Below are 57,246 nucleotides of genomic sequence, written 5' to 3' on the forward strand. Positions count from 1 at the left end.
ATCGGCGGAAGGCTCCGGCGGCCTGGCACGCCGGGGCAGAGCCGGGATGTCAGGCGCCCTGTCGATGTCGTCGGCGGCGGGCTCGGACGACCTGGCACGCCGGGACAGAGCCGGGACGTCCGCCGCCGCGCCGGCGCCATCGGCGGAAGGCTCCGGCGGCCTGGCACGCCGGGGCAGAGCCGGGATGTCAGGCGCCCTGTCGATGTCGTCGGCGGCGGGCTCGGACGACCTGGCGCGCCGGGACAGGGCCGGGATGTCAGGCGCCCTGTCGATGTCGTCGGCGGGGGTCGCACCGTGTTGCTGGACTCGGTCGGTGAGTTCGGCGGGGGCCGCGTCGCGCTCCTGGAACCCGTCCCTGAGTTCGGCGGGAGCCACCTCGCGCTCCTGGAACCCGTCCAGGCGGGAGGCCGTGGTGCGTCGGCGGGAGGGCAGCGGGGCCGGTCCGCCCGTCTCGGGGCGACGGGACGCGGCGAAGGGCAGCTGGTCCGGTTCGTCGCGGCGGGGGCGCTGGTCGGTGACGGGCCTGCCGTGCGAGCTGACCAGTTTGGGAGTCTGACGGCGCGGCAGCGGTACGGGTCCGCGGTCGTCGGTCTCTCCGCGTGACGCGCGGTCGGCGGACGGGGAAGACGCCTCGTCGTCGGCGCGGGTGCGGGAGCGACGGGGCCGGAACAGTCCCCCGCGCTCGCTGTCCTCGTCCCCCAGGACGCCGGGGAAGTCGTCGATGGCGTCGAGATCCACCGGCACCCCCAGCTCGACCGGGCCGTCCAGCAGTGAGGTGGGCACGCCGGGCAGCTGCGCCGGTGCCGCGGACCGTCCGGCGCCGCGGACCGCCTGCCCGATCCCCTTCGCCCGGCGGTCCCGGTCGAGACGGAAGCCGAGGCCGTTGGTGTCCGGTACGTCGTCGCTGAGCAGTGCGTCGGGGATGAAGACGACCGCGGTGGTGCCGCCGTAGGGCGACGGCTGGAGCGAGACCCGTACGTTCTGCCGCTGGGCGAGGCGGCTGACCACGAACAGGCCGAGCCGGTCGGTGTCGGACAGTTCGAACTCGGGGGTCTCGGCGAGGCGCAGGTTGGCGTCCAGCAGCGCCTCGGCCGTCATGCCGAGACCCCGGTCGTGGATCTCCAGCGTGAAGCCGTTGGCCACCCGCTCGCCGAGGACCTGGACGGCGGTGTGCGGGGGCGAGAAGACCGTGGCGTTCTCCAGGAGTTCGGCCGCGAGGTGGGTGAGGTCGGCGACGGCCGGGCCGGTGACGGCCACCCGCGGCAGCCGCCGTACCTCGATGCGTTCGTAGTCCTCGACCTCGGCGACGGCGGCGCGTACGACGTCCATCAGCTGAACCGGGCGGCGCCACTGCCGGGAGGGGGCGGCGCCGGAGAGGATCACCAGGCCCTCGGCGTGCCGGCGCATACGGGTGGTGAGGTGGTCCAGGCGGAAGAGGTCGGCGAGTTCGTCGGTGTCCTCGGTGCGGCGTTCCATGGTGTCGAGGAGCGTGAGCTGCTTGTGCAGGAGCACCTGGCTGCGGCGGGCGAGGTTGACGAAGACCTCGGAGACTCCGGAGCGCAGTTCGGCCTGTTTGACGGCGGCCTCGACGGCGGCCCGCTGCAGGGTGTTGAGGGCCTGGCCGACCTCGCCCATCTCGTTCTTGTCGTACTCCAGGCGCGGCACCTCGGTCTCGACGTCGACCTGCTCACCCGCGGACAGCCGGCGCATCACGCTGGGCAGCCGCACCCCGGAGGCCTCGTGCGCCTCCAGCCGCAACTGGCGCAGGTCACGGATGAGCCCGCGGCCGATCCGGACCGACAGGAAGACGGAGAACACCAGCGCGACCAGGCCGAGCAGGCCCGCGACGGCCGCCTGCAGGATCACGCGCATGGCCACCGGATGGGTACGGTCCTGGAGGCGGTCGCCGACCTGGTCGTCGAGGGTGCCGAGTGCGTCCAGGACGCTCGCCGCCGCGGAGTCCCAGCTCTGCGCGGTGACGCCGCGGGGCGTGCCGGAGTCCGTGCCGATGACGGTCTGTTCGGCCGTGCGCAGCGGGGCGGTGGTGGCGTCCTTCCAGAAGCGTTCGTAGCGTTCGCGGTCGGCGGCCGGCAGCAGCGGCAGGCTGACGTCGTACAGGACGCTGCGCTGGGCGGCGAGGGCGGAGATGTCGCGGGTCTCGTCGCGGGTGAGCCGCCCGACGACGAGGGAGGAGCCGAGCAGGGCGTCCTCGCGGGAGAGCAGTTCACGGGCGCGGCTGACGTTGACCAGCGCGCGTTCCTGCGTGTCCAGATCGACGTTGTCGATGCCTTCGAGGGCGGCGAACAGCGTGAAGCAGGGGTCGACCAGGCGGTTGTAGAGGCCGAAGGCCTGAGCGCGGGTGACCGTGCGCTGCTCGACGTCACGCCGCAGGGAGCCGAGGCCGTCGAAGGCGTCGAGGACTGCGGTGAGGCGTTCGCTGTCGTCCGCGTCCATGTTGTCGACGACGTCGTGGTCGCCGGCGTTCTTGCGGATCGTGGCGATCGCCCGGTCGGTTGCGGCGCGGGTGCGCTGCAGCGCGGACAGGCTGTCGGCGGCTCTCGGATCGGCGAGGTAGACGAGGGCCTGGCGGCGCTCCTGCTGCAGTACGCGGACGGTGTCCTCGGCGGGATAGCCGATGTCCTGCTTGACGTCCGTCACCTGGAACAGGCGGGCGACCTCGCGCCCGGTGAGTACCGTTGCGAAGCCCCAGATGGCGGTCAGGGACACCAGCGGCACGAGAAGCAGCGCCACGATCTTCCGGCGGATCGACTTCCCGCGAAAGCGCATGGCCTCCCCCAGCTCGACCCCCGCCGGTCGGGGGTGCACATGTCCGTCAACAAACGGCGCGAGCCTACTACCGCCTCACAGTTAACTCGAAGACATGTCCGGAGGGTGAACTTCCGTCCCCGCGGCGAGAGATGGCGAGTTGTCCGGTCATTGCGGGAGATTGCCACCGCGATCCCACGGCCGCGCCCGGCCGGACGGAGATGCCTTGACCGGGCGGTTGGCTGGTTTTCTTCCCCCGTCGGGAATCTTCGGGCGGGATCGTTCGTCCTTCTGTACGGGAAATGGGGGCGGAATGGGCCACAGGTGCCGCATCCCGCATCCCGGCGGCGTAAAACAGCGCAAGCCGGGCAGCCACTGGGGAGCCGGAGTCTTGTGACACCGGGCGAGCGGTCTGCTGGCGGTGGGGAGTGACGCGGGTGATGGGCACGACGGAGTGGCGCGAAGCGCCCGAGAAGAACGTGGCGGGGCGCTCGGCGGCCCGGCGGGGCCCGGAGGCACCGGATCGCGACATTCCGGCGCAAGGGCGCGCCAGGGAGTCCACCGGCGGACGGCAGCGGTACTCCCGGCCGTTGTGGGTCGAGGAACCCGCCAGACGCCATCCGATGCCGGATCCGGTGCGTACGGCGGCGGTCCGGGCGCTGCTGATCATCGCGGTGACGCTGATCCAGGCGATGGTGGCATTCCTGTGCACGCTGGCCGAGTCCTGGCTGGCCTTCCCCATGGTGATCAGCAGTGTGGCGAGCACGGTGGTGGCCACCTGGGCCGTGGTCGACGTATGGGTGACCCGCCAGGTGTGGAACCAGCGGTACGGCGTGGTCTCGGAGCCGAGCAGCACGGCCCGGGCACTGCGCCGTGAGCGGCGCGCCCGCCGGCGCGCGGAGCGCGCGGCCCTGCGCGAGCAGGACCGCATACGCCGCCGGGGCACCGGGCAGCTGTCCCACCTGTGATGCCGCCCCTGAGTTCCCCGCGGCCGGCTGCTACGGCGTGTTCGACACCGGCTTCCTGAACATCCGCGTCGCCGTGATCTCGCTGTGCACCGCCTCCCCGGCCTGCGGCTGCTGGGGCAGTCCGGGCCGGAGGTGTTCCTCCACGCTGATGTACTTCAGGCCGGCCCTGAGGTCGGCGTCATTGCGCAGGCGGATGACCAGCGGGAACTCGGCCAGGGCGGTCGTGTCGAACAGGCCGGTGGTGTACAGCAGCTGCACACCGAGCGCGTCCGACACGGCCCGCTGCAGCTCCAGCAGGTAGGTGGCGTTGGCACGGCCGATCGGATTGTCCAGGAACAGCGTGCCGGCGTGCCGCTGCTTGTCCCGGCCCCGGTCGTTGCTTCGCAGCGCGGCCATCGTGCAGTACAGGGCGATCGCCGCGGTGAGCAACTGGCCGCCGGAGAAGACATCGCCCATCTGCCCCACGGGTACGCGCTCGGCGCGCAGTACGGCGTCGGGCTTGAGGATCTCGACGGCCACGCCCTTCGGCTGAAGTGCGGCCGCGACTCCCCGCAGCAGCAGCGACATGCCGTCCCGGCGCAGGTCGGAGTTCTTCTTCACGGCCGCGCGTGTGGCGTCGTCGATGACCTCGCCGAGCCGCTCGGTGAGCGTGGCCTGATCGGGCTCCTCGAAGCGGATGCGCAGGAACTCCTGGCCGGACCACTCGCCGAGTCCCTCGGGCAGCCGGGACAGCCGCTGGGCCGACCTCAGGGTGGCGAGGGCCGACTCCACCAGGCCCCTCAGACGGTCCACGATCGAGTCGCGGTTGCGCTCCAGCTGGGCCAGCTCGTCGGTCAGGACGCGCAGCCGGGGCGCGAACGCGTCCGCCCACTTCTGCGCGTGCTCCGGCAGTGCGGACGCGGGCAGTTCGCGGATCTGCTGCCGGGCCGGGGTGCGGACCTGCTCGTAGCGCGTGGAGTTGGCGTGCCGGACGAGGACGTCGCTCGCCTCGCGCACGGCCGCCTCGGCGGCGGACAGGTCGGCGGCGCAGCCCCGCAGCGAGCGGCGGGCCTCGGCCGCGGAGTGCCGGGCCTCCTCCAGGCTGCCGGGGTACGGCTCCGGCTCCTCCGGCTCCTCCTCGGAGGCGTGTTCGCGCAGCAGGTCACGGAGCATCGCGGCGGTCTCGTCGAAGCCGCCGGCCGCGTCCTCGGCGGCCCGGTGGGCCTCCAGCAGCTCCGCGTGTGCGTCACGGGACTCGGCCAGCGCCCCGGTGCGGGCGGCGAGCTCGCCCGTCGCGGTGCGCAGCAGCGCCTGGGCGTGTTCGGCGTCCCGCGGGACGAGTTCCTCGGGCAGCTCGGTGTGCGCCTCACCGTCCTCGGGGGCGTGCCGCTCGGCCTCGCCGCGCAGCCGGCCGAGCTGCTCGCTCGCGGTGGACATGCGGGTCTCCAGGAGCTGCACCAGCTCCTCCGCGCGGGCGGCGGCGGCCTGCCGGGAGGGTCCGTCGGAGCCGTCCGGCGACTGCAGCAGCTGCTCGGCGCGGGTGCGGACCTTGTTGCTGAGCCGGTCCAGCTCGGCGCGGGCGGCGCTCTCGTCGCTCTCCGCGCGGGCCTGCTCGGCGCGCAGGTCGGCACCGACGCCGACCTTCTCGTACACCTGCGAGGCGGCCCGGTAGGCCTCGCGGAGGGCGGGCAGGGACGCCCTGGGGGCGTCCGCGTCCTCGACCGGTACGTCGTCGGGGGCGCCGGCGATCTCGGAACGCTCGGCGCGCAGGGCTCGTGCGGTGCGGCGGGCGTCGTCGGCGGCGCGCTGGGCCGCGCGGCGGTCCTCGTCGGCGGCACGGGCGCGCTCCAGGCAGGCCTGGGCCCGGGCCTCGGACTCGGCGGCCTCGTCGGCGAGTTCGCGGAGTTTCACCTGCCAGCCGGCGCGCTCGCGGAGCCGGTAGGCCAGGCCGGCGAGGGCGTCGGCGGCGCGACGGGCCTTCTGCGCGGCCTCCTGCCGCTCGTCGCGGACCTGCGCGGCCTCGGCGGCGGCCTCGTCGGCCTCCGCGCGCGCCGTGCGGGCCTCGGCCAGCTCGGCCTCGGCCTCCTCGGCGAACGCACGGGTCTCCTGAGCGGCCTGAGCCAGTTCAAAGAGGCGTCCGGCGGGGCAGCCGGTGCGCCAGGAGGCGAGCCTGGCGGCCAGTTCGCGGTCCTTGCCGAGGCGGGCGGCGAGCGTGCGGATCTCCTCGTCCCGCTCGCCGGCCCGCGCCCGCAGTGCCTGCCGCTCCTCGTCGGCGGCGTGTTCGTCGTGCATGGCCGGGTTCGGCGGCACGAGGAAGACGTCCCGGGAGGCGGCGCTGTCGGCGGGCGGCGGGGCGAGCAGGGCGGCGGCCGTGCCGACGGCGACGGCGGAGCGGGGCAGCAGCGCGGCGTCGCCGAGCGCCTCGCGGGCACGCGCGTGCGTGTCGGGGTCGGTGATGATCACGCCGTCGACCAGTTCCGGGCGGGCGGCGAGCACGCGCGCGTGGTCGGCGGGGTCGACGGCCTGGGCGAGATAGCGCCAGCCAGGCAGCGCCGGGATGCCGTGCTCGCCGAGGAACTCCACCGTGGCCAGGACGTCCGGGCCGGGCGGCAGCAGTCCGCCGTCACCGAGCGCGCCGAGGATCCGGGAGTCGTCGGCGGCGGCGGTGCGCAGCTCGAAGAGGTGCCGTTCGGCGGTCGAGACGGCGTCGTCGAGGAGTTCGCGCAGTTCGTCGGCGAAACGGTCGAGTTCCTCGGGGGTGAGGGAGCCTTCGGCCGGGGGCCGGCCGTGCGGGGCCGTCCCGGCTTCGGAACGGGCACCGGACGCGCCTGCGCCGGACGTTGCCGGGCCGGCCCCGCCGCCGGGGTTGTCGTCGGCTCCGGTCCGGGGTCCGGGCACGTCGGCCCGGCCCGGCCCGGGCGCACCCGGCAGGCTGAGCAGTTCCGCCAGCCGCTCCTCGGCGGCCAGGGACTCGGCGAGGCGCCGCTCGGCCTCGTAGGACCGCTCGGCCGCCGTCGCGGCGTCCGCCGCGCGGGCGGCGGTCAGTTCCGCGCGGGACTCGGCGGCGGCCGCCTCGCGCGCGTGCTCGGTGACCTTGCGGGCGGCCTCGCGGGCCGCGTCCCAGGCGGCGACGGCACTCTTCTCGGCGTCGCTGGCGGCGAGCGCGGCCCGCGCCGGGTCGGCGTCCGGGGCGCTGTCGTCGAGCCAGCCCGCCCGGACGGCCTCGGCGGTCTCCTGCTCGACCTCGGCGAGGCGCTGGCGAAGATGCCCGGCCTCGCTGCGGGCGCGCTGTGCCTCGGTCGCGGCGGTGGTCGAGTCGCGGTAGGCGCAGTCGCCGACCTCCTGGAGGGCGGCGGAGCGCTCCTCCTCCTCGTTGGCGAGGGTCTCGGCGCTCTCGGCGGCCGCGTGCAGGGCCCGTACGAGGTCCACGGCGGCCTTGGCACGTGCGGCGAGCGCGGGCGCGGCGTCCCGCTCCGCCTCCTGGATGGCCGCGGACACACGCGCTGCGCGGTCGGCGGCGGCGCGGTGGCGCAGCACGGCCTCGGCGGCCTGCCAGGCGGAGTGCAGGGTGCGGGCGTCGGCCAGCTCGCGCTTCTGGGCGGCGGCGGACTTCTCGGCGGCGGCGAGGGCCAGCGAGGCGTGCCGGTAGGCGAGTTCCGCCGCGATCAGCGCGCTGCGCTCGCGGGCGCCCTCGGAGTGGGTGACGGCGTAGGCGGCGGCCGTGACCCGCTGGGCGAGGTCGGCGGCGCGCACCCGCTCCTGCACCGCCCGTGCGGACAGCCGCCGGGCGAGGGTGCGGGTACGGCGTTCGGCGCCCGCGTGGATGTCACGCGCGCGTGAGCGGGCCTCGGCGGCCTCGACGATCCGCCCGAGCAGGTCGACCGACCCGGCGGTGAAGTCCCGTTCGGCGATCAGCTCGGCGCGCCGGCCGAGCTTGTTGCCGAAGCCGCTGACGAGGTCGGCGAGGCCGTCGGTGTCACGCGTGTCGGTGACGGCGCGCAGCAGCAGGTCGGTGAAGTCGGAGTCCTTCTTGACCGCGAAGAGCCCTGCGGCCTCGCCCTCGTCGGCGTTCATCTCCCGCTGGTAGCGGAAGAGTTCGGGGTCGAGGCCGAGGTCGCCGAGGTGCTCGATCCAGCGGTCGTGGATCTCCTCCCAGTGCACCTCCAGGTGCGGGTAGGCCTTGCCGGCCTCCGTGAGGGCGTCGCGGAAGCCCTTCATGGTGCGGCGCCGGCCCTGGGCGCCCGAGGTGCCCTCCACGGGCGGCCGTACGGCGGTGGATTCGGCGACGGGCAGGTTGTCCAGGCTCAGTCCGGGGCCGGGCCGGAAGGAGTACCAGGCCTCGGCGAACTTGCGCGGGTCGTTGGACACCTGCCGGCCGCGCCACTCGCTCACCTTGCCGACGACGACGCACTCGCCGGTCTGCACATGCTGCCACTCCAGCGCCACGTGCCCGCAGTCGTCGGCGAGGAGGAACTTGCGCAGCACACCGGTGCTGGCGCCGCCGAGGGTGTTGCGGTGGCCCGGGAGCATGACCGAGAAGATCAGCTTGAGCAGGACGGACTTGCCGCCGCCGTTCTCCAGGAAGAGCACGCCGGCGGGCGCGGGCCGGCGCGGCGGGCCGGACGGCTCCTCCTCGAAGAACTCCGCCTGTGTGGGCGCCGGGTCGGGCACGGGCTCGCCGACGCCCCGCAGGTCAAGCACGGTGTCGGCGTAGCGCGCACCGGCGGGACCGATGGAGTAGAGGCGGACCCGGGACAGCTCGTACATGGCGGACTCTCGTAAGTCTGGTGAAAGGTGCGGTGGTTCAGGAAAGGTGCGGGCTCGGCGGCCGGCCCTCAGGAGTGGAAGGGCAGCCCGGCGTCGGCCACCAGCTCCAGGTCCTCGGTGTCCTCGGCGGGCAGCAGGCTGGCCGTGCCGTCGGTCACCGGTACGACGCCCAGCTCCAGCAGTTCGGCCATGGCGGCGCTGCCGGCCATGTCGCGGACCTGGAGCTGGTAGCGGGCCGTGGTGCGGTAGGTGCCGCCGCCGTCGTCGCCGGTGCGCTGCAGGAAGCCCGAGTCGGTGAGGAAGGCGAGGGCCTTGGCCACGATGCCGGTGGTGGAGGCGGCCGGGCGGCGGGCGTCCTTGGTGGCGCCGGTGGCGCTGCGTCTGGCCCAGATGCGCCAGGCGGCCTCGAGGCCGGGCGCGTCGGTCGCCGGGTCGGTGTTCTCGCCCAGTTCCTCGGCCCGCTCCTCCAGGCGCCGGCAGGCCTGCCGTACGAAGGCGTCGACGCCGTTGACGGTGACGCGGCCGATGTAGCTGTCGTCGGCCAGGTCCTCCGGGCGCGGGAAGGCCAGTGCCGCGACGGCGAGATGGGCGAGCCCGTGCAGGAAGCGGTCGCCGGAGTCGGCGGCGGTGCGACGCGCGTAGTCGCCCATACGGACGGCGAACACCGAGTCCTCGGCGGCCGTGACGGCCATGCCCGCGCGCGGGGACACCTCCAGTACGACGAGGCCCAGGCCGGCGGCGACGGCGTCGGCGAGCCGCGCGAACGCCGGGTCTTCGCGGTACCGGCGCAGCAGCTCCGTGTACTCCTGGTCCCGCGCGGGCTGCAGCTTGGGCTGCAGCCCGAAGGCGACGAGCCGCGCCGCGTCGGCGGCGTCGGCGGGGGTGACGGCGGCGGGCGCCGACGGTGCCGACGACTCCGCCTCACTCCACTCGACGTGCTCGCTCACGGTTGGGGCTCCTTGTCGTGCTGTCGCTGACTCATGCTGCTTCTGTCCGGTCCGCCGCCATCCCGGCCGCGTCCAGCAGGGCGGTTCCCACGATCAGGTCCGCCCCGCCGAACTCGGGATCGTCCAGCTCCGTCCCGTCGTCCACGGCGAACAGCAGCTTCTCCTCGCCCTGCCGATACGCGGTACCGACAGCGGGACTGGCCGCATGAACCGCCAACAGGGCCACCAGATAGGCCAGATCGGGGTCTCCGGTGCGCCGGGCCTCGGACAGCAGCCCCGACAGCCTGCGCGGCGCGTCGGCCGGCAGGTCGAGCAGTTCCATCGCGGCGGCCAGCTGCTCCTCGCTGAACCGGCTGTCGTCCGGCGTGGCGATCAGGTCGGGTTCGGGCATCTCCGCGCCCAGGTGCTCCCGCTCGACGGGCGGCGTCAGCAGTATGTCGACGAGGTCCGCCACCCGGACGGACACCGGCGTGCGCAAGCCCGTGCCGTGGGCGAAGAACGCGTCCGTGACCCGGATCGCCTGCTCCAGGGGCAGCGGTAGGAGCGGGGCGACGAGATGGCCGTACAGGTCGATCCCGGATGTCGTCGCCGGTGTGGCGAAGGCCTGCCGGTCCTGCTCGGCACGGAACAGCGGGCCGGCCTCCAGCAGCCGCGACTGGAGCTGGGTGTGCCGCCGGATGCAGTCCTTGACGATGTCCACCAGCTCGGCGGCGCGGCGCTTGTGCTCCGGCTCCTCGGTCTCGTCGCGGGCCTTGCGGATGTTGGTGAGGATCGCGTTCTCGTGGCGGTAGCGGTCGGCCACGTGGTCCAGGGCCTCGGCGATCATGTCAGGCACCGCGCTGAGCCAGTCGACCGCGCGGACGTTGCGCCGGGTGGCCTCCAGGGCGCGGCGCAGGGTCTCCGAGTACTGCACGGTGCGGTAGCGGGCCTGTTCGGCGGCGAGCTGGGCGTCGGCGAGCCGGCCGCGGCTGATCAGCACCTCCAGCTTGACCTCGGCGGCGATCTGGGCGCTGGTGACGTCGGTGTCGAGGGCGCCGACCAGGACGTTGACCGCCTCGTCCGTCGTGCGCAGGTACACCGTGCCGCCGGGGCCGGGGACCTCCTCGATCAGCTTGAAGTCGTAGTCCCGGCGGACGTACGTACCGTCCGGCGCGAAGGTGCCGTAGACGGCGCGGAAGCCGCGGTCTACGCTGCCGACGTTGATCAGGTTCTCCAGGACCCAGCGGGCCACGCGCTCGTGCTCGGCGGTCGGCCGGTGCGGGGCCTGGGCGGCGATGCGCGGGACGAGCCGGGCCACGATCTGCTCGTGGTCGGCGCCGGTGTCGAAGTCCATGTTGAGCGTGACCAGGTCGATGGCGGCGAGGGCCACCTCGGCCATGCCGTACACCGAGTACTCACCGGCCAGGTTGGCCTTGCGCGCGTCGAGGTCGTGCAGCGGCGCGGTGCAGGCGAGCGCGCGCAGCCGCCGCGCCAGTCCTTCGTCGGCGGCCGGGCCCAATGCGGGGCGCGGCCCCGCGCTGAGCTGGGGCGGAACGCTGTCCGTCGATGCAGGCGAAGTCACGGTGCACAGACTAGGTCCTGGGTCTGACATCGACCCAAACGACAGGGTCCGCCGGTTTGTCGACAGGGTCGCGGGTCGTTACGGGGCGACCCGGCGCCGGTAGACCTCCACCATCCGCTCCAGTGAGTCCGCGAGGTACGTCTCCAGCTGCCGCTCCGCCTCGCTCTTCTCGCCGGCCTCCAGCGACTGCAGGATCTCGCGGTTGCGGGCGAGGTACGGCTCGTGCAGCCGGCGCGGGTCGTCGACCACGTGGAAGGCGAGCCGCAGCTCGGCGAAGACGCTGCGCATCAGTTCGTCGGTGCGTTCGCTGCCCGCGAGGGCGACCAGTTCCCGATGAAAGTGGATGTTGGCGGTGCCCAGCGCCGTCCAGTCGTTCTCCGCGGCCGCCCGTTCTCCTTCGGCGACCGCTGCGGCGACGCCCTCCAGCCGGTACGGCGGCTCGCCGAGCCCGCGCACGACGGCGCACTCGACCAGGGAGCGCGTGCGGTGGATGTCCTCGACGTCCTCGACGGTCAGGACCCGCACGAACACCCCGCGGTTGAGCTCGTGGACCAGCAGGCGTTCGTGTGTGAGCAGCCGGAACGCCTCGCGCAGGGTGTTGCGGGAGACCCCGAGCGCCCCGCCGATGCCGTCCTCCGACAGCCGGGTGCCGGGCGGGAAGTACCCGTCGGCGATGCGGCTCCGGAGGATGTCCGAGACCCGCTCCGCCGTGCTGGTACGCCCCAGGAGCGCACGGTCGTCGGCCAGTGCGGTCGGCTGCTCTGTCATGCCGGAATTCAATCGCACGGACCGGAACGAAACAACATGGGTATTGAGGGATCGTTGAACGATCCTCTACGGTCTCGGAGACGGCATTGCTCACATTCCCGAGGAGCCGGCATGACGCTGACACCGCGTACCGAGGACCTCCCCGTCACAGCAGTCGACCAGCGCGCGCACGCGTGGAGTCCGGAAAGCGCCCGGGCCCGCTTCCGGGAGGGCCTCGCGGGTCCGACGGCCGGGGTCGCGGCGGGCCACACACAGGCCAACCTGATCTCGGTGCCGGCCGACTGGGCCTACGACATGCTGCTGTTCTGCCAGCGCAATCCCAAGCCGTGCCCGGTGCTGGACGTCACGGACGCGGGCTCCACGTCGACCGTTCTGGCCGAGGGCGCCGACCTGCGCACGGACGTGCCCCGCTACCGGGTGTGGAAGGACGGCGAACTGGTCGAGGAGCCCACCGATGTGCGTGCGCACTGGCGGGACGACCTGGTCTCGTTCCTGCTCGGCTGCAGCTTCACCTTCGAGTGGGCGCTCGCCCGGGCGGGCGTGCCGATCCGGCATGTCGAGCAGGGCCGTAACGTGTCGATGTACGTCACCACGCGCGCGTGCCGGCCGGCGGGCCGACTGCGGGGGCCCATGGTGGTGTCCATGCGGCCGGTGCCGCCTGAACACATCCGCGCCGCGATCCGGGAGAGCAGCCTGTTGCCGGCCGTGCACGGCGGTCCGGTGCACTGCGGCGATCCCGAAACCCTCGGTGTCCAGGACCTGGCCCGCCCCGACTTCGGCGATCCGGTGACCGTCGCGCCGGATGACATCCCGGTGTTCTGGGCCTGCGGAGTGACCCCGCAGGCGGCCGTGATGGCGTCGAGGCCGCCGTTCGCCATCACCCACGCCCCGGGCCAGATGTTCCTGACCGACGCCCGCGACGAGCAGTACCGGCTGGCCGGCATCGTCTGAGGCCGGTACGCCCGCGGTGGGGCCTGGACCTCGGCACGGACCAGGCCCCTCGGACATCCGGTCACCTTCCCGAAGGGCCCACCGACCGCCCGGGAGTCACCGGGTGACAGCAGTCGTCCGCGCCGTTTGCGGCCTGGCGGCCGCGGGGGCGCGTCCGGCGCCGTGGCCCCTGGACGGGCCTCAAGGCCCCCTTCCCGGCCGGCCCTCCGCCCCGTCGGGCGCTACCCGGTGACCACGGTGGTCCGCCCCGGCTGCGCCCCCACGGCCGCACAGGCCGAACCGGGCGCCAGGGCCTCGCAGCCCGCATCCGCCACCGCGGCCGCGCGGCCCGGCGCCGGCCTCGCCTCATGGGCCGCGCCCACCGCCGAGACCGCACGCACCGCACCAGCACCCGGCGCTCCGGCCTCGCCGACCGCACGGACCGTCGAGGGCCTCACCTCACCGGCCACACGGACCATCGACGGACCCACCTCACCGACCACGCTGACCATGGAAGGACTCACCTCACCGGCCGCGTGGGCCATGGAAGGACTCACCTCACCGGTCACACGGACCACCGACGGACCCACCTCAGCGACCACGCTGACCGCGGAGGGACTCACCTCACCCGCCACACGAACCACCGACGGACCCACCTCAGCGACCGCATGAACCACCGACGGACCCACCTCACCGACCGCACTGGCCGCGGAAGGACCCACCTCGCCGGCCACACCGGTGAGCGTCGCGGCACGGGCCGTACCGGCCGCACCGGTGAGCGTCGCCGCGAGGGCCGTGTCGGCGCCGGCGGCCCTTTGCGCCGGACTCGGTACGCCTGGTGTCGCCTTGGTGTCCGCAGGGCGCCGCTGAGCCTCGGCGTCCTGGCCGGGGCCCAACGCGGCCAGGGCCGCGGACACCGCCGCCGCGGCGCTCAGGTCGAGTCGGGCACTGGTGCCCCGGGCCCGGTGGTGCAGTTCGTCGGCGGCCAGGCGCAGCAGCTGGGGCAGCAGGTCCTTGCAGCGCCGGGCCACCCAGGCGGTGCCGGCCGTGGCCAGCCACAGCAGGCTCGCCGCCCGGGTCGGGGCGGGGAACTCCGGTTCGGGGGACGGCGGCTGTCCCGTCGCACGGCCCGCCTCGGTGAGCAGGGCGTGGAAGCGGACGGCGAGCTGCCGGTGCCCGCGCTCGCCCGGGTGCAGCCGGTCGGCGCTCCACAGGGTCCGGTCGGTGATCCAGGCACCGTCCGCGGCATGCAGGTGGACCGCTCCGTAGCGCTCGGACAGCGCGTGGACGATCGTGTTGACGGCCCGTTGCCGACGGGCCAGCGGACGCGCCAGGGCGCTCGGCAGGCCCAGCATCGCGCCGGGGTCGGGCAGGCAGGCGGTGAGTACGGTGGCGCCCTCGCGGGTGAAGGCCGCGTAGACCGCGTCGAGGTGGGCGGCCACCGCCTGGATGTCGAAGGTATGGCGCAGCGTGTCGTTGACGCCGATCACCACCGACACCAGGTCGGGACGGCGTTCGAGGGCGGCAGGCGTCTGCCGCTCCAGCACGTCACGGGTCTGCGCGCCGCTGACCGCGAGGTTGGTGAACTCCACGGCGTCGGCGGTCGCGGCGAGGGCGGGGGCCAGGAGCGCGGCCCAGCCCCGCCAGCCGTCCCCGACGGGGTCGCCCACGCCCTCGGTGAGCGAGTCCCCGAGGGCGACGAAGCGGACGGAGCTCATGCCACGCCCTCCGGCACGGTGCGACGGACGCCGGTCGGGCGGAGCACCTCCGCGTCGTGGGCGGCCAGGAACGCCTCCACGGCTGTACCCCAGCCGAAGCACTCCGCACGCGCGCGTGCCGCGTCCCGCCGTGCGCGCTCGCCACGGTCCAGCAGCAGTTCGACGGCGTCCGCGAACGCCTCGCCGCGGTCGGCCGCGGTCGCCCCGGCGGTGCCGATGACCTCGGGCAGCGCGGAGGACGCGCTCGCCACGACGGGCGTGCCGCACGCCATGGCCTCCAGGGCGGCGAGCCCGAAGGTCTCGGCGGGCCCGGGCGCGAGGGCGATGTCCGCGGTCGCCTGGAGGGCGCCGAGCGCGGCCCGGTCGGAGACGTGCCCGAGGAAGGTCACGGGCAGCCCGTGCTCCCGCGCGCGCTGCTCCAGCCGGGCCCTGAGCGGCCCGTCCCCGGCCACCACGAGCACCGCCCGGCGCCCGCGCCGTATCAGCCCCTCCAGGGCGTCCAGCGCGGTGCCGGGGCGCTTCTCGACGGACAGCCGGGAGCACATCACGAGCAGCGCCTCGTCCCCGCGCGCGTGCAGGGTGCGCAGGCCCGGGTCGCGCAGGGCGGGGTGGCGTTCCGTCAGGTCGACGCCGAGGGGGGCGCGTACGACGTTGCGCGCGCCTATGCGCACGAACTCGCGCTCGGCGAACTCCGTGGTGCACACCACCCGCGAGTAGACGTGCGCGGTACGGGTGTTCAGGGCGTCGGCGGCCCGGCGGGAGAGGTGCTCGGGCAGGCCCCAGGTGCGCAGCACGCCGTCGGCGGTCTCGTGGGAGACCATCACGGCGGGCACGCGCGCGCGGCGGGCCCAGCGGCCGGTCCAGCGCAGGGTCGTGCGGTCGGAGACCTCCAGGCGGTCCGGGGCCAGCTCCTCCAGGAGGGCGGCGACGCGCCGCTTGTCGGTGAGGACGCGGTAGCCGCCGGTGCCGGGCAGCAGCGGGCCGGGCAGGGTGATGACCCGGCCCTGCTCGGTGTCGCGGTCGGTGTGCCGCTCGCCGGGCACGATCAGGACGGGTTCGTGGCCGGTCGCCCGGAAGCCCTTGCCCAGCTCGCGCAGCGCGGTGCGCAGGCCGCCGGAGGCCGGGGCGACGAAGTTGGCGAGCCGGACGATGCGCAGGGACTGGCCGGTCATGCCGCCACCGCCGTCTTCCGTGCCGCGAGCACGTCGTCGTAGTGGGCGATCAGCTGGTCGCCGACGGCGGCCCAGGTGCGGCCCTCGACCATGGTGCGGGCGGCGGCGCCGAACGCGGTCCGCCGCGCCGGGTCGACGGCCAGTTCGCGGACGGCCTCCGTCACGGCTGTGACCTCGCGCGGCGGGACCAGGTATCCGGTGCGACCGTGGGCGACCAGGTCGAGCGGCCCGCCGGCGGCGGGCGCGACGACCGGGACCCCGCTGGCCATGGCCTCCTGGACGGTCTGGCAGAACGTCTCGAAGGGGCCGGTGTGCGCGAACACGTCCAGCGAGGCGAAGATCCGCGCGAGGTCGTCGCCAGTGCGGCGGCCGAGGAAGACGGCGCCGGGCAGGGCCTCGGTGAGGTGGGCGTGGCTGGGCCCGTCACCGACGACCACGACCTTGACGCCGTCCAGGCCGCAGGCGCCGGCGAGGAGTTCGACGTGCTTCTCGGGAGCGAGCCGGCCGACGTAGCCGACGATCAACTCGCCGTTCGGCGCGAGTTCGCGGCGCAGCGCCTCGTCACGCAGATCTGGCCGGAAACGTACGGTGTCCACCCCGCGCGGCCACAGCCGGACCCGGGGTACCCCGTGCGCCTCCAGGTCACCGAGGGCGGCGCTGGAGGGGGCGAGGGTGCGGTCGGCGGCGGCGTGCACGGAGCGGATCCGCCGCCAGGCGGCCGCCTCGCCGGCACCCATGTAGGTGCGGGCGTAGCCGGCGAGGTCGGTCTGGTAGACGGCGACGGCGGGGATGCCGAGTCTGGCGGCGGCGGCCATGCCGCGCACGCCGAGGACGAAGGGGCTGGCGAGATGTACGACGTCAGGCCGGTGTCCGACGAGCGCGGCGGCGAGCCGCCGGCTGGGGAGGGCGACGCGGACCTGGGGATAGCCGGGGAGCGGGAGGGAGGGGATCCGGACGACCGGGCACGGGGCGTCCGTGTCCGGTCCGCTGCCCGGAGCGGGGGCGGGGGCGACGACGAGCGGATGGTGACCGCGATCTACGAGGTGCCGGGCGGTCTGGAGCGCGCAGTGGGCCACGCCGTTCACATCGGGGGGAAAGGATTCGGTCACGATGACGACACGCATACGGGTGTTGTCGCCGCGCGGGGCGTGGCCGCGTCGACTTCGATCTTTCCGCCCGGGGAACGTCCTGTGAGCGTTGGGCTGCGCACCCAGGCAGGTCAGACGGCCGTCATGACCGCCTGACCTGCGGGACACCCGGTGTTCACACGGCGGGCGGTCGTCGGCCCGGGCCGTGTGTGCGTGGGGTCAGCCGAGGGCCGCGTCGGGTCCGAAGCGGCTGCGTACCGCCGTCTGCACTTCCGCCTCCTCGGCCGGGTCGGCGGCCAGGCGGCGCAGGCGCTCGACGACCCGGGCGTCACCGGTCTCGGCGTGCCGGGCGGCGAGTTCGCGGGTGGTCTCCTCGCAGTCCCACAGGCATTCGACGGCGAAGCCGGTGGCGAAGGAGGGGTCGGTGGCGGCCAGGGCGCGGGCGGCACGGCCGCGCAGATGGGAGGAGGCCGTCTCACGGTAGATGTGGCGCAGTACGGGGGCGGCGCAGGCGATGCCGAGGCGTCCGGTGCCGTCGACGAGGGTCCAGAGTGTGGGCGCGTCGGGGCCCTCGCCCCGCACGGCCTCGCGGAGGGCGCCGAGGACGAGGTCGCGGTCCTGGACGCCGCCGCGGCAGGCGAGCATGCGTCCGGCCGCGGCGCCGAGCACGTCGGGGCGCTGGGCCCAGCGGCGGGCGCGGTCGACGGCGGCGACACTGCGCATCCGTTCGAAGGCGTCGGCGGCGGCCTCCACGACGACGGACGTGCCGTCGGCGACGGCGGCCTCGATCAGATCGAGGGCCTCGGGGTCGTTGCTGTCGGCGAGATAGCGCAGCGCGGTGCAACGGGCCCCGTCGATGCCGGTGCGGGCGGCCTGGACGATCTCCGGCCGGTCCTCGGGGCCGGCCACGGCGACCAGACAGCGGGCGGCCGGCACATGAAGGGCGGCGCCGCGGTCCATGCCCTGCTGGGCCCATTCGAAGACGGCGCGCACGCTCCATCCGGGCCGCGGGCCGGTGGGCCGCATCTGCCGCTGCCAGCGGTCGAAACAGCCGGTCTCCTGGGCGGCACGCACGCGTGTGGCGATCGATTCGCGCGGATCCTCGGCCCACAGCCGCCAGGGCCGCGGCTCGAAGGCGTCGCGTACGGCGGCGGCGAGCTCGGCCTCGCCCTCGGGGTCGGTGCCGAAGCGGGCCAGAACGGGCGCGGCGAGGGCGCGCAGGCCCGCGTCGTCGTCCCTGAGGGCCAGCTCGTCCAGGGCCCAGGCCCAGTTGGAGCCGTGGGCGGCGTACCTGCGCAGCAGCACGAGGGCGTCCCGCCTGCCGTAGGAGGCGAGGTGCCCGAGCACGGCCAGGGCGAGGCCGGTGCGCGACTCGTCGGTGTCGAGGACGTCCTCGGGGTCGAAGAGGTGCGCCTCGATCGCGTCCAGCTCGCCGTTGAGGTCGAGGTAGAGACGGGCGTAGTAGAGCGAGCGGTTCTCCACCTGCCAGTCGTGGCGGGGATCGCGCAGTACACAGTGGTCCAGGGCCGCGAGGGCTTCGGCGCGCGGGGCGGTGAGCGCGTGCAGCGTGCCGTCGCCGCGGCCCCGCTGGAGCAGGCCGAGCAGCGTACCGCTGGGCGCTATGACCGGATCGAACATGGGAAACAGCCTCACATCAAGCGTCGACGCAACCGGAGAACACGCACTACCTGGCCGCGTGACACAACGTCGGAGCGCCCGCCGTCTCTTGCTTGCCGAAGACCATTTCTCTCTGCCTCTCGTCGGTGGCCCATGCGGACCGCATCACGGTCCGCGCGGTGCGGCATCCCCTGCCCAGCCATCGCGTCCGTGAATCACGTCGTCATGATGACCCGGCGGTTTGTGCTGCCGCGACCGTATTTCCGGCGGCCTCTTACCGCCTCCCCCGTTTTTCGTGTCGTACCTGGTCAGGACATGCGCGTCAGTGCGCGCCGAACAGCTCCAGGAGTTCCGCCTTGCCGAACATCCGGGCGGTGTCGACGGCCGACGGGGTCCCCGCGGCCGGGTCGGCCCCACCCTCCAGGAGCGCCTTGATCACGTCCGTCTCACCCTTGAAGACGGCACCCGCGAGCGGGGTCTGGCCTCGGTCGTTGATCTGGTCCGCGGCGGCGCCCCGGGCGAGCAGGGCGCGTACCGCGTCGGCGTGCCCGTGGTAGGCGGCGAGCATCACCAGGGAGTCGCCACGGTCGTTGGTGAGGTTGGCCGGAACGCCGGCGTCCACGTAGGCCACGAGCGCCTCGGTCCGCCCCTGCCGGGCCAGATCGAAGATCTTGGTCGCCAGCTCCACGACCTCGGGGTCGGGGGCTTCACTCATCGGCCGGACCGCCTCTCCTGCGAACTTCGGGGACTTCAGGGAGCGTACGGCAGCGAGAGCGGAACGCGGCCGTACGAGTGAATCGCCAGCGTACTGGCTGGCGCGGCACATGACCCGATGTGCCCGAGGTAAAGATCACCGACAGCCCCCGTCGGGGGCAACCACCCAGCTCAGCCGGGCCGGACGTGACCACTGTGCCAAGTGGGTGAAATCCACCGAATTTCACTCAGTTGCACCTTTAATCGTATGGATACATCCTGTGATCCTGGAAGAACTCATGGTGACTGTCCCCCACCCAATGACACCAGGAGGCCCTCAATGATCCTCTCCATCTCAGGCGTCATGCTGCTCGGCGTCGTCGTCTTCCTCTTCTTCCGCAAGGACGGCCTCAAGGGCTCGCACGCATGCACATCGGCCCTGTTCGGCTTCTACCTCGCCAACACGGGCATCGCCCCGAGCATCAAGGCCGGCGGAGAGAGCCTGGCGAGCCTCCTCGGCGGCATCAAGTTCTGACCCCGCCCGTCCCGCCCGCACGCACCGTCAGGAGACAGCAGTGGCCCGGCGCCCTCTCCCCCGCATTCTGAGCAAAGACAGCGCCCAGATCGCCCGGACCCAGCTCGCCCGGAGCCGGGAGCTGGCCCGGACGGCGGCCGACAGCGCCACCGACGTGCTCCACCCGCTGATCACCGTCACGCGCGGGTTGCGCCTGCTGGCCTCGGCCGGACGGCGCAGATGGGCGGCCACACCCCAGGACAAGCGCGGGCCGCTGCTCTTCCTCTCGGCCTCGGTGATCCTGGCCGTGGCGCTGATGCCGTACGGGCCGCTGCTCGCCGTCATCACCCTGATGGCGGCGGCGGCCTGGCAGGGCCGCGACCGCACCCCGTCGGCCCCGGAGGGGCCCGACGAGTCCCAGATCGAACGGCTCCAGTCCCTGTACGAAGCCCTGGTGCCGTACTTCTCCACCCCCGAGGACCCGGCGCCGCTGTACGCGCACGGCGGGGAGTGGGAGAAGGCCTTCACCGCCCACGAGTTCGACGACGCGGGGCGCGTCGGCCATCTGGAGATCCGCTACCCCGCGTACTTCCCGGACGGCGAGCCCGAGGCCCGCATGCGCATCGAGCAGCTGCTCACCGCCAAGGCGGGCCGGGGCCGCGAGTACCGCTTCACATGGGACGAGGAGGGCAACCAGCTCACCGTCACCGTCCTGTCTCCGCTGCCCGCCGACATCCCGGCCCAGCACTTCGTCACCGCGCCCGGCGAGACCGTCCTCGGCTTCACCGACCCCAGCGAGGTGCAGCGCACGCTCCCCCTCTGCTACGGAGAGGAAGAGATCGACGTGCCGCCGGTCGTCTGGCGCACCGGCATCCGCTCCACCGAGCCGCACCTGCTGGCCATGGGCCACCCCGGCAGCGGCACCTCGACCCTGCTCCGCTCCATCGCCCTGCAGGCCCTCCAGTACGGCGACGTCCTGATCGTCGATGGCGGCGGCACCGGTGAGTACGCGTGCCTGACCGGCCGGCACGGCGTCCTGTCCGTGGAGTGCGCGCTGCCCGGTGCGCTTGCGAGCCTGGAGTGGGCGGCGCAGGAGACCGAGCGGCGGCTCATCGCCATCAACCTGGCCCGGCAGGCGGGCGACCCGCCACCGGCCGACGCCCGCCGGCCGCTGTGGATCATGCTGGACCGCCCCTCCGTCTTCGCCCACCTCGCCGCGATGGACGGCCGCAAGGACCCGCAGGCGCTGCTCCAGGTGCCGCTGCGGCACGGCCGTGCGGCGAACGTGACCATCGTCGTGGCCGAGCAGTTCGACAGCGCGGAGGCCTTGAGCGACGCGGTACGGCAGCACACACGCGCGCGTGTCGTGCTCGGGCCCGCGGCGCCTCGGCAGGTGGAGGCGGTACTGGGCGCTCGACCGCACACCACGCCGCTCGGGCACGTACCGCCGGGGCGCGGGTATGCGCGGCTGGGGTCGGGTCCGGTGCACCGGCTTCAGGTGCCGCGTACGCCGGACCCGTACGACGACGAGACCAGCGACGCCGATCGGCAGGCGGTGCTGGAGTTGCTGCCGGCGCGGGCCACTGCCGTGGGGGCTCAGCCGACTCGGCCGGCACAGGCTCCGGAGCCGGCGGATCTGACGAAGCCGGGGGTGCCTGCGGAGGCGGCCGGATAGCGCCGTCGGGGTTGGGACCGTGGGCCGGGTTCGTCGTGGCCGTCGCGGCCACGCCGAACCCGCAGCCGCTGACGCGCAACGCGCCCCGAGCCACCAGGCGCCCGGCCTAAGCCACGAACGTGCCCGGCGCCTCCACACCCCCCGTGACGCCGGTCTCCACCAGTCGGACCGCCGCGGCCAGCCGGACCGCCGCCTCCTCCGCCACCACTCCCCCGACGGTGAACGGCAGTCGGAGGTAGCCCTCGAACGCGCCGTCCACGCCGAAGCGGGGGCCGGAGGGGACTCGGACGCCGGTCCGCTCGCCCGCCTCGGCGAGCCGGGAGCCGGACAGGCCGCCGGCGCGGACCCACAGGGTCAGGCCGCCCTTCGGCAGGTCGAACTCCCAGGTCGGCAGCTCACGCCGGATCGCCGCCACCAGCGCGTCCCGGTTCTCGCGGGCCTGGGCCCGGCGCAGCTCCACCGCCTGCTCCCAACCTCCCGTGCTGAAGAGCCAGTTGACGGCGAGCTGTTCCAGCACCGGCGTACCGAGATCGGCGTACGCCCGCGCGGCGACCAGGCTGCGGATGACGTCCGGAGCCGCCCGCACCCAGCCGATCCGCATGCCCGCCCAGAACGCCTTGCTCGCCGAGCCGACGGTGATGACGGTCGAGCCGGCCGGGTCGAAGGCGCAGACCCGGCGCGGCATCCCGCCGTCCGCGAACTCCTCGTCCAGCCACAGCTCGGTCATCGTCTCGTCGGCGACCAGCACCGTGCCGGCCGAACGCGCCGCGTCCACCAGCCGGCGCCGCTGGTCCTCGTCGGCGAGCGCGCCGGTGGGGTTGTGGAAGTCGGCGACGACGTACGCGAGCCGGGGCGCGGCCTCGCGCAGGACCTGGCGCCAGCGATCCATGTCCCAGCCGGACAGCCCCTCTGCCATCGCGACCGGGACCAGCCGGGCACCTGCCTCACGCATCAGCTGCAGGATGTTGGCGTACGACGGGGACTCCACCGCGATCCGCTCGCCCCGGCCGGCGAATAGATGGCAGATCGCGTCGATGGCGCCCATCGCACCGGTCGTCACCATGATCTGCTCGGGCATGGTGGGGATCCCGCACGCGGTGTAGCGCTCGGCGATCATCGAGCGCAGCGCGGGCAGGCCGGCCGGGTAGTCGCCGTGCGTGTGGGCGTACGGCGGCAGTTCCTCCAGGGCGCCCTGCACGGCTCGGGTCAGCCAGGGCTCGGGGGCCGGGAGCGAGGCGCAGCCGAGGTCGATCATCGAGCCCAGGGCCTCGGGGGGCAGCGGCTCCAGGCCCCGGGCGGGCAGCGGGTTGCCGGCCGGCACGGCGGTCCAGCTGCCGGCGCCGCGCCGGGACTCCAGGAAGCCCTCGCCGCGCAGCGCCTCGTACGCGGCCGCGACGGTGGTGCGGCTCACGGACAGGGCGAGGGCGAGTTCGCGTTCGGCGGGCAGGCGGGCCGCCACCGGGACGCGCCCTTCCAGCACCAGCAGCCGGATGCCGTCGGCGAGGGCGCGGTAGGCGGGCGGACGGCGGGTGCCGGGGCCGGCCGGGCGGTCCTGCTGGGACTTGAGGAGCCGGGCGAGCTGCGCGGCCCCCATGGCAGAGGTCCACTGCGCCATGACGATCAGTCCACCTTCCCCGAATTGGCCATGGATGGATATTGTTCCCAAGCCACAGAGTGACATGCGTCAGGCCACCGCCACCACCCAGGGGGGTACTTCGTGTCCACTCGGCGCCGTCTCGGACGGCGGTTGATCCAGCTGTACACCGGGCTCGTGCTCTACGGCGTGAGTTCCGCCCTGCTCGTCGAGGCGGGCCTGGGCCTGGAGCCCTGGAACGTGCTGCACCAGGGCCTCGCCGAGTTCACCGGGCTGACCATCGGCGTGGTGTCGATCCTCGTGGGCGCGGCGGTGCTGCTGCTGTGGATCCCGCTGCGCCAGCGCCCCGGGCTCGGCACGGTCTCGAACGTCTTCGTCATCGGGCTCGCCATGGACGGCACACTCGCGCTCGTCCCGGACGCGCACTCCGTCGTCGTACGCGTCCCGCTCCTGCTCGCCGGGATCGTGCTGAACGGTGCGGCGACCGGCCTCTACATCGCGGCACGCTTCGGTCCGGGCCCCCGCGACGGGCTGATGACCGGGCTGCACCGGCGCACCGGCCGCTCGATCCGGCTGATGCGGACCGGCGTTGAGGTGGCGGTGGTGGTCAGCGGGTTCCTGCTGGGCGGCAGCATCGGCATCGGCACCGTGCTCTACGCCATGGCCATCGGGCCGCTGGCACAGCTGTTCCTGCGGGTGTTCGCCGTCCCGGCGGCATCGCCTGGCAGCACGGTCGTTGCCACCGCGACACCGGAGCGGGCCATACTGCCAGGGTGACCCTCCCGACTTCGCGCATACGCCACCCCTACCTCGACCATCCCGGCCCGATCGCCTTCGCCCACCGCGGTGGTGCCGCCGACGGCCTGGAGAACACCATGGCGCAGTTCCGGCGCGCGGTCGAAATGGGCTACCGCTACATCGAGACCGACGTGCACGCCACGGCCGACGGCCGGCTCGTCGCCTTCCACGACTCCACGCTGGACCGGGTCACCGACGGTGCGGGCCGCATCGCGGACCTGCCCTGGGAGGACGTGCGGCACGCGCGCGTGGGCGGCCGGGAACCGGTGCCGCTGTTCGAGGAGCTGCTGGAGACCTTCCCCGAGGTCCGCTGGAACGTCGACATCAAGGCGGAGCCCGCGCTGCGCCCCTTCCTGGAGCTGATCGAACGCACGGACGCCTGGAACCGGGTCTGCGTCGGCTCGTTCTCCGAGGCGCGCGTGCTGCGCGCCCAGCGGCTGGCCGGGCCGAAGCTGGCCACCTCCTTCGGCACCCGTGGGGTGCTGAACCTGCGGCTGCGCTCCTGGGGGCTGCCGGCCGCCGTGCGCAGGTCCGCCGTCGCCGCGCAGGTGCCCGAGGCCCAGTCGGGCGTTCCGGTGGTCGACCATCGCTTCGTCCGCGCCGCCCACGCGTACGGACTGCAGGTGCACGTGTGGACGATCAACGAACCCGAGCGCATGCACCGGCTCCTGGACCTGGGAGTCGATGGCATCATGACCGATCACATCGACACGTTGCGCAAGGTCATGGAGGAGCGCGGGGTCTGGGTCTGACCACCCGGCCGCCCCGCCCGAGCCTTCGCACTTGAGCACTTGAGCGGGGAAGCGAGGGCACGGGTGAGCACGGACATCGTGCGGACGGACGCGGCGGACGACGCCGCGGGTCTCCGGCGCGAGCAGCGCGGCTGGTACTTCTACGACTGGGCCTGCTCGGTCTATTCGACGAGCGTGGTCACGGTGTTCCTCGGGCCCTACCTCACCGCGGTCGCCGAGCGGGCCGCGGACGCCGACGGCTATGTGCATCCGCTGGGCGTCCCGGTCCGGGCCGGCTCCTTCTTCGCCTACTCGGTGTCCCTGTCGGTGATCGTGGCGGTCGTGGTGATGCCGATCGTGGGCAGTGCGGCCGACCGCACCGGGCGCAAGAAGCCGCTGCTCGCGGCGGCGGCGTACACCGGGGCCGCCGCGACCACCGGCATGTTCTTCCTGGACGGCGACCGGTATCTGCTCGGCGGGGCGCTGCTGGTGGTGGCCAACGCGGCGCAGTCCGTCGGGATGATGCTCTACAACTCCTATCTGCCGCAGATCGCCCCGCCCGAGGAGCGCGACGCGGTCTCCTCCCGGGGCTGGGCCTTCGGCTACGCCGCGGGCTCATCGGTGCTGGTCGCCAACCTGGTGCTGTACTCGGCGCACGACTCCTTCGGCCTGACCGAGACGGCCGCGGTCCGGGTCTGCCTGGCCTCGGCGGGCCTGTGGTGGGGCGCCTTCACCCTCATACCCCTGCGCAGGCTGCGTGACCGGCACGCGCGCGTGGAGCGCGCCTCGGCACCCGGGCTCAGACAGCTGGCGGCGACGGTCCGGGACATGCGGCGGCACCCGCTGACGCTGTCCTTCCTGCTGGCGTACCTCATCTACAACGACGGCATCCAGACGGTGATCACCCAGGCCTCCGTCTACGGCTCTCAGGAACTGGGACTGTCCCAGTCGACGCTCATCGTGGCCGTGCTGCTGGTGCAGGTGCTGGCCGTGGCGGGGGCGCTGGCGATGGGGCGGCTGGCGCGGACGTACGGCGCCCAGCGGACGATCCTGGGCTCGCTGGTGGCCTGGACGGTGACCCTGGCGGCCGGTTACTTCCTGCCCGCGAAGGCCCCGGTGTTCTTCTTCGTGCTGGCCGCCGGGATCGGCCTGGTCCTCGGCGGCAGCCAGGCGCTGTCCCGGTCGCTGTTCTCCCATCTCGTGCCGCCCGGCAAGGAGGCCGAGTACTTCGCGGCGTACGAGCTGAGCGACCGCGGGATGAGCTGGCTCGGACCGCTGCTGTTCGGCATCACCTACCAGCTGACCGGAAGCTATCGGTCCGCGATCATCTCGCTGGTGGCCTTCTTCGTCATCGGCTTCACGCTGCTGGCGCGGGTCCCGGTGCGGCGGGCGATCGGCGAGGCGGGCAATCCCGTTCCGGAGAAGATTTAGCGCCGGTTTAGCGCTTGAGGCGAAAGGGCGGTAGTGTACGCCTTTGGCCTGCCAGGCGTACCGTTACTGCGCGTCAAAGATGCCGAAACGCTGGGTGACATCTGCTAGCAGATGTGACAAACCGGGCGCCGGTGGGTAGAACAAGGGGCGGCTACGACGGCGACGCATGACCCGGAACGGGACACGGAACGGGAATCTTTACCGCCGACCGGACGTTGACCGGATGACGACGACAGCGACACCTGTCCTGTGGGCGACAAGCCCGGGAGGCACGATTCATGAGTGAGCGAGCTCTTCGCGGTACGCGCCTCGTGGTGACCAGCTACGAGACGGACCGCGGTATCGACCTGGCCCCGCGCCAGGCCGTGGAGTACGCATGCGAGAAGGGGCACCGCTTCGAGATGCCCTTCTCGGTCGAGGCGGAGATCCCGCCGGAGTGGGAGTGCAAGGTCTGCGGGGCCCCGGCACTCCTCGTCGACGGCGACGGCCCTGAGGAGAAGAAGGCCAAGCCCGCGCGTACCCACTGGGACATGCTGATGGAGCGGCGCACCCGCGAGGAGCTCGAAGAGGTCCTCGAGGAGCGCCTGGCGGTTCTGCGCTCGGGGGCGATGAACATCGCGGTTCATCCTCGGGACAGCCGTAAGTCGGCCTAGTCCCTGCGGGCTGGGCGCGGACACAGCGCATACGAAACCGCGGGCGCCGTACGTGAACGTACGGCGCCCGCGGTTTCGTATGTCCGGGTTCGTGAATCCGGGTCCTGCTCAGTGGGTCAGCGGCGGACGCTGCTGCTCCCCCGGCTCGGGCCGGTCCTCGCGGATGACCTCGCCCTGCACCACCTTGCCGTCGGGACGGTGGATGCGGACCTGCTGGAAGGCGTCGCCGAGACTACCGGGGGCCGCCGTGCGCAGCCGCTTGTCCAGGGCGTTCTCCGCGTACCGGCTCACGGCCTTCTGCACCGGCGGCAGCAGCAGGAGCAGGCCGGCCGCGTCGGAGACCACACCGGGGATCATCAGCAGCAGGCCGCCGAGCATCATCAGGCCGTTGCCGCCACCGCGCTCCGGCGAACCGCCCCGCTGCAGCGCCTCGTTCAGGCTCTGGAAGGCACGGCGGCCGGCCCGCTTGATGACCACGGAGCCGGCCACGAAGCCCGCCACGAGCAGCAGGAACACGGCAAACCCCCCGGCCGCCCCCGCGACCAGGGTCAGCAGCCAGATCTCCAGCACCAGCCAGGCGGCGATACCCAGCGGCAGATACCTGCGCAGCCGGGAGCGCCGGGGCCGGACGGTGTACGGAGAGGTCGGAGCGCCAGTCGTCATGCTCCCAGTGTGCCTGGCGGCGGCTCAGCGCGGGATAAGCGGATGTTCGCCCAGGGCCGACGCGAGACTACTTGGCCCGCTTGTTCTTGCCGGTCAGCTTGGCGACCCGCTCCCCCGCGCCCCAGGCGGTGACCCGCCACAGCGCCTCGATGAGGATGTCCTTGCTCATCTTGGAGTCGCCGAGTTCGCGCTCCACGAAGGTGATCGGCACCTCGACCACGTGGTAGCCGGCCTTGACCGCTCGGCGGGCCAGGTCGACCTGGAAGCAGTAGCCCTGCGAGGCGACCTCGTCCAGCCCCAGACCCTCAAGGGTCTCGCGGCGGAACGCGCGGTAGCCACCGGTGATGTCGCGCAGCGGCAGGCCGAGGGCGAGCCGGGAGTAGAAGCTGCCGCCACGGGAGATGAACTCACGCGACTTGGGCCAGTTCACCACGCGGCCGCCGGGCACCCAGCGGGAGCCGAGCACCAGGTCGGCGCTCTTGAGGGCGGTGAGCAGCCGGGGCAGCTCCTCGGGCTGGTGGGAGCCGTCGGCGTCCATCTCGACCAGCACGCCGTAGCCGTGCTCCATGCCCCAGCGGAAGCCCGCGAGATATGCGGCGCCCAGGCCCTCCTTGCCCTTACGGTGCATCACCTGGACGTTCTCGTCCTCGGCGGCCAGCTCGTCGGCGAGCTTGCCGGTGCCGTCCGGGCTGTTGTCGTCCGCGATCAGCACGTGCGCCTCGGGAACGGCCTTGCGCACCCGGCCGACGATGGTCTTGATGTTCTCCGCCTCGTTGTAGGTCGGGATGATCACCAAGGCCGTGCCGAGCGGACCGAACTGCCTCCCCTGGGCCTTGGCCGCGAGGGTCCCGTCGCCGTCGTTCACTACTGCCCCTTCTGGTCGTACGCAGGGGTCCACCATAGTGGCCGCCGCCTGGTGTGACGCGCCGACTCGTTCGTATGGCGGTGTCGATTCCACAAGAGCGGGGTAAGAATGCGCTTTTCGGCACCTTCACGGCGCGCCTGGGCCGCTCTCCCGCCGCGGCGGATGGGGGCCCGGCGCCCTTCGGGCCGACCTGGGACCCGCTGGCTGCGGATCGACCGAAAGCCGTTGTCTACTGAGCGCACGGGCCCCACCCGGGTCACACCTTGCCGACCGGCCGGAACGCTCCCTCGACGGCGCGGGCGCTGAGCCTGGCTCCCAAGCGACGGTGCCCCGGTGCGGCACACCGTCCCTGACCCAGCAGCGCTGCGACGAGTTGGGCGACGTTCCCCGGTCGGGCGTCCGGTGGTGGACTCGGACGAACCTACCGGCCCCCGGCCGTCGACTGTCAACAGCCCTCTGGCCTGCGACAACGGCCCGGACGGCGCAACCTTTGGGGAGGATGCGCAGGTCGGGCGGCGGGACGGCGGCGAGTGAGCGCCGCCGCGCCACCCCCGTAGATCACTCGCCCGGCCCTACGAACACCGTCCGCCCGCCCACCACGGTGCGCAGGCAGACCGGCAGGTCACGGCCCGGGGTGAGGTCGGGCAGGCCGGGTGTGCCGGAGCGCGGGTCGGTCGACCAGCGGGCCACCCGGTCGTCGGGGGCCTGGACGACCAGCTCGTCGGTGCGCCAGACCGCGTAGTCGGCGGGCGCGCCCGGCACCAGGACGCCGGCGTCGTCCCGGCCCACGGCCCGCCAGCCGCCGCGCGTGTGCGCGGTGAACGCGGCCCGGACGGAGACCCGGTGCTCGGGCGTGCGGTGGAACGCGGCGGCACGGACGGTGCCCCACGGGTCGAGCGGGGTGACCGGGCTGTCGGAGCCGAAGGCGAGCGGCACGCCGGCGCGCAGCAGGGCCGCGAAGGGGTTGAGGGTGCGGGCCCGTTCGACGCCCAGCCGCCGGGCGTACATGCCGTCCGCGCCGCCCCACAGCGCGTCGAAGGCGGGCTGCACGGAGGCGATCAGGCCCAGCTCGGCGAAGCCGGCGACGGTCTCGGGGGTGAGCATCTCGGCGTGCTCGACACGATGCCGGGCGGCGCGGATCCGGGCGAGGCCGAGCTTGTCCGCCGCGGCGCGCACGCCTTCGACCACGGCGGTCACGGCGGCGTCGCCGATGGCGTGGAAGCCGGCCTGCAGGCCCGCCTCGGTGCAGGCGACGACATGGGCGGCGACGGCTTCGGCGTCCAGGTAGGCGGTGCCGGTGTGACCGGCGTCGGCGTACCGCTCGTGCAGACAGGCGGTGTGCGAGCCGATCGAGCCGTCGGCGAACAGGTCGCCCGCGGCGCCCACGGCACCCAGGTCCCGGGCCCGCTCGACGTTCTGTTCGGCCCAGTAGCCGACGACCCTGGGGCCGGGCACCTCGGCGGCGAGCTTCAGCAGGCCGGTGAAGTCGTCCTCGGAGGAGATCCGCGGGCCGCCGCACTCGTGCACCGAGCCGATGCCGAGGGAGGCCGCGCGGGCGAGTGCGGCGCGCTGGGCCTCGGCGCGCTGGGCCGGGGTGACGGCGGCGAGGGCGGCATCGCGGACGGCGTGGTGGGCGTCGGCGGTGAGCGGGGCGTCCTCATGGGGGACGTCCGCGGCAATCAGGTCCAGCAGGGCGGTGGTGACGACCGCCGAGTGCACGTCGATTCGGGAGAGGTACAGCGGGCGGCCGCCGGTGGCCTCGTCGAGTTCGGCCCGGGTCGGCGGCCGACCGCCGGGCCAGCGGGCGGCGTCCCAGCCATGGCCCAGCAGGACGCGGTCGTCCGGGCGGGCGGCGGCGAAGTCGCGGACCAGGGCGAGGGCGGCCTCCAGGGAGGGTGCGCCGGACAGGTCCAGGCCGGTCAGGGCGAGGCCGGTGGCGGTGGTGTGCACATGGGCGTCGGTGAAGGCCGGGGTCACCAGGGCGCCGTCGAGGTCGACCACCTCGTCCACGCCGTCGGCGAAGGCGTCGGCGGCACCCTCGGAGCCGACCCAGGCGACTTGGCCGCGCTCCACCACCATCGCCGTGGCGAAGGGGTCCGCGGGGCTGTGCACCTCTCCTCGGCGCAGGAGGACGGTCTTGGGGGGCTGGGGGTCGGCGGTGCGCTCGCTCATAGCGGACAGTTTCTCCTGCCGCCGGGGAGGCGCCGCACCTGGGGCGTGCCGAAGGGCAGGGCTCAGATCCGGGGCGGCCGTGCCTCGTACGGCGTCGACAGGACCACCGTCGTCCGCGTCGAGACGCCCGCCAGGCTCCGCAGCCTGGCCAGCAGCTCTTCCAGCTCGTGCGGGGTAGCGACCCGCACTTTGAGGATGTAGTTCTCGTCGCCCGCGACGCTGTGGCAGGCCTCGATCTCGGGGACGCCGGCGAGGCGGTCCGAGATGTCGTCGGGGGCGCTGGGGTCGAACGGTTTCACCGAGATGAACGCGGTGAGCGGCAGCCCCACGGCCTCGGGGTCGACCACCGCGGCATACCCGCGGATGACGCCACGCTGTTCCAGCCGGCGCACCCGCTGGTGCACGGCGGACGTGGACAGGCCCGTGGCCTTGCCCAGGTCTGTGTAGCTCATCCGCCCGTCCTTGACGAGCAGCTGCACGATCTGTCGGTCCAGCTCCTCCATGGCGCCAAAACCTACAGTGCGCTTGATCTCCGGGGATAGCCGAGAGCGCAGGTCATAGCCGGTTCGATACAAAAAGCGGTGCATAAGGTCCGCATCGCGCACCTGTACGCGGCATGTGACGAACGCCACACACCCCGAACGCGCTCCGTGATGTTCTCGTGATTACCGCCGAGGGCGGACGGGAAGTGCTTGCTGTGGTCGAGGCCGCAGCGCCGTAACGGCCCAGCCTTAGGGGGAGAATCCCATGCAGAGTGCCCATCGCCCTGGTCGATCCGCGTCCAAGCGGCAGCAGCCGGTCGTCGAGCCCCAGCCGGAGGGCGTCGAACCCGACGCCCTCGAGGATGATCTGGACGCCTACGACACCTTCGAGATGTACCGGGTGATCTGCCCGGACTGCGCCCAGCCGATCGCGCTGCTGGCGGACGAGCAGGTGCTGCCCGAGCACGCGCTGTGCGCCTCGCCGTGGAACCCGTTCGGTCTCACGGTCTGTGCGGGCACGGGCCGTTCGGCGTCCGACGCCCGCCCCGCGGACGAGTCCTTCGAGCCGCAGGAGCAGGACACCGCCCTGCTGCTGACGCTCCCCCAGGGTCTGGACTGGCGTACGCAGCCTTTCTCGCACGTCGGCGGCCCGGGCTCGCGCCCGATGCGCGTGCCGGCGATGCGCCGCCAGGCCGCCTGAGCCGCCTCACCGCGTCCAGTACGTGCCCTGCACCATGGCACGCAGGCTGTCGTGGTGCAGGATCAGTGTGTCCGGGTCCGCCGGGCCGGCGATCTCCCCGAAGTGCACCTGCCGGTAGGCGATGCGCAGCATCACGATCGCGTGCCGCAGGGCGGCGTAGAGGGTGTGGAAGTCCATGTCGCGCGGGGTGTGGCCGGTCAGGCGCGCATAGCGGGCCTCGACGCGGTCGCGGCGCAGGAAGTCCGGCAGTCCGCGCTGTCCGGAGGCGACCGTGAGGTCGTGGAAGAAGCGGTGCAGATAGATCATCCAGCCGAGGTCGACCTCGCGCGGGGCGAGTGCCGCCATCTCCCAGTCCAGGACGGCCACGGGGTCGAACCCGTCGTAGACGATGTTCCCGATGCGGGCGTCACCCCAGCTGAGGACGGGCTCGCCGACCTCGCGCGGCCACAGCTCCGCCAGCCGGTCGAAGGCGGCCTCGATGAGCGGTGAGCGGGGCAGGCCCTCGATCACCCAGGCGTAGTACGCCCGCTGGGCCGTCACATGGCGGCGCAGCGCGTCCCGCGGGCCGGGCGAGTCGAGAAACTGGGCCTGGTCAAGGGGGACTTGGTCGTGCAGGCGGGCCAGCAGCCCGACGGTCTCCGCCTCCAGATGCCGGCGCTCGGCCTCGCTCGCCCCGTGCAGCCAACTGCCTTCGTAGGTGTACGGCATGACGTCCGGCGGCACGCGGCCGGCGACCCGCTCCATGACGAAGAACGGCGCCCCGAGCGGGCCCGGGTCCTCCTCCAGCCACAGCGCACGAGGCACGGGCACGTCGGTGCGTTCGGCCACCAGGCGCAGGGTGCGGTACTGGCGGGCCATGTCGTACTCGGGGAAGACGGCGTACGCCGCCGGGTCCGCCGCGAGCCGCAACGCACAGGCCCCGAAAGGCGCTTCGGGGTGTTCGAGGTCGAACAGCAGGGTCTCGCTGGACATGCCGTTGGAGGCGGGGACGGTCACGCCGGTCACCTTGGCTCCGGGCAGCCGGGTGCCGAGCCAGGCGGTGAGGCGGCGGGTCAGCTCTTCCGGGTCTCGGGTGGTGGTGCGGGGGCGCGGTGCCGTGGCCATGCGGGCTCCTTCCTCAGGTGCGACCGATGTCTCAGGCCCGGCCGATGCCGCAAGACGCAACCGATGTCTCAGCGCACGACCGGCGTCTCAGCGCACGATCCACGTCTCAGGGCGCGACCGAGTCGAAGCCGGTGAAGCCGCTCGGGTCGTGCCGGCCGAACGAGCCGTGCTCGAAGATGCCGTGACCGGTCTGCCCGTCGAGCCGGAAGCGGGCGGAGTGGTCGGTGACGCCGTACCCGGCCAGCGGGTGGGGCAGGGTCATGTCGTAGGTGCGCCGGTCGGTCCAGCCGGGCCCCCGCCAGGTGCCGTGCTGCCAGTCGTCCGCCGGTGGATAGCCCGCGCCCAGGGCGAGCGGCGAGGAGGCCAGGATCTCGACGTCAAGTTTCCGCGATTCCCGTGCGTCCCCCAGATGGATGACCGCCCGCTCCGGGTGGCGGGTGCCGGAGCGGTAGCCGATCTCGGCCTGCGGCCAGCCCAGCTGGCGGTCGCGCCGGCCGGGGCAGACCAGGGTCGCGTCGTTCAGGGTGCGGTGTCCGTCGGCGTCCTCCTGGGTGATGACCATCAGGAACCGGTCGTCGAAGCGGACCGGGCACCAGATCCAGTGGAAGCCCTCGCTGGGGTGGTCCGCGGCGAGCCGTCCGCCGTCCTCGCCCGGGACGGGCCGCACGCCCCAGCTGCGGTCCCGGGTGCCGGTCCAGCCGTCCGCGCCGACCCGGAACTCCGCTCCCCCGGCCCGGATCACACCCTCCGCGGTGCCCGCCTGGACGAAGCGGCGGCCCTCCAGGATGAGCCGCTCGCCGCGGCGCTGGAGGTGGTGCGGCTCCCAGAGAGCGGGGAAGGCGGCCGTCCAGGTGAGGTCGTACGACAGCTGCTCGTCCTCGCAGATCAGGCGCAGCTCCTCCAGCGGCCGCGGGACCTCGATGCGCAGCGGTCCGACGGCGAGCCGCATCCGGTCCTCCCCCAGGGCGTCGGAGGCGCGTACGGCGTGCAGCGTGTCCCCGGTGCGCAGGGTGGCGTAGGCGTCGATCACGCCGAGGTTGGGGTAGACGCCGAGGCCGAGGATGAGCAGGGCGCGGCCGGCGTGATCGAAGACGTGGAAGATGCAGCGGTCGTAGGCGTTCCGGTCGCCGGTCGCCACGTGCTTCATGGACAGCGGTACCTGGTGCACCGGGTACTCGTCGAGCGGTACGGGACGGTCGTCGGCCACGGGCACCCCCTGAGCGTCGGTCGGCTGACGGTACGTCAGTTGACCGGAGGAGGCCAGAGCGGGGACGGGACGGGCCTGAACTGACGCCCGATTCCGCGCCACGGTGACCTGCCCGGGGGCTGCCGCGTTGTTCGGGCATGACCCCCATGCACTCGGCCACCGGGCGTCAGCGCCGCATCTTCGTCCCGCGCCCCGCAGAATCGGTTCCGCCGCCGCCTGCCCCGCAGGACCCGCCCATCTACCGCGATCTCATGCGGGCCTGGGCCGACCGGGGCCGGACCCTGCCGGGCCGCCACGATCCGGAGTGGATCAGGCTGGCGGCCCCGACGGTCCTCACGGGGCAGTTCAGCGGCCCTCGGGTCCCGCCACGTGACGGGCGATGACCATCCGCTGGATCTGGTTGGTGCCCTCGACGATCTGCAGGACCTTGGCCTCGCGCATATAGCGCTCGGCTCTCATGCGGGCCTGGGCCGACCGGGGCCGGACCCTGCCGGGCCGCCACGATCCGGAGTGGATCAGGCTGGCGGCCCCGACGGTCCTCACGGGGCAGTTCAGCGGCCCTCGGGTCCCGCCACGTGACGGGCGATGACCATCCGCTGGATCTGGTTGGTGCCCTCGACGATCTGCAGGACCTTGGCCTCGCGCATATAGCGCTCGGCGGGGAAGTCGGCGGTGTAGCCGTAGCCGCCGAGTATCTGCACGGCGTCCGTGGTCACCTTCATGGCCGTGTCGGTGCAGTGCAGCTTGGCCATGGCGGCCTGCTTGGCGAACGGCTTGCCGGCGTCGCGCAGCCGGGCCGCCGCGAGGTAGAGAGCGCGGCCCGCCTCGATCTGGGTGGCCATGTCGGCGATCATGAAGCGCAGGCCCTGGAAGTCGGCGATGGGGTGGCCGAACTGCCGGCGCTGGGTGGCGTAGGCGACCGCCTCGTCCAGGGCGGCCTGGGCGAGACCGATCGCGCAGGCGGCGATGCCGAGCCGCCCGGAGTCCAGGGCGGACAGGGCGATGAAGAAGCCCTGGCCCTCCTCGCCGATCCGCCGGTCTTCGCCGACGCGGACGCCGTCGAGGTGGACCTGCGCGGTGGGCGAGCCCTTCATGCCCATCTTCTTCTCGGGCACGGCGCCGCTCAGGCCCGGCGCGTCCCCGGGGACCAGGAAGGCGGTGATCCCGCGCGGGCCCTCCTCGCCGGTGCGGGCCATCACGGTGTAGAAGTCGGCGATCCCCCCGTGCGTGATCCAGGCCTTGCTGCCGTTGATCACCCACTCGTCACCGTCACGCACCGCCCTGGTACGCAGCGAGGCCGCGTCCGAGCCCGAGGACGGCTCGGAGAGGCAGTACGCGCCCAGCAGACCGCCGCCGAGCATGGCGGGCAGATGCTCGACCTGCTGCTGCTTGGTGCCGTAGGTGGCGAGCGCGTAGGAGGCGAGCGTGTGCACGCTGACGCCGAGGCCCACGGTGAGCCGGGCCGCGGCCAGCTCCTCCAGGACCTGGAGGTAGACCTCGTAGGGCTGGTCGCCGCCGCCGTACTCGGAGTCGTACGGCAGGCCGAGCAGGCCCGATTCGGACAGCAGGGTGAAGACCTCGCGCGGGAAGCGTCCCGCGTCCTCCTCCTCGGCCGCCCTCGGCGCTATCTCGCGCTGGGCGATGTCCCGGACGAGGGCGAGCAGATCCCGCGCCTCCTCCGTCGGCAGCTGACGCTCCACCGGCTGCGGGTCGCGGTCGGACATGGCGTCGGTCTCCTCCCTGGTCGGGCACCGGCGGTCTGGCCCGTGGGGTGGGGGCGGCTCCGCCTGGTCTTTCCGGATCGCCGAAGGCGCCCTCTCCCGGGTCTCGGAAGCGGCTGACCAGCGGCTGTGCGCTGTGAGTATGCCCGATCAGCGACCTCCAGTCACCAGTTAACGACCGCTCACTTCAAGAATCCAGTCGGACGCTGCCACGAGCCCGAAATTGGTCCGAACCATTGACGCAGTGGTCTAGTCCTCCCTACTGTGCATGACCAACGCTTTACCGCGTTCATGCCAATCGGCGCGCGTTCCCCTCTCCCCCCGGAGGAGACACCCGATGCACACTCCCCACCGCTCGCGACTGCGGGCGTTCGTCGCGACCGCCTGTACCGCCGTCCTCGGCGCCGGACTGCTCGCCGGCGCGGGCACCGCCACCGCGGCGGCCCCGGCCGCACCGCAGGTCAAGGCCGGCTCGAAGGTCGTCGGCTATTTCACCGAATGGGGCACCTACGACCGCAAGTACTACGTCAAGAACGTCGAGACCTCGGGGTCGGCGGCCAAGCTGACCCATATCAACTACGCCTTCGGCAACGTGACCGCCGGCAAGTGCGCCATGGGCGACTCCTACGCGGCCACCGACCGCGCCTACACCGCCGCCGAGTCGGTGGACGGCGTCGCCGACACCTGGGACCAGCCGCTGCGCGGCAACTTCAACCAGCTGCTGAAGCTGAAGAAGAGGCACCCGGGCCTGAAGATCCTTTGGTCCTTCGGCGGCTGGACCTGGTCGAGCGGCTTCGGCGAGGCCGCGAAGAACCCCGCCGCCTTCGCCCAGTCCTGCTACGACCTGGTGAAGAACGCCAAGTGGGCCGGGCTGTTCGACGGCATCGACATCGACTGGGAGTACCCGAACGCCTGCGGCAACACCTGCGACACCAGCGGCCGGGAGGCGTTCACGAACGTGCTGGCGGCCCTGCGGTCGAAGTTCGGCGGCAGCGCCCTGGTCACGGCGGCGATCACCGCGGACGCCTCCGGCGGCGGCAAGCTCGACGCGGCGGACTACGCGGGCGCCGCGCAGTACGTGAACTGGTACAACCCGATGACGTACGACTACTTCGGCGCCTGGGACGCGAGCGGCCCCACCGCCCCGCACTCCCCGCTCACCTCCTACCCGGGCATCCCGAAGGCCGGCTACAACACCTCCGCGACCATCGCCAAGCTCAAGGGGCTCGGCATCCCGGCGTCCAAGCTGCTGCTCGGCATCGGCTTCTACGGCCGCGGCTGGACCGGGGTCACCCAGGTGGCGCCCGGCGGGACGGCCACCGGACCGGCGGCGGGAACGTACGAGCAGGGCATCGACGACTACAAGGTGCTCAGGACCAAGTGCCCGGCGACCGGCACCGTGGGCGGCACGGCCTACGCCAAGTGCGGCAGCGACTGGTGGAGTTACGACACCCCGGCGACCATCGCCACGAAGATGACGTACAAGAACCAGCAGGGCCTCGGCGGCACCTTCTGCTGGGAACTCAGCGGCGACACCGCGCACGGTGAGCTGATCAAGGCCATCCACTAGCCCCGCACCAGGGGGACTCGGGAGCGGAGGACCACGAGCCTCCGCTCCCCGGTGTGTCAGGAGTCGCGGCGGGCCGGCAGCGGCGCCGGGTAGGCCGGGTCCAGTTCCTCGACGGCGCGCAGGGCTCCGCCGAGCGTCTTCACCAGCAGCTCGCGCACGGTGTCACGGGACAGCTCGGGGCGGTCGATCCAGTCCAGGGTCGCGCCCTCGACGCTGCACACCCAGGAGAGCAGGCCCATCCGGGCGAGCGGGGCGATGTCGCTGCGGCCGTAGGCCCCTTCGGCGATGGTGGCGATGATCGCCTCGCGCACGCCGTCCCGGATGGCGTGGACCTCGGCGTCGAAGCCGACGCCACCGCTGACGATGGTGCGGTAGGCGGCCTGGTGGTGCTCGGCGTAGCGCAGATAGCCGTCGATGGTCCGGTGGACCCGGTCCACGGCGGGCATCTCCAGGCCGTTCGCGGCGAAGGTGACCAGGTCGGCGACCGAGTCCTGGACGATCGCCAGGTAATAGCCGCGCTTGGACTGGAAGTAGTAGTAGATCAGCCCCTTGGCGACATGCGCCTGGCGGGCGATGTCGTCCATGGACAGCGCGTCGTACGACGTGTCGGCGAACAACTTCCGGCCGATGGCGATGAGTTCAGCGCGACGGGCCATCGAGCGCTCGGTGCCGCGCATCCGGGGACGGACGGCGGCACGCTGATGCGGCATGTTCAATTTCGGCCCTGTTCCAGGCGGTCGGCGGGACCACTGCAGTATGTCAGAACATGCCGCACACGTGAGCGGGTCGAGTCAGAGCAGGCCGAGCTGGGTCACGAACATCGCGACGACCGCCACGAGGACCCAGCCCATGACGTGCTCGAGGATCTTCGGGCCGTCCTCCTGGGGGCCGCCGGTGCGGGCACGGGTGGCGGTGGCCGGGTGCGTGGTCATATCCATTTGTCCACCTTGCCACCCGCGACGGCGTTCGCGGGCGATGAGCTTGCTCACACCCTCGTGCTCACCTGATCAGCGCACGCCCACCGCCGCAAGCGCCTTGCACTGGCGCGGGCTCGGGTGGGCCGGGAAGTAGAGGTAGCAGACTCCCCCGGTGCCGGAGACGACCTTGCCGGAGGCGTTGTACCGCTTGGTGCGCAGCCAGATGTTCTCGAACTCCCGGCGCAGATAGACCCGTCGTACGGCGTCGTCGCTGGGCGAGGCCGGGTCGTTGGCGATCACGTCGCCGTCCGCGGTGAAGCCGATCACTGTCATCAGATGGCCGGAGGTGCCGTAGCCGGCACCGGTCAGCTCGGTCTTCAGGAACGACTGGGACGTTATGGCCGGGATGCCGGCCGCGATCAGCGTCTCCAGGTCGGTGAGCGAGGCGAGGCGGGTGACCACGCCCTGGAGACCCTCGAAGGTGGCCGCGTAGGCGGCGTTGAACGGCCAGTTGCCGCAGCCCTCGTACTGGTAGTCGTAGGTGAAGCGGGCGGCGTGGTCCACCTGCGGGTCGGCGTACGCCGGGTCGACCCAGGACAGCTGCTCGGGGGTGAGCCGGCCACCCCAGTACTCGATGATCATCTGCGAGGAGGTGGGGCTGCACCAGGCCTCGCCGCCGTTGTCGTACTGCGGGTACTGGCCCTTGTGGATCTCCTGCGAGTAGCGCGGGACGGCCAGTTCCTGGGCGAGGCCGGGGGTGGAGGCGGGGACCGTGAAGCGGTCGGGGATGTCGGACCCCATGGCGCCCAGCCGCCACACGGTCGGCGTCAGCCGCGTCCCCGGCCTGCGGTAGAGGGTGAGGCGCAGCCGGTACGAGGTCAGGCGCAGGCCGGTGCTCGCGTCGTCGATGGCGAAGGTGTCGGTCCAGACGGTGCTCTTGCCGTCGGTCTGGCCGTCCACGGAGGTCCGCTTGATGTCCTGGTCACCGGCCGCCCAGCGACCCATCACGTACCACGGGGTCCCGGTGCCGTCGGAGTACGTGCCCTGGAGTTCCACCTGGAGCCAGGTGCCGTCCGGGGTGTGGGCGTTCCAGGAGGAGACGACCTCGGTGGCGGGGACGGTGAGCTTGTGGACCGGGGAGGTCCAGGTGGCGTACTCCCAGGTGGCGGTCGTACCGGTGTGCGGGTCGGTGTAGTCGGTGCGGCCGGCGGGGGCGCCGATCACGACGGCGGGGCGGGCGCCGGCGACGGGCCGGACGCCCTGGGCGGCGCCGAGGCGCCACTCGCTGTACGTGGTCCAGGCGTGGTAGTCGATCGGGCGGGCCGGCGCCCTGCCGGGGTCGTCGGCTTCGGTGCCGGGTCGCTGCGCGGCGGCGGCAGCGGGGACCGTTCCACCGGCCACCGCGACGGCGACGGCTGCGGTGAGGACGGTTCTGCGGGACGGCTGTTGGGCTCTGCTCATGGGCGCGATTACCCCCAGGTGTCCGGTGATCCGGTGCGGTGTGTGCGCCAACTATGGAGCAGGCGGCAGGGCGCTGCCAGCACTTCTGCGCGTACGGCGCCATCAATATTGGTCTCGGCCACTGGAACGGCAGAACGGGACGGTCGCGCCGTCCCCCGAAGGGGCGCGGGGAACCGCGCGACCGGGCCACCGGCCCGCAGCCGCACGATTCCCCGCAACCACCCGAGCCGGACGCCTCCTGCTGTGGTGCTCCGCGTCAGACGAGGTCCATCGCGGCGACCTCGTCGGGCCGCCCGTAGCTGATCGGCCCCTGGAAGCGGCGGCGGGCCGTGGCGAACCACCACACCGTCGCCACGACCAGCACGGCGGCGAGCGCGATCGGCGCGTAGTTGAAGGAGTCGACCGTGATCGGCGAGGCCTGCGGCAGCATGAACAGGACGCTGCTGAGCACGATCCAGATCACCGCGAGCCAGCCGACCGGCCGCCCCCAGCGGCCCAGCTGCCAGGGCCCCGGCTGGAACTCGTCACCGAGCCGGAGGCGGAGGAAGATCGGCACGGCGTAGGCGAGGAAGAGGCCGACCACGTTGACGCTGACGATCGCGGTGAACGCGGTGTGCGACCACCAGCCCGGCACGACCAGGGCCACCGAGCAGGCGACCGCGAGCCACACCGCCTTCACGGGCGTACGGGTGCGCGGCGAGACCGAGTGCCACCAGCGGGAGCCCGGCATGGCGCCGTCGCGGGAGAAGGCGAAGATCTGCCGGGTGTTGCTGGTGAGGTTGGCGAGCCCGCAGAAGAGCATCGCGCCGATGACGACGAGGAGCATGACCTTGGCGGTGCCGAGGCCGAGGCCGTCGATGAGGATCTGGACGGGCGGCGCCGCCGAACCGGCCACCTTGGCGTAGTCGCCGATGCTGTAGACCAGCGCCAGCATCAGGATCAGACCGGTGATCGCCGAATAGCCGATGGAGCGGGTGATCCCCTTGGGCGCGTTGATCGTCGCGTGGACCGTTTCCTCGGACATGTGGAAGCTGCCGTCGAACCCGGTGAACGTCCAGCTGGTGACCAGTAGGCCGAGCATGCCGCCGTAAAGTCCGTTCGTGAAGCCGGTGTTGTTCTCGAAATGCGTCACGAAGGACACCGGCTGATGGTGATCCGGCATCACTATGAGTGCGCCCACGATCACGACGAGTCCGATCAGCAGCCACCACACGGAAATGCGGTTCAGTACGGCGACGAGCTGCACCGTGTAGGTGTTGGCGAGGCCCTGCACGACGATGATCAGGGCCGTGATCAGCACCGTCTGGTGCGCGGTGGGCTGGTAGGAGGGCCACTGCAGCTGGATGAAGGCCTGGATGAAGGTGGCCGCCGCATAGCCGGTGGCGGCGGTGCCGCCGATCTGCCCCACGAAGTTCAGCCAGCCCGTGAACCAGGACCAGGCGCCCTTGTGCCGCTTTGCGAGTTTACCGGCGGAGAAATACAGGGCACCGCTCGTCGGATAGGCCGAGGCGACTTCCGCCATAGCCGCGCCGATGAGCAGCACCATGACGCAGACCCCGATCCAGCCGAAGACGAGAATGCGCGGCCCGCCCGCGTTCATACCGAATCCGAAGGACGAGAAAATGCCCGAGAGGATATTGATGATGGTGAAGGAGATCGCGAAATTGTCGAACGCCTGGAAGCGCCGGGTGAGTTTCCGCGGATAACCCATCGCGTGCAGGGTCGCGTCGTCGTCGAGCACGACCGCGTCCTCGCCCGCGCGGGCCTTCGCCCGGGACGCCGATGTCCGTTCCGACACAGTTCGGCCTTTCTCTGAGTGAATCGAGTGAATGGGCAGAGCATGTGCAGATCAGTCGGGCCGCGGGACGGGCAGGCCGCAGGCGCGGCGGGCCCGGGAGAGCTGCTCGGCGGGATCGCCGAAGGCGCTCCAGGGCATGCGCGAGGCGTACGGACCCATCGCCGTGAACACCGCCCGGGCCTCGAACTCGCGCTGGGCCATGACCAGGGCGTGCGCGAGGTAGGCCAGGTCGAGCACCGGGGTGAAGCGGTAGCGGGACACCGCCGGCAGCCAGTTCTGGTAGATCGCCAGCGCGGCGGAGCGCCACTGCGGCTCCTCCCAGACGCGTTCGGCGAGCAACTGGGTGGGGTTGTAGCTCTCCACCAGGGCCACCAGCGGCAGCAGCCGGAGGGCGGAGTCGGCGGGCGCCCGCTGGCTGAGGAAGGCGGCCACGTCCCAGGCCGCGTTGACCGAGCCGCCGTGGCGCGTGAAGAAGAAGGACAGGAAGCGGTGGTGGCCCTCGCGGTGCCAGGGGTCCAGCGAAAGGACGTGCGCGAACAGCCGCCAGGGACCGGGCGGGGCGGTGAGCAGGCCCCGCGGGGCCGGGTCGCGCAGCCGGTGCAGCCGGGCCATGGCGAGCTTGGCGACCCAGGGTGTGGGGTCCTCGGGAGCCATGGCGGCGGCACGGTCGCAGGCGGTGAGCGCGATCCGCTCCAGCGCCTCGGCGCGCTCGTCGCGGGCGTCGGCGGCCCGCAGCGCGCGCTGCACGGCGACCCGGGCCCACATCAGCGCCGCCTCGGGTGTCGGCTCCTCGGCGAGCCAGCGCTCGACCAGGTCGGTGCCGGCCGCCTCGGAGGCGAGGACCAGCGAGCGATGGGCGCGCAGGGCGAAGTCGGTGCGCGTCTCGGCGAGGGCCTCGTGCGCGTATCGATAACGCCCGGCACGCACATCGACGCATACGCTCGCCAGGACACGGTCGTCGGCCGCCGGATGCCACACATAGTGCCCTTCGAATAGCTCCGCGGCCATGTCTCCCTGCCAGTCCCCGTACGGCGCACAGCGGTTGCGCTGGAGGCACCCTACTCAGCCGCGGGCATGCCCGGAACGCCTAATTCGACATATCGGTCAGGGGATTCGCAAATGTTTATCCGCGCCATTGACTGGCTGCCAGCCGATGGTTCAAAACGCGACCACTACTACACTGTTTCCGGAAAACCTCGCACACCGACCACCCCGGGAACCACCATTCATGACCTCGCCGCCCGGCTGCGCGGGCTTCCCCCCTCCCTCGGGCCGGTCCGGCTGATCGGCGTCGACGGACACGCCGGTTCGGGAAAGTCCACCTTCGCCGGACACTTGGCCGCCACGCTCGGCGGGGCTCCGGTGCTGCACCTCGACGACATCGCCAGCCACGAACAGCTCTTCGGGTGGACCGATCGGCTCATGGCCCAGGTGATCGATCCGTTCGCCCACGGCGAGAGCGCGTTCTACGAGCCCTACGACTGGCGCGCCCGCACCTTCGGCGCACCACGCCCGCTGCCGGCGGCGCCCGTGGTGCTCGTCGAAGGGGTCGGCGCCGGCCGCCGGGCGCTGCGGCCGCATCTGGCGCTGCTGCTGTGGATGGAGCTGCCCCGGGAGGAGGCCTGGACGCGCGGCCGGCAGCGGGACGGGGCGGAGCAGCGGGAGTTCTGGAGAGGCTGGGTCGAGGCGGAGCGCGCACACTTCGCCGAGGACCCCTCGCGCCCTCATGCCGATCTTCTGGTGCTGCAGACGCAGGAGGGGTACGAGGTGCTGCCGGGTCCCCGGTGAACGCGTGGACCGACCAAGGTGTGACCCAGAGTAATGGACCGTCCGCGTTGTGGTGAAGCTGTGAAGACCCTTGCGGAGGAACTTCTCCGACTGTCTCAACTCCGCTTGACCGGGGGGCCGTACAGGTCTTACGTTCTCAATGAGCGGTCATTCGGGACCGCCCCCAGACGCGAAGCCCCCGGTTGTTCCCCCGTGACCGGGGGCTTCGTTCTGTCCACGCACCCCTTTCCGGGCGCCCGGCGCACCGATCCGCTCACCCTCGGTCACCGAGCCGTGTGCGCCCCGTCTGCTCCCACCTCGCCAAACGGCCTGTGCGGCACACTTCGGCACGCGGTCATCGCGCGGGTACGATGCCCTCGGTGCGACCTTCGAGGCTGCCTGGCGCACCGGTAACTCCGGTCCGCGGCACGGCGGTTCGACCGCGGCGGCCGTCGGGCTACTGCCCGGTGGTGAACCACGGGGACACGGTCTGTGGGGGGACGGGATGGACTTCGGCACGCAGGGCCCCGAGGCCCCGGCCGACCTGGCCTGGCTGCGGGGTGTGGACGCCTACACGATGGGCGCCTATCCGCAGGCGGAGGAGGAGTTCCGCACCGCGGTGCGGATGGACCCGGGGATGGCCGACGGCTGGCTCGGGCTGCACGCGCTCCGGGTCGACACGACGACCTCACTGCTCAGGATGTTCCGGCACCGCGACCGCTTCGGCGAACAGCGCGCCCGGCACCGCCGCGCCCTCAACTCCTGGTACTGGCTGGGCTGGTGGGTGCAGCCGGTGCTGGAGAGCCCGCGCGATCTGCTGCTCGCGCACGCCTCTCACTGGCTGGACGGCCGGCATGTGCCCGAGCTGGACCGGGCCCTCGCCGGACTGCCCCCGGTCGACACCGACCCGCAGGTCCGCTTCCTGCACGCCTGCCGCGCCTATCTGGTCAAGGACTGGGAACAGCTGGTACGGCACACCGACCCCCTGCTGGACGATCCCATGCTCGGCATCGAGGCGGGCCTGTTCGGCGGCATGGCCAGAGTCCGGCTGGAAATGTACGGCCAGGCCGAGCCCCTGCTGTCGGCGGCGCTGATGCGCTGCCGCAGCGAGCAGCCGCAGCGCAAGGAGCTGCGCTACTGGCTGGCGCGGGCGCACGAGGGCACGGGCCGCTCCGCGGCGGCGCTCCCCCTGTACCGGGCCGTGCACCGGGTCGACCCGGCCTTCATGGACACCTCGGCACGGCTGGCCGCGATCTCCGAGGGCGACGGGTACGACGACACCGCCGACCTGGCCGCGATCACCCTGACCGGTGCGGGACAGGACAGCGTGGACGGGCCGGACGGATTCGATCCGCTCTTCGGCACCGAGGGGCGTGACCTGCGGCTGCCGGAACCGGATCTGCCGACCGGGCCCCTGCCGTCGGTGAGCGATCCGGGTGTCCGGGTGAAGACCGGGGTCTCCTCCTCCCCCATCCCGGCCGGTCCGACCGATCCCGCCCTGCTGGAGGAGGCGCTCGCCGAGCTGGAGCGCATGGTGGGGCTGGAACCGGTGAAACGTCAGGTCAAGGCGCTGTCCGCGCAGCTGAACATGGCCCGGTTGCGGGCCGGGCAGGGGCTGCCGGTGCAGCCGCCGAAACGGCACTTCGTCTTCTCGGGGCCGTCGGGGACCGGGAAGACCACGGTGGCCCGGATCCTGGGGCGGGTCTTCTACGCGCTGGGCCTGCTCGGCGGCGATCACCTGGTGGAGGCCCAGCGGGCCGATCTCGTCGGCGAGTACCTCGGGCAGACGGCCGTGAAGGCCAACGAGCTGATCGACTCCGCGATCGGCGGGGTGCTGTTCGTGGACGAGGCGTACTCGCTGTCCAACTCCGGATACGGCAAGGGGGACGCGTACGGCGACGAGGCCTTGCAGGTGCTGCTGAAGCGGGCCGAGGACAACCGGGACCATCTGGTGGTGATCCTCGCCGGCTATCCGGAGGGCATGGACCGGCTGCTGGCCGCGAACCCCGGCCTCTCCTCCCGGTTCACGACCCGCGTCGACTTCCCCTCCTACCGGCCGCAGGAGCTCACCGAGATCGGGAAGGTGCTGGCCGCGGAGAACGGGGACGTGTGGGACGAGGAGGCGCTGGAGGAGCTGCGCTCGATCGCCGGGCACGTGGTCGAGCAGGGGTGGATCGACGAGTTGGGCAACGGGCGGTTCCTGCGGACGCTGTACGAGAAGAGCTGCGCCTACCGGGATCTCCGGCTGTCGACGTATGCGGGGACGCTGTCGCGGGAGGACCTGGCGACGCTGCGGTTGCCGGATCTCATGCAGGCGTACGGGGAGGTGCTGTCGGGGCGGGGGCCGCAGGATCCGCCGGGTATCTGATGCGCCGCGAAGGGGTGCGAGGCCGTGTTTGGTCTGCGGCTCCGCCGCGCGGGCGCGACCGGCCACGACGCACCCGCGCCCGCGCAGCTCTCCGTGACCGCCCGAGCTAGGAGGCGAGCACCTGCTCAGGCTCCCCGCTCACCCGCGGCTCCGGCATCTCCCGGTGCGCCGGATCCCGTACCTCGCCCACCAGCAGTTCCAGGACGTCCTCCAGAGCGACCAGACCCAGCACCTTGCCGGAGGCATCGGCGACCTGGGCCAGGTGTGTGGCCGCCCGCCGCATGACCGTGAGGGCGTCGTCGAGCGGCAGCTCGGCCCGCAGGGTGGTCATGGGACGCCAGACGTGCTGCGGGACGGCCCGGTCGGAGTGCTCCAGGTCGAGGACGTCCTTGACGTGGACATAGCCCATGAAGGGGCCCTTGTCCGTCGCCGAGACCGGGAAGCGGGAGTACCCCGTGCGGGCCGTCAGCTCGACGATCTGGCCCGGGGTGACCGACGGAGCCACCGTGACCAGGGACTCCCGGCGCAGCAGGACGTCGGTCACCGGGCGGGAGCCCAGTTCCAGCGCGTCCTCCAGGCGTTCCCGCTCCTCGGGGTCGAGCAGGCCCGCCTGGCCGGAGTCCTCCAGCAGGCGGTTGAGCTGCTCGCTGGTGACGACGGCCTCGACCTCGTCCTTGGGCTCGACCCGGAAGAGCCGCAGGATGCCCTGGGCGCAGGCGCCGAGGGCCACGGTGATGGGCCTGCACAGGCGGGCGAACCAGACCAGGCCTGGGCTCAGCCACAGCGCCGCCTTCTCGGGGGCCGCCATCGCCAGGTTCTTCGGCACCATCTCGCCGATGACCAGGTGGAAGAAGACCACGGCGGCCAACGCGATGACATAGCCCAGCGGGTGGATCACGCCGTCGGGGAGGCGGACCGCGGCGAACACGGGCTCGAGCAGATGCGCCACCGTCGGCTCGGCCACCGCGCCCAGCGTCAGTGAGCAGACCGTGATGCCGAACTGGGCCGCCGCCATCATCTGGGGCAGGCGTTCGAGGCCGTGGAGCACCTGGCGGGCCCGGGCGGTGCCGAGCGGTTCGATCTGGCTGCGGCGCACGGAGACGAGCGCGAACTCGGCACCGACGAAGAAGCCGTTGGCGAGCACCAGCAGCGCGGCGAAGACCAGTTGGAGGACGCTCATCGGGCGGCCTCCAGCACGTTCACCGCGGGGGCCGTCCTGACCAGGCGGACCCGTTCGGCGCGGTAGTGGCCGACCTGGCGGACCGAGAGCCGCCAGCCGGGCAGTTCGGCCCGGTCGCCGGGGGCCGGGATACGGCCGAGCAGGTCGGCGACGAGTCCGGCGACCGTCTCGTACGGCCCCTCGGGCACGTCGAGGCCTATGCGCTGGAGGATGTCGACGCGGCAGCTGCCGTCGGCGTCCCAGGCGGGCCGGCCGTCCTCGGGCGGGGCGGGGGCCAGCTCGGGCATGTCCTTGGCGTCGTGCTCGTCGCGCACCTCGCCGACGAGTTCCTCGACGATGTCCTCCAGGGTGACCACGCCCGCCGTACCGCCGTACTCGTCGACGACGACCGCGATGGGCTGCTCGGAGCGCAGCCGGGCGAGCAGGGGCCGGACCGGCAGGGTCTCCGGGACCAGCAGCGCCTTGCGGGCGATGCGGCTCACCGGGGTGCGCAGCCGGTCGTGCACGGGGACCGCGAGGGCGTCCTTCAGATGGGCCATGCCGACGATCTCGTCGATCTTCTCCCGGTAGACGGGGAAGCGGGACAGGCCGGTGGCCCGGGTGAGGTTGACGACGTCCTCGGCGGTGGCCGTGTCCTGGAGGGCGCTGACCTTCACGCGCGGGGTCATGACGTGCTGCGCGGTCAGCTCGCCCAGGGACAGGGTGCGGACGAACAGGTCGGCCGTGTCCTGTTCCAGGGCGCCGGCCTGGGCGGAGTGGCGGGCCAGGGAGACGAGTTCGCCCGGGGTGCGGGCGGAGGCCAGTTCCTCGGCGGGTTCGACGCCGAGAGCGCGCACCAGCCGGTTGGCGACGGTGTTGAGCGCGGCGATCACCGGGCGGAACAGGAGGGCGAAGCGGTGCTGCGGGCCGGCCACGAACCGGGCGACCTGCAGTGGCTTGGACACCGCCCAGTTCTTGGGCACGAGCTCGCCGATCACCATCTGGATCGCGGAGGCCAGCAGCATGCCGACGACCACGGCGACACCGGAGGCGGCGCCGTCCGGGATGCCGGTCGCGGCGAACGGGCCGCGCAGCAGCCCGGCCAGGGCCGGTTCGGCGAGCATGCCGACGACCAGGGAGGTGATGGTGATGCCGAGCTGGGTGCCGGAGAGCTGGAAGGACAGCTCCCTGAGCGACTCGGCGACCCTGTGGGCCCGTCGGTCGCCCTCGGCGGCCGCCTTCTCGGCCTCGGTCGCCTCGACGGTCACCAGACCGAACTCGGCGGCCACGAAGAAACCGTTGGCGAGGATCAGCAGGAAAGCCGCTCCCAGGAGCAGCAGGGAGATGGTCACGCTGCCACCGCCTTCCCGGTATGTCGGGTCGGGGCGGCGCAGGTACTACAGGACGATCCGTCCATCGCTGGAGGGAGTCACTCCTCGGGTAGCAGGAACCCCCGTGCACCGGGTGGTGCTCCAGGGGCGGGGCCGCAGCGAAACGGCCTCCGTCACCAGATTAATCAAGACACGGGCCGCTCGGGCAGGGTGGACGCCCCCGAGTCAGCCCCGATCTGCCCCCGATTCAGCCCTGATCTTCCGCCAGGTGGGCCGTGGAGCGGGCTTCGGCGAGGGCTCGCAGGGCCTGCGCGTCGGCGATGGCGCGCTGCTTGGCGAGGCCCGGCTGGATGCCGAGCGCGGGCAGGCTGGTGCCGTCGCTGAGGTTGAGGAACACCCAGGGATCCCCCGGACGGAGGTTCACCTGGACGATCTCCGCCCAGTCCAGGCGCCGCTGACCTGCGATGTTGACCACGGTGACCCCGGACTCGTCGGCGACGACCTTCACCCGGGACACCCGGGCCAGCACCCAGAAGATCAGCGCCCCGGTGACGACGAAGCTCGCCCGCTCCCCCGGGCCGAGCTTCAGCAGCAGCGCGATCCCGGAGATGGTCAGGAAGATCAGCACACCGGCGGTGAGCAGGATCGCCCGGGTGTGGCCCGGCCGGAAGGTGACGGGAAGGGTGGGAGTGTCGGACATCTCGGTGCGCACCCCTTACAGGCGGCAGGCGTGGATGGCCGTGGTGAGGATGGCGCGGGCGCCGATGGCGTAGAGGTCGTCCATGATCCGCTGCGCCTCCTTGGCGGGGACCATGGCGCGGACCGCGACCCAGCCCTCGTTGTGCAGCGGGGAGACGGTCGGGGACTCCAGGCCGGGGGTGAGCGCGACGGCCTTCTCCAGCTGCTCGACGCGGCAGTCGTAGTCCATCATCACGTACGTCCGTGCGACCAGGACGCCCTGGAGGCGGCGCAGGAACTGCCGGACCTTCGGCTCCTCGCCGTCGGTGCCGGTGCGGCGGATGACGATCGCCTCGGACTTCATGATCGGCTCGCCGAAGACCTCCAGGCCGGCGTTGCGCAGGCTGGTGCCGGTCTCCACGACATCGGCGATGACCTCGGCGACGCCCAGCTCGATCGCGGTCTCCACGGCGCCGTCGAGGTGGACGACGGAGGCGTCGACGCCGCTGTCCTCCAGGTGCTTGGCCACGATGCCCTCGTAGGAGGTGGCGACCGTCCTGCCCTTGAGGTCCTCGATGCCGTCGGCGGTGCCCGGCTTGGCGGCGAAGCGGAAGGTGGAGCGGGCGAAGCCGAGCGGCAGGATCTCCTCGGCGTCTGCGCCGGAGTCGATCAGCAGGTCGCGGCCGGTGATGCCCACGTCGAGGCGGCCGGAGGCGACGTAGATCGCGATGTCGCGCGGGCGGAGGTAGAAGAACTCGACCTCGTTCACCGGGTCGACGATCCGCAGCTCCTTGGACTCGCGGCGCTGCTGGTAGCCGGCCTCATGCAGCATCTCCGCCGCAGGGCCGGACAGTGAACCCTTGTTGGGGACGGCGATGCGCAGCATGAGGTCGGCTTCCTTTGCGTGAAGGGGTTTCTACGGCGGTTGTGGCGGGGCGGCTTACAGGTGGGCGTAGACGTCGTCCAGGGAGATCCCGCGGGCGACCATCATCACCTGGATGTGGTACAGCAGCTGGGAGATCTCCTCGGCGGCCGCCTCCTTGCCCTCGTACTCGGCGGCCATCCAGACCTCGGCGGCCTCTTCGACGACCTTCTTGCCGATGGCATGGACGCCCTTGCCGACCAGCTCTGCGGTGCGGGAGGTGGCGGGGTCCCCGTGGGCGGCCTTCTGCTGGAGCTCGGTGAAGAGCTCCTCGAACGTCTTCTTGGACATAGTGGTCCTTACCCTACGCGCTCCGGCCGGTGCCTCAGTGCCAGGGTTCGGATACCGAGCGGAGCGTGGCGGCGGTCGAGACCGCCGCGGTCACCGCCTCGTGGCCCTTGTCCTCGTTCGAGCCCTCCAGGCCGGCCCGGTCCAGGGCCTGCTCCTCGGTGTCGCAGGTGAGCACGCCGAAGCCGACGGGCACGCCGGTCTCGACGCTGACCTGGGTGAGGCCCTGGGCGACGCCCTGGCACACGTAGTCGAAGTGCGGGGTGCCGCCGCGGATGACGACACCGAGGGCGACCACGGCGTCGTAGCCGCGCCCGGCCAGCACCTTGGCGGCGACCGGGAGTTCGAAGCTGCCGGGGACCCGGATCAGGGTCGGCTCGTCGATCCCCAGGTCGTGCAGGGCGCGCAGGGCGCCGTTCACCAGACCGTCCATCACCTTCTCGTGCCACTGCGCCGCGATGACGGCGACCCTGAGGTCGCTCGCGTTGCGTACGGACAGTTCCGGTGCACCCTTGCCGCTCACGTGTGTCCTCTCAGTGCTTCTTGCTTACTGGTTGCCGCAGCCGGACGCGACCGCGGCCGCGGAAGCGGTCACGGCGGGCGTCTCCAGCCAGGGCAGGTCGTGTCCCATACGGTCGCGCTTGGTGCGCAGGTAGTGGAGGTTGTGCTCGCCCGCCTGAACGGGCATGGGCTCGCGGCCGGTGACCTTCAGGCCGTGGCGCAGCAGCGCGTCGGTCTTGTCGGGGTTGTTGGTCATCAGCCGGACGCTGTGCACGCCGAGGTCCGCGAGGATCTGGGCGCCGGCGCCGTAGTCGCGGGCGTCGGCGGGCAGGCCGAGTTCGAGGTTGGCGTCCAGGGTGTCGCGGCCGCGCTCCTGCAGCTCGTACGCCCGGAGCTTGGACAGCAGGCCGATGCCGCGCCCCTCGTGGCCGCGCAGGTAGACGACCACGCCCCGGCCCTCCTCCTGGATGCGCCGCAGGGCGGTGTCCAACTGGGGGCCGCAGTCGCAGCGCAGGGAGCCGAAGACGTCACCGGTGAGGCATTCGGAGTGGACGCGGACCAGGACGTCCTCGCCGGCGCCGAGGTCGCCGTGGACGAGGGCGACGTGTTCGACGCCGTCGACGGTGGAGCGGTAGCCGTAGGCGGTGAAGGTGCCGTGCTGGGTGGGCAGGCGGGTCTCGGCCTCGCGGCGGACGGTGGGCTCGCTGCCGCGGCGGTAGGCGATCAGGTCCTCGATGGAGATGATCGTCAGGCCGTGCTTGCGGGCGAACGGGATCAGCTCGGGCAGACGGAGCATCCGGCCGTCCTCGCCGGCGATCTCCACGATGGCGCCGGCCGGGCGCAGGCCCGCGAGCCGGGCGAGGTCCACGGCGGCCTCGGTGTGGCCGTTGCGGACGAGGACGCCGCCGGGCTTGGCGCGCAGCGGGAAGACATGGCCGGGGCGGACGAAGTCCGTCGGCTCCGCCGTGCCGCTCGCGAGGAGCTGAAGCGTCGTCGCGCGGTCGGAGGCCGAGATGCCGGTGCTCACACCGTGCGCGGCGGAGGCGTCAACGGAGATGGTGAACGCGGTCTTCATGGACTCGGTGTTGTCCTGGACCATCTGCGGCAGCCGCAGCCGGTCCAGTTCCTCGCCCTCCATGGGGGCGCAGATGAGTCCCCGGCACTCGCTCATCATGAAGGCGACGATCTCGGGGGTGGCCTTCTCGGCGGCGATGACGAGGTCGCCCTCGTTCTCCCGGTCCTCGTCGTCGACGACCACGACCGGGCGGCCGGCCGCTATGTCGGCGATGGCCTGCTCGACGGGGTCGAGCCCGAAGTTCTCGATGGTGTCCAGGTCGTACAGGGGCGGTGCCGAGGTCATGCCGGGGCTCCTTCCAGGACGGGCTGCGGATTCCTGCGGGAGCGCAGCCACCAGTCGCGCATGCCCCACAGGACGAGTGCGCCGTAGATGACGTAGACGAAACCGGAGAAGGCGTAGCCGTTGGCGAAGTTGAGGGGGACGCCGACGAGGTCGACCAGCAGCCAGGCGATCCAGAACTCGACCATGCCCTTGGCCTGGGCGTACATGGCGACGACGGTGCCGACGAAGATGTAGGCGTCGGGCCAGGGGTCCCAGGACAGCGACGGGTACGCCGTGAAGATCAGGGCCACCGCGACCGTGCCGGCGGCGGCCGCGCCGAGCATCGCCGCGCGCTCGCGCCAACTGGCGAACCGGGGGGCGATGTGGCCGTCCTCGGCCCGGCCCTGGTTGCGCCGCCACTGCCACCAGCCGTACAGCGCGACGGCCATGACGACGGCCTGCTTGCCGGCGCTGCCGGTCAGATGGCCGTAGAAGGCGGCGAAGAGGACGAGACCGGAGAGGAACTGCACGGGCCAGGTCCACAGGGAGCGGCGCCAGCCGAGCGCGAGGGTGATCAGGCCGAGGATGTTGCCGGTCATGTCCGACCAGATGATGCGCTGCCCGAAGAGGGTGAAGGCCTCGGAGTTCAGCCAGTTCACTTGGTGGCTCCCTGGGCACGGTCGCCGAGGAGCCGCTCGACGTACTTGGCGACGACGTCGACCTCGAGGTTGACCGGGTCGCCGGGCTGCTTCAGGCCCAGCGTGGTCAGGGCGAGGGTGGTCGGGATGAGGCTGACGGTGAAGTGGTCCGGTCCGGCGTCCACGACCGTGAGGCTGATGCCGTCGACGGTGATGGAGCCCTTCTCCACGACGTAGCGGGAGAGGTCCGCCGGGAGGGAGATCTTCACGATCTCCCAGTTCTCGGAGGGCTTGCGCTCCAGCACCTCGCCGGTGCCGTCGACGTGGCCCTGCACGATGTGCCCGCCGAGACGCGCGCCCACGGCCATGGGGCGTTCCAGGTTGACGCGGGAGCCGACGCCGAGCGCGCCGAGGCTGGAACGGTTCAGGGTCTCCGCCATCACATCGGCGGTGAACTCGTCGCCCTCGTGCTCCACGACGGTGAGACAGACCCCGTTCACGGCGATGGAGTCGCCGTGCTGCGCGCCCTCGGTCACGACGGGGCCGCGGAGCCGGAAGCGGGAGGCGTCGCCGAGGTTCTCGACGGCGGTGACCTCACCCAGCTCTTCGACGATTCCGGTGAACACTTCCCGGGTCCTCCTGCCTCTTGGGGCACGGACTCCGGGGCCTGTCGATGACGACAGAATGTACGGGTGAACACACCTGCGGCGACGCCGAAAGAGGCCCGTCCGCATGCGGACAAGCCCCAGATACGGCGACGCGCACACGTAGGTGCCCGCCCGCCGCGCACTGCCTCCCATCCGGACTTTAACCGTCGGTCCAGGAATTTCACCTGGTCAACCGGCCGCTGGAAGCGACCGGGTCGCGGACTGTAACCGCCGGTTCGGACTTTCACCGACCCCGGAGTGCGCTGCTTCTGGTACAGGGCCAGTGTGCCACGCCTAGCGGTGCTCAAGACAGACGGAGGGTGTGGGCTCCCTCACAGCATGTGTCGCCGGGCTTGCGCGGCCGGGCCGGGCCGGGCAACTGCAGTACCTCCAGGGCGCTTTGACCTCTGGTCCGGACCTATTGACCGTACTGGTCTAGTCCTCTTATCGTGCGGGCGGGTCCGGTGGCGGTGACGACGGCCCTTGCCCGCCGCCGGGCCGCCAAGGCGCCGGACGCCACGACCGGGGCGCCGGCGGGCGTCTGGCACGCTGAGGCCCATGACGCCTTCGCCGCCCTCCGAAGAGTTCGAGTCCCACCGGCCCCGGCTGTTCGGCCTGGCCTACCGCCTGCTCGGCTCCGCCCATGAGGCGGAGGACGCGGTGCAGGACGCCTATCTGCGGTTCAGCGGCGCCGACCGGGCGGCGATCGAGCACCCTGGGGCATGGCTCGCCAAGGCCGTCACCAATCTCTGTCTGACCCGGCTGACCTCGGCCCGGGCGCGGCGCGAGGAGTACCCCGGGACCTGGCTGCCCGAGCCGGTGGTCACCTCCGACGGCACCCTCGGGCCGCTGGAGTCGGCGGAGCGGCGCGAGCAGGTCTCCTTGGCCCTGCTGGTCCTGCTGGAGCGGCTGACGCCGACCGAGCGGGCCGTGTACGTGCTGCGCGAGGCGTTCGGTTACTCCCACCGGGAGATCGCGGAGGTCCTGGACCTGAGCGAGTCCAACTCACGTCAACTGTATCGGCGGGCGGTGGCCCGGATCGCCGTGCCGGAGGGCCGCTTCGAACCGGCGCCGGAGCGGCGGGAGGGGCTGCTCCTGTCCTTCCTGGCGGCGGCCCGCGGGGGCGACCTGGCCGGTCTGGAGAAGATGCTCGCGGCGGACGTCACCTACTGGGGCGACGGCGGCGGCAAGGTGTCCGCGGTCCGGCGGCCGGTCGAGGGACGCGAGAAGGTCGTGCGCTTCCTGGTGGGCGGGGCCGAGCGGTTCACGGGCGGCCTGGACATCGTGGTGGCGGAGGTCAACGGCGCGTACGCGCTGGTCGCGTGGGCGGGCGACGTGCTCGCCGGGGTGGCGGCCTTCGAACTGCGTGACGGGCTGATCACCCATGTGCGGACCGTGATGAACCCCGACAAGCTGGCCTACATGCAACGGCAGCTGACGCGGTCGTAGCGGAGCCGTCCCGGGGCCTGTCACTTTTGCGGAGGCTGCGTGGTCTCAGCGGAGGAGGGTGCTCCGACCGAGGGGCACCCCGAGTCCGGAGGGACGGGAACAGCATGACCAGCATCCTGGTGACAGGCGGGACGGGCACGCTCGGCACGCGCGTGACGGAGCGACTGCGGGCGGACGGGCACGAGGTGCGGGTGCTCAGCCGGCACACGCCGCCGTACGCCGTCGATCTGCGGGTCGGGGGGAGCGGGCTGGACGCGGCGCTCGCCGGCGTGGAGACCGTGGTGCACTGCGCGACCACTCAGCGGGGCGGGGACGAGACCGCCGCCGATCATCTGATCGAGGCGGCCCGGCGGGCCGGGGTGGGCCATCTGGTCTACATCTCGATCGTCGGCATCGACCAGGTGCCGCTCGGCTACTACAAGACCAAGCTGGCCGTGGAACGCAAGGTCGAGGCGTCGGGCCTCGGCTGGACCGTCCTGCGCACGACCCAGTTCCACGACCTGCTCGTCACCGCCCTGGGCGGACTGGCCAGGCTGCCCGTCATGCTGGTCCCGGCCGGGGTACCGGACCAGCCGGTGGAGGTGGGCGAAGTCGCGGACCGCCTGGTGGAGTTGGCGCTCGGCGCGCCGGCCGGGCGGGTGGCGGACATGGGTGGCCCCGAAGTGCGGTCCCTGGACTCGCTGGCCCGCGCCTACCTCCGCGCGACCGGGCGGCGCCGGGCGGTGGCACAGGTGCCGCTGTTCGGCCGGACGTATCGCGCCTGCCGCGAGGGCGGACTGGTGGCGCCGGAGCGGGCGGTGGGGAAGACGACGTTCGAGGAGTATCTGGGGCGCCGCTTCGGCGGCTGACCCGGCGGCCGGGCGGGAGAGGGGGAGACGGGCGTGCCGTCAGTTCCGGTCCTGCGGTGCGAACAGCTCGTCCTGGGCGCGGTCCCGGGCGGTGAGCAGGGCGCCGCGCAGGACCGCCGTGCCGCCGAGGGTGCTCGGCCGTACCTCTGTGAGCAGGGGTGACATACGGCGGAGCCGCTCCTCCACCAGCCCCGCGAGCACCGTGCCGCCGGCCTGCCCGGCCTCTCCGCCGAGCACCACACAGCCGGGGTCGAGCACGGCCACCACGGACGCGGCGCCGATGGCGATCCGGTCGGCGAGAGCGTGCAGAAACCGGCCGGCGGGGCGTTCAGAACCCGAACCGTCCGAACCGGCGGGGCGTTCGGCGTCCGCGCGAGACGCCTGCCCCGCCACCTGCGCCACCGCCTCCCGGATCACCACCGCCGCGCCGGGTCCGTCCATCGTGGCCGGTACCGGCAGGCCGTGCCCCGCCGCCAGGGCGCCGATCGCCGCCGCGCCCGCCAGCGAGTGGAAGCCTCCGTCGCAGTCCCGCGCCGAGGGCAGCGAGTCGGTGCCCGGCACCGGCAGGAAGCCGATCTCGCCCGTGCCGCCCGAGGCACCGCGGCGCAGCGTGCCGTCGAGGACGACCGCCGCGCCGACGCCATGCCCCAGCCAGAGCAGGACGAAGGTGTCCCGGTCCCGGGCGGCGCCCTCGCGCTGCTCGGCCAGGGCGGCGAGGTTGGTCTCGTTCTCCACGGTGACGCGGGCCCCGGGCAGCCGTTCCTGCAGGGCGGCGGCCAGGCTGCGGTGCCAGGCGGGCAGCCCGCCCGAGTCGCGCAGGTCGCCGGTGGCCGGGTCGACGAGGCCCGGCGCGCCGATGCCGACGGTGTGCAGCCTCCCCCACGCTCGTACGCCCTCGCGCGGGGGCGCCCCCATCGCCTCGGCCTCCTTGGCGGTCCGCTCCACCGCGGCCACCGCCTGCTCCACGGCGGGACCGGTCCCGGTGTCGCCGCCGATCGGCACGGACGCCTCGGCCAGGACCCGGCCGACCAGGTCGGAGACGAGGACGAAGACCCCTCCGGTGCGGACGTCGAGCGCGGCCAGATGGGCCCGGTCGGCGACGATGCCGTACAGCCGGGCGTTGGGGCCCCGGCGCTGCTCGCCGGACTCGCCGACGACCGTGATCAGCCCGGCGTCGCTGAGCCGTTCCACGAGGTCGGCGACCGTCGGCCGGGACAGACCCGTCAGCTGCTTCAACTGCCCGGCCGTGAGCGGGCCTTCCTGCTGCAGCAGGCGCAGGGCCAGGCGGTCGTTGATGGCCCGGGCGGTGCTGGGTGATGCGGGCATGACGGGAATCCTTCCAGATCGACGCAGCAGGGGCGCCGACAGCGGCCGTAGGACCGACTATCTATCAGGCAGGGTCCCTGATAGTTTACGGCGCGTGCCGTGAGGGCGAGCTGCGGGGAGGGACCGGAACATGAGTGACGTGAGCTTCGCGCGCGACGAAGTGCGGCGCGCCCGGTACGCCGTGGCGGCCGTGTTCGCCGTGCACGGCGCCGTGACCGGGACGTTCGCCACCCGGGTGCCGTGGATCCAGGACCATGCCTCGCTCGGTGCGGGCCAGTTGGGGTTCGCGCTGGCCTTCACGGCGTTCGGCGCATCCTGTGCGATGCCGCTGGCGGGCCGGATCAGCCACCGGTTCGGCAGCCGTACGGCCCTGCGCGGACTGCTGGCGCTCTGGACGCTCTCCCTGGTCCTGCCGTCCCTCGCGCCGAACCTGTACACCCTGTTCCTGGCGATGTTCGCCTACGGCGCGAGCGCGGGCATGGCCGACGTGGCGATGAACGCCCTCGGCGTCGAGATCGAGCGGCTGCTGGGCAAGTCGATCATGTCGGGGCTGCACGGCATGTGGAGTGCGGGCGCCCTGATCGGATCGGCGGCCGGCACGCTCGCGGCGCACCTCGGCTCGGACGCCCGGCTGCACTTCTCCCTCGCCGCGGCCGTGCTGACCGTGCTCGGCCTGGTGGCCTGCACCTGGGCGCTGGATCTGCAGCCCGCCGAGGACGAGGAGCCGCCGCCGCGGTTCGCGCTGCCGCCGCGCTCGGCGCTGCTGATCGGCACGGTCGGCTTCTGCGCGGTGTTCGCGGAGGGCGCGAGCCTTGACTGGTCGGCGGTGTTCCTGCGGGACCGGCTGGCCAGCTCGGCCGGTGTCGCGGCGGCCTGTACGACCGGCTTCATGCTGACGATGGCGGTGGCCCGGATCGCCGGGGACGCGGTGGTGAACCGGTTCGGCGCGGTCCGC

The 57,246-nt window shown here is 72.6% G+C and carries 46 protein-coding genes, 3 pseudogenes and 1 riboswitch (1 of these 50 cut by a window edge); of the genes and pseudogenes, 15 read left to right on the forward strand and 34 right to left on the reverse strand.

Features of this window, described 5'->3' with window-relative positions; genetic code table 11:
- On the reverse strand, positions 1-2,787 hold a 2,787-nt coding region (locus tag ACFYOH_RS15920), incomplete at its 3' end, for a nitrate- and nitrite sensing domain-containing protein (protein ID WP_388626017.1).
- Positions 2,788-3,206: 419 nt separating this feature from the next.
- On the opposite strand from ACFYOH_RS15920, the gene ACFYOH_RS15925 reads away from it, so the two are divergent.
- Positions 3,207-3,734, forward strand: coding sequence for a hypothetical protein (locus ACFYOH_RS15925; protein WP_388626019.1), 528 nt, complete (start codon positions 3,207-3,209; stop codon positions 3,732-3,734).
- Between the two features lie 30 nt (positions 3,735-3,764).
- Here ACFYOH_RS15925 and ACFYOH_RS15930 read toward each other — a convergent pair whose 3' ends face one another.
- From ACFYOH_RS15930 to ACFYOH_RS15945, 4 genes are all read right to left on the reverse strand, one after another.
- Positions 3,765-8,480 (reverse strand): hypothetical protein, encoded by a 4,716-nt coding sequence (locus ACFYOH_RS15930; RefSeq protein ID WP_388626021.1) that lies wholly within the window; start codon positions 8,478-8,480, stop codon positions 3,765-3,767.
- Positions 8,481-8,548: 68 nt separating this feature from the next.
- A complete protein-coding gene (locus tag ACFYOH_RS15935; RefSeq protein ID WP_388626023.1) occupies positions 8,549-9,427 on the reverse strand; it encodes a hypothetical protein in 879 nt (292 codons plus the stop codon).
- A 31-nt stretch (positions 9,428-9,458) separates the two neighbouring features.
- Entirely contained in the window at positions 9,459-10,988 is a 1,530-nt protein-coding gene (locus ACFYOH_RS15940; protein ID WP_388626024.1) for a hypothetical protein, read from the reverse strand.
- Between the two features lie 78 nt (positions 10,989-11,066).
- On the reverse strand, positions 11,067-11,756 hold the full coding sequence (locus ACFYOH_RS15945) for a GntR family transcriptional regulator (protein ID WP_388626025.1): 690 nt from the start codon (positions 11,754-11,756) through the stop codon (positions 11,067-11,069).
- A 111-nt stretch (positions 11,757-11,867) separates the two neighbouring features.
- Here ACFYOH_RS15945 and ACFYOH_RS15950 point away from each other — a divergent pair, with 111 nt between their 5' ends.
- Complete coding sequence (locus tag ACFYOH_RS15950) at positions 11,868-12,707, forward strand: putative hydro-lyase (RefSeq protein WP_388626027.1); 840 nt, start codon at positions 11,868-11,870, stop codon at positions 12,705-12,707.
- 857 nt (positions 12,708-13,564) lie between these two features.
- Here the strand turns inward: ACFYOH_RS15950 and ACFYOH_RS15955 are convergent.
- From ACFYOH_RS15955 to ACFYOH_RS15975, 5 genes and pseudogenes are all read right to left on the reverse strand, one after another.
- Positions 13,565-14,404: pseudogene (locus tag ACFYOH_RS15955) on the reverse strand (SGNH/GDSL hydrolase family protein); the annotation flags it as partial.
- On the reverse strand, positions 14,401-15,576 hold the full coding sequence (locus ACFYOH_RS15960; protein ID WP_388626029.1) for a glycosyltransferase: 1,176 nt from the start codon (positions 15,574-15,576) through the stop codon (positions 14,401-14,403). The pseudogene ACFYOH_RS15955 and the gene ACFYOH_RS15960, both read right to left, overlap by 4 nt.
- Positions 15,573-16,700 (reverse strand): glycosyltransferase family 4 protein, encoded by a 1,128-nt coding sequence (locus ACFYOH_RS15965; RefSeq protein ID WP_388626031.1) that lies wholly within the window; start codon positions 16,698-16,700, stop codon positions 15,573-15,575. Before ACFYOH_RS15965 ends, ACFYOH_RS15960 begins: the two co-directional genes overlap by 4 nt.
- Positions 16,701-16,883: 183 nt before the next feature.
- Positions 16,884-18,302, reverse strand: coding sequence for a HEAT repeat domain-containing protein (locus ACFYOH_RS15970; RefSeq protein ID WP_388626033.1), 1,419 nt, complete (start codon positions 18,300-18,302; stop codon positions 16,884-16,886).
- Positions 18,303-18,603: 301 nt separating this feature from the next.
- Entirely contained in the window at positions 18,604-18,996 is a 393-nt protein-coding gene (locus ACFYOH_RS15975) for an ankyrin repeat domain-containing protein (protein ID WP_388626034.1), read from the reverse strand.
- A 318-nt stretch (positions 18,997-19,314) separates the two neighbouring features.
- Here ACFYOH_RS15975 and ACFYOH_RS15980 point away from each other — a divergent pair, with 318 nt between their 5' ends.
- Positions 19,315-19,509: a hypothetical protein gene (locus ACFYOH_RS15980; RefSeq protein ID WP_055706964.1), complete on the forward strand. Its 195-nt coding sequence runs from the start codon at positions 19,315-19,317 to the stop codon at positions 19,507-19,509.
- Positions 19,510-19,549: 40 nt separating this feature from the next.
- A complete protein-coding gene (locus ACFYOH_RS15985) occupies positions 19,550-21,163 on the forward strand; it encodes a hypothetical protein (protein ID WP_388626036.1) in 1,614 nt (537 codons plus the stop codon).
- A gap of 106 nt (positions 21,164-21,269) precedes the next feature.
- On the opposite strand, the gene ACFYOH_RS15990 is transcribed toward ACFYOH_RS15985, so the two are convergent.
- Positions 21,270-22,778, reverse strand: coding sequence for a PLP-dependent aminotransferase family protein (locus tag ACFYOH_RS15990; RefSeq protein WP_388626037.1), 1,509 nt, complete (start codon positions 22,776-22,778; stop codon positions 21,270-21,272).
- Between the two features lie 102 nt (positions 22,779-22,880).
- On the opposite strand from ACFYOH_RS15990, the gene ACFYOH_RS15995 reads away from it, so the two are divergent.
- The 4 genes from ACFYOH_RS15995 (at position 22,881) to ACFYOH_RS16010 (ending at position 26,370) form a co-directional block, all read left to right on the forward strand.
- A complete protein-coding gene (locus tag ACFYOH_RS15995; RefSeq protein WP_388626038.1) occupies positions 22,881-23,534 on the forward strand; it encodes a YitT family protein in 654 nt (217 codons plus the stop codon).
- Positions 23,531-24,307, forward strand: coding sequence for a glycerophosphodiester phosphodiesterase (locus tag ACFYOH_RS16000; protein WP_388626040.1), 777 nt, complete (start codon positions 23,531-23,533; stop codon positions 24,305-24,307). The genes ACFYOH_RS15995 and ACFYOH_RS16000 overlap by 4 nt, the downstream gene beginning before the upstream one ends.
- A gap of 63 nt (positions 24,308-24,370) precedes the next feature.
- Positions 24,371-25,717 carry an MFS transporter gene (locus ACFYOH_RS16005; RefSeq protein ID WP_388626041.1) on the forward strand — a complete coding sequence of 449 codons (1,347 nt, stop codon included), beginning with the start codon at positions 24,371-24,373 and terminating at the stop codon, positions 25,715-25,717.
- A gap of 278 nt (positions 25,718-25,995) precedes the next feature.
- The gene (locus tag ACFYOH_RS16010; protein WP_009187548.1) at positions 25,996-26,370 is read left to right on the forward strand and encodes an RNA polymerase-binding protein RbpA; all 375 of its coding nucleotides are present in this window, start codon (positions 25,996-25,998) and stop codon (positions 26,368-26,370) included.
- A gap of 108 nt (positions 26,371-26,478) precedes the next feature.
- Here the strand turns inward: ACFYOH_RS16010 and fxsA are convergent, their stop codons facing one another.
- From fxsA to ACFYOH_RS16030, 4 genes are all read right to left on the reverse strand, one after another.
- On the reverse strand, positions 26,479-27,033 hold the full coding sequence (gene fxsA / locus ACFYOH_RS16015) for an FxsA family membrane protein (RefSeq protein WP_388626042.1): 555 nt from the start codon (positions 27,031-27,033) through the stop codon (positions 26,479-26,481).
- A gap of 67 nt (positions 27,034-27,100) precedes the next feature.
- Positions 27,101-27,898, reverse strand: a complete 798-nt coding sequence (locus tag ACFYOH_RS16020) for a polyprenol monophosphomannose synthase (RefSeq protein WP_388626044.1) — start codon at positions 27,896-27,898, stop codon at positions 27,101-27,103.
- Positions 27,899-28,456: 558 nt separating this feature from the next.
- Complete coding sequence (locus ACFYOH_RS16025; protein WP_388626046.1) at positions 28,457-30,070, reverse strand: amidohydrolase; 1,614 nt, start codon at positions 30,068-30,070, stop codon at positions 28,457-28,459.
- 62 nt (positions 30,071-30,132) lie between these two features.
- The gene (locus ACFYOH_RS16030) at positions 30,133-30,573 is read right to left on the reverse strand and encodes an Lrp/AsnC family transcriptional regulator (protein ID WP_069782031.1); all 441 of its coding nucleotides are present in this window, start codon (positions 30,571-30,573) and stop codon (positions 30,133-30,135) included.
- Between the two features lie 244 nt (positions 30,574-30,817).
- Between ACFYOH_RS16030 and ACFYOH_RS16035 the strand changes: the two genes are divergently transcribed.
- A complete protein-coding gene (locus tag ACFYOH_RS16035; protein ID WP_388626047.1) occupies positions 30,818-31,252 on the forward strand; it encodes a hypothetical protein in 435 nt (144 codons plus the stop codon).
- A 6-nt stretch (positions 31,253-31,258) separates the two neighbouring features.
- On the opposite strand, the gene ACFYOH_RS16040 is transcribed toward ACFYOH_RS16035, so the two are convergent.
- The 4 genes and pseudogenes from ACFYOH_RS16040 to ACFYOH_RS16055 all read right to left on the reverse strand — a co-directional run bounded on the left by ACFYOH_RS16040 (position 31,259) and on the right by ACFYOH_RS16055 (position 35,287).
- Positions 31,259-32,356, reverse strand: coding sequence for a phosphotransferase family protein (locus ACFYOH_RS16040; protein ID WP_388626049.1), 1,098 nt, complete (start codon positions 32,354-32,356; stop codon positions 31,259-31,261).
- A gap of 106 nt (positions 32,357-32,462) precedes the next feature.
- A complete protein-coding gene (locus tag ACFYOH_RS16045; protein WP_388626050.1) occupies positions 32,463-33,563 on the reverse strand; it encodes a hypothetical protein in 1,101 nt (366 codons plus the stop codon).
- A 345-nt stretch (positions 33,564-33,908) separates the two neighbouring features.
- Positions 33,909-34,016: pseudogene (locus ACFYOH_RS16050) on the reverse strand (acyl-CoA dehydrogenase family protein); the annotation flags it as partial.
- Positions 34,017-34,114: 98 nt separating this feature from the next.
- On the reverse strand, positions 34,115-35,287 hold the full coding sequence (locus tag ACFYOH_RS16055; protein ID WP_388626052.1) for an acyl-CoA dehydrogenase family protein: 1,173 nt from the start codon (positions 35,285-35,287) through the stop codon (positions 34,115-34,117).
- 334 nt (positions 35,288-35,621) lie between these two features.
- On the opposite strand from ACFYOH_RS16055, the gene ACFYOH_RS16060 reads away from it, so the two are divergent.
- On the forward strand, positions 35,622-36,854 hold the full coding sequence (locus ACFYOH_RS16060) for a glycoside hydrolase family 18 protein (protein ID WP_388626054.1): 1,233 nt from the start codon (positions 35,622-35,624) through the stop codon (positions 36,852-36,854).
- A gap of 56 nt (positions 36,855-36,910) precedes the next feature.
- Here the strand turns inward: ACFYOH_RS16060 and ACFYOH_RS16065 are convergent, their stop codons facing one another.
- The 5 genes from ACFYOH_RS16065 to ACFYOH_RS16085 all read right to left on the reverse strand — a co-directional run bounded on the left by ACFYOH_RS16065 (position 36,911) and on the right by ACFYOH_RS16085 (position 42,038).
- A complete protein-coding gene (locus ACFYOH_RS16065) occupies positions 36,911-37,564 on the reverse strand; it encodes a TetR/AcrR family transcriptional regulator (protein ID WP_388626056.1) in 654 nt (217 codons plus the stop codon).
- A gap of 81 nt (positions 37,565-37,645) precedes the next feature.
- Complete coding sequence (locus ACFYOH_RS16070) at positions 37,646-37,786, reverse strand: SCO1431 family membrane protein (RefSeq protein WP_388626058.1); 141 nt, start codon at positions 37,784-37,786, stop codon at positions 37,646-37,648.
- A gap of 75 nt (positions 37,787-37,861) precedes the next feature.
- Positions 37,862-39,232, reverse strand: a complete 1,371-nt coding sequence (locus ACFYOH_RS16075) for a peptidase C39 family protein (protein WP_388626060.1) — start codon at positions 39,230-39,232, stop codon at positions 37,862-37,864.
- 256 nt (positions 39,233-39,488) lie between these two features.
- Positions 39,489-41,030: an amino acid permease gene (locus tag ACFYOH_RS16080; protein WP_388626062.1), complete on the reverse strand. Its 1,542-nt coding sequence runs from the start codon at positions 41,028-41,030 to the stop codon at positions 39,489-39,491.
- 51 nt (positions 41,031-41,081) lie between these two features.
- On the reverse strand, positions 41,082-42,038 hold the full coding sequence (locus ACFYOH_RS16085) for a hypothetical protein (protein WP_388626064.1): 957 nt from the start codon (positions 42,036-42,038) through the stop codon (positions 41,082-41,084).
- Positions 42,039-42,254: 216 nt separating this feature from the next.
- Here ACFYOH_RS16085 and ACFYOH_RS16090 point away from each other — a divergent pair.
- Both ACFYOH_RS16090 and ACFYOH_RS16095 read left to right on the forward strand, forming a co-directional pair.
- Positions 42,255-42,874 (forward strand): annotated as a pseudogene (locus ACFYOH_RS16090) (uridine kinase).
- A 428-nt stretch (positions 42,875-43,302) separates the two neighbouring features.
- Positions 43,303-45,165, forward strand: a complete 1,863-nt coding sequence (locus ACFYOH_RS16095; RefSeq protein ID WP_388626066.1) for an AAA family ATPase — start codon at positions 43,303-43,305, stop codon at positions 45,163-45,165.
- A gap of 106 nt (positions 45,166-45,271) precedes the next feature.
- Here the strand turns inward: ACFYOH_RS16095 and ACFYOH_RS16100 are convergent, their stop codons facing one another.
- The 9 genes from ACFYOH_RS16100 to ACFYOH_RS16140 form a co-directional block, all read right to left on the reverse strand.
- Positions 45,272-46,345 carry a hemolysin family protein gene (locus ACFYOH_RS16100; protein WP_388626067.1) on the reverse strand — a complete coding sequence of 358 codons (1,074 nt, stop codon included), beginning with the start codon at positions 46,343-46,345 and terminating at the stop codon, positions 45,272-45,274.
- Entirely contained in the window at positions 46,342-47,676 is a 1,335-nt protein-coding gene (locus tag ACFYOH_RS16105; RefSeq protein WP_388626069.1) for a hemolysin family protein, read from the reverse strand. Before ACFYOH_RS16105 ends, ACFYOH_RS16100 begins: the two co-directional genes overlap by 4 nt.
- A gap of 226 nt (positions 47,677-47,902) precedes the next feature.
- Positions 47,903-48,355: a PH domain-containing protein gene (locus ACFYOH_RS16110; RefSeq protein ID WP_388626071.1), complete on the reverse strand. Its 453-nt coding sequence runs from the start codon at positions 48,353-48,355 to the stop codon at positions 47,903-47,905.
- Between the two features lie 15 nt (positions 48,356-48,370).
- Positions 48,371-49,219, reverse strand: coding sequence for an ATP phosphoribosyltransferase (gene hisG, locus ACFYOH_RS16115; RefSeq protein ID WP_388626072.1), 849 nt, complete (start codon positions 49,217-49,219; stop codon positions 48,371-48,373).
- A 54-nt stretch (positions 49,220-49,273) separates the two neighbouring features.
- The gene (locus ACFYOH_RS16120) at positions 49,274-49,546 is read right to left on the reverse strand and encodes a phosphoribosyl-ATP diphosphatase (protein ID WP_351809542.1); all 273 of its coding nucleotides are present in this window, start codon (positions 49,544-49,546) and stop codon (positions 49,274-49,276) included.
- A gap of 34 nt (positions 49,547-49,580) precedes the next feature.
- Positions 49,581-50,066 (reverse strand): 6,7-dimethyl-8-ribityllumazine synthase, encoded by a 486-nt coding sequence (gene ribH / locus ACFYOH_RS16125; RefSeq protein ID WP_388626074.1) that lies wholly within the window; start codon positions 50,064-50,066, stop codon positions 49,581-49,583.
- Between the two features lie 24 nt (positions 50,067-50,090).
- Entirely contained in the window at positions 50,091-51,404 is a 1,314-nt protein-coding gene (locus ACFYOH_RS16130) for a bifunctional 3,4-dihydroxy-2-butanone-4-phosphate synthase/GTP cyclohydrolase II (RefSeq protein WP_388626076.1), read from the reverse strand.
- Positions 51,401-52,042, reverse strand: coding sequence for a nicotinamide riboside transporter PnuC (locus ACFYOH_RS16135; protein WP_388626078.1), 642 nt, complete (start codon positions 52,040-52,042; stop codon positions 51,401-51,403). The genes ACFYOH_RS16130 and ACFYOH_RS16135 overlap by 4 nt, the downstream gene beginning before the upstream one ends.
- Positions 52,039-52,647 carry a riboflavin synthase gene (locus ACFYOH_RS16140; RefSeq protein ID WP_388626080.1) on the reverse strand — a complete coding sequence of 203 codons (609 nt, stop codon included), beginning with the start codon at positions 52,645-52,647 and terminating at the stop codon, positions 52,039-52,041. The genes ACFYOH_RS16135 and ACFYOH_RS16140 overlap by 4 nt, the downstream gene beginning before the upstream one ends.
- 156 nt (positions 52,648-52,803) lie before the next feature.
- A riboswitch (FMN riboswitch) is annotated at positions 52,804-52,934 on the reverse strand.
- 292 nt (positions 52,935-53,226) lie between these two features.
- Between ACFYOH_RS16140 and ACFYOH_RS16145 the strand changes: the two genes are divergently transcribed.
- Positions 53,227-54,117 (forward strand): RNA polymerase sigma-70 factor, encoded by an 891-nt coding sequence (locus ACFYOH_RS16145; protein WP_388626081.1) that lies wholly within the window; start codon positions 53,227-53,229, stop codon positions 54,115-54,117.
- 104 nt (positions 54,118-54,221) lie between these two features.
- Positions 54,222-54,965, forward strand: coding sequence for an SDR family oxidoreductase (locus tag ACFYOH_RS16150; RefSeq protein WP_388626082.1), 744 nt, complete (start codon positions 54,222-54,224; stop codon positions 54,963-54,965).
- Positions 54,966-55,004: 39 nt separating this feature from the next.
- Here the strand turns inward: ACFYOH_RS16150 and ACFYOH_RS16155 are convergent, their stop codons facing one another.
- Positions 55,005-56,291, reverse strand: coding sequence for an ROK family transcriptional regulator (locus ACFYOH_RS16155; protein ID WP_388626084.1), 1,287 nt, complete (start codon positions 56,289-56,291; stop codon positions 55,005-55,007).
- Between the two features lie 130 nt (positions 56,292-56,421).
- Between ACFYOH_RS16155 and ACFYOH_RS16160 the strand changes: the two genes are divergently transcribed.
- Positions 56,422-57,246, forward strand: the 5' portion of a protein-coding gene (locus tag ACFYOH_RS16160) for an MFS transporter (protein WP_388626086.1). The gene runs 390 nt beyond the window's last position; only the first 825 of its 1,215 coding nucleotides appear in the window; it begins with the start codon at positions 56,422-56,424; its stop codon lies beyond the right edge, outside the window.

It is taken from the genome of Streptomyces sp. NPDC007856 (assembly GCF_042868225.1).
In the GTDB taxonomy this organism is placed as follows: Bacteria; Actinomycetota; Actinomycetes; order Streptomycetales; family Streptomycetaceae; genus Streptomyces.

Excerpts from the sequence above, each read along its gene's own strand:
- ACFYOH_RS15925 (WP_388626019.1), top strand. The coding sequence starts at position 3,207 with ATGGGCACGACGGAGTGGCGCGAAGCGCCCGAGAAGAACGTGGCGGGG.
- ACFYOH_RS15930 (WP_388626021.1), bottom strand. The coding sequence starts at position 8,480 with ATGTACGAGCTGTCCCGGGTCCGCCTCTACTCCATCGGTCCCGCCGGT.
- ACFYOH_RS15945 (WP_388626025.1), bottom strand. The coding sequence starts at position 11,756 with ATGACAGAGCAGCCGACCGCACTGGCCGACGACCGTGCGCTCCTGGGG.
- ACFYOH_RS15950 (WP_388626027.1), top strand. The coding sequence starts at position 11,868 with ATGACGCTGACACCGCGTACCGAGGACCTCCCCGTCACAGCAGTCGAC.
- ACFYOH_RS15960 (WP_388626029.1), bottom strand. The coding sequence starts at position 15,576 with ATGACCGGCCAGTCCCTGCGCATCGTCCGGCTCGCCAACTTCGTCGCC.
- ACFYOH_RS15965 (WP_388626031.1), bottom strand. The coding sequence starts at position 16,700 with ATGCGTGTCGTCATCGTGACCGAATCCTTTCCCCCCGATGTGAACGGC.
- ACFYOH_RS15970 (WP_388626033.1), bottom strand. The coding sequence starts at position 18,302 with ATGTTCGATCCGGTCATAGCGCCCAGCGGTACGCTGCTCGGCCTGCTC.
- ACFYOH_RS15975 (WP_388626034.1), bottom strand. The coding sequence starts at position 18,996 with ATGAGTGAAGCCCCCGACCCCGAGGTCGTGGAGCTGGCGACCAAGATC.
- ACFYOH_RS15980 (WP_055706964.1), top strand. The coding sequence starts at position 19,315 with ATGATCCTCTCCATCTCAGGCGTCATGCTGCTCGGCGTCGTCGTCTTC.
- ACFYOH_RS15990 (WP_388626037.1), bottom strand. The coding sequence starts at position 22,778 with ATGGCGCAGTGGACCTCTGCCATGGGGGCCGCGCAGCTCGCCCGGCTC.
- ACFYOH_RS16010 (WP_009187548.1), top strand. The coding sequence starts at position 25,996 with ATGAGTGAGCGAGCTCTTCGCGGTACGCGCCTCGTGGTGACCAGCTAC.
- fxsA (WP_388626042.1), bottom strand. The coding sequence starts at position 27,033 with ATGACGACTGGCGCTCCGACCTCTCCGTACACCGTCCGGCCCCGGCGC.
- ACFYOH_RS16025 (WP_388626046.1), bottom strand. The coding sequence starts at position 30,070 with ATGAGCGAGCGCACCGCCGACCCCCAGCCCCCCAAGACCGTCCTCCTG.
- ACFYOH_RS16030 (WP_069782031.1), bottom strand. The coding sequence starts at position 30,573 with ATGGAGGAGCTGGACCGACAGATCGTGCAGCTGCTCGTCAAGGACGGG.
- ACFYOH_RS16035 (WP_388626047.1), top strand. The coding sequence starts at position 30,818 with ATGCAGAGTGCCCATCGCCCTGGTCGATCCGCGTCCAAGCGGCAGCAG.
- ACFYOH_RS16040 (WP_388626049.1), bottom strand. The coding sequence starts at position 32,356 with ATGGCCACGGCACCGCGCCCCCGCACCACCACCCGAGACCCGGAAGAG.
- ACFYOH_RS16055 (WP_388626052.1), bottom strand. The coding sequence starts at position 35,287 with ATGTCCGACCGCGACCCGCAGCCGGTGGAGCGTCAGCTGCCGACGGAG.
- ACFYOH_RS16060 (WP_388626054.1), top strand. The coding sequence starts at position 35,622 with ATGCACACTCCCCACCGCTCGCGACTGCGGGCGTTCGTCGCGACCGCC.
- ACFYOH_RS16065 (WP_388626056.1), bottom strand. The coding sequence starts at position 37,564 with ATGCCGCATCAGCGTGCCGCCGTCCGTCCCCGGATGCGCGGCACCGAG.
- ACFYOH_RS16070 (WP_388626058.1), bottom strand. The coding sequence starts at position 37,786 with ATGACCACGCACCCGGCCACCGCCACCCGTGCCCGCACCGGCGGCCCC.
- ACFYOH_RS16075 (WP_388626060.1), bottom strand. The coding sequence starts at position 39,232 with ATGAGCAGAGCCCAACAGCCGTCCCGCAGAACCGTCCTCACCGCAGCC.
- ACFYOH_RS16085 (WP_388626064.1), bottom strand. The coding sequence starts at position 42,038 with ATGGCCGCGGAGCTATTCGAAGGGCACTATGTGTGGCATCCGGCGGCC.
- ACFYOH_RS16095 (WP_388626066.1), top strand. The coding sequence starts at position 43,303 with ATGGACTTCGGCACGCAGGGCCCCGAGGCCCCGGCCGACCTGGCCTGG.
- ACFYOH_RS16100 (WP_388626067.1), bottom strand. The coding sequence starts at position 46,345 with ATGAGCGTCCTCCAACTGGTCTTCGCCGCGCTGCTGGTGCTCGCCAAC.
- ACFYOH_RS16110 (WP_388626071.1), bottom strand. The coding sequence starts at position 48,355 with ATGTCCGACACTCCCACCCTTCCCGTCACCTTCCGGCCGGGCCACACC.
- hisG (WP_388626072.1), bottom strand. The coding sequence starts at position 49,219 with ATGCTGCGCATCGCCGTCCCCAACAAGGGTTCACTGTCCGGCCCTGCG.
- ACFYOH_RS16120 (WP_351809542.1), bottom strand. The coding sequence starts at position 49,546 with ATGTCCAAGAAGACGTTCGAGGAGCTCTTCACCGAGCTCCAGCAGAAG.
- ACFYOH_RS16130 (WP_388626076.1), bottom strand. The coding sequence starts at position 51,404 with ATGACCTCGGCACCGCCCCTGTACGACCTGGACACCATCGAGAACTTC.
- ACFYOH_RS16145 (WP_388626081.1), top strand. The coding sequence starts at position 53,227 with ATGACGCCTTCGCCGCCCTCCGAAGAGTTCGAGTCCCACCGGCCCCGG.
- ACFYOH_RS16150 (WP_388626082.1), top strand. The coding sequence starts at position 54,222 with ATGACCAGCATCCTGGTGACAGGCGGGACGGGCACGCTCGGCACGCGC.
- ACFYOH_RS16155 (WP_388626084.1), bottom strand. The coding sequence starts at position 56,291 with ATGCCCGCATCACCCAGCACCGCCCGGGCCATCAACGACCGCCTGGCC.